This window comes from Streptomyces sp. CB02366, assembly GCF_001905905.1.
GTDB lineage: Bacteria > Actinomycetota > Actinomycetes > Streptomycetales > Streptomycetaceae > Streptomyces.
In genome coordinates, this window is record NZ_LIVT01000001.1 from 541,952 (window position 1) to 598,151 (window position 56,200).

The window sequence follows — 56,200 nt, forward strand, 5'->3', positions numbered from 1 at the left end:
GGGGCGGGGGCTTCAGTGACGGAGGCCTCGGAGGCGGGGGCTTCGGCGGTGGAGGCCTCGGAGGCGGGGGCTTCGGCGGTGGAGGCCTCGGAGGCGGGGGCTTCGGCGGTGGGGCGGTCCGGGGCCGCGGCCGCCGCCGGCGCTCCGGATGCCGCCCGGGCCGTGGTCGCCCCCGGAGCGGCGGGCGGCCCCGGGGCGGCACAGGGTGCGCAGCGGACCGGGCCGAGCCAGCCCCGGACCGGACCGGTGAGCGGGTGGCCCGTCGGGCACGCCGTACGCCACGGCTCCTCGGGCTCGACGGCGAACCGGTAGGCGGCGCGCGGGATCAGCAGTCCGGTGACGGCACCCCAGACCGCGGCGACGACGAGCAGCACGGCGTCCACGGGACGACCCTAACGGTCGTCGGGAACAGGGGTCTTGGGTCCGGGGGCCCAGAGCGGACGGCCAGGACCCAAGCGCCGCCGTTCGGGGTCCGTACGCCTTCGCCGGGGACTACGGTCGGTGCCCATGAGGACATGGCGCGATGGCGACGGGACGCTCACGGTCGGCACGGACTCCGGGGCCCGGGAGGTGCCGCTGCGCATCGCGGCCTCGTACCGGGCCCGGACCAGGGGGCTGCTCGGGCGGGACGGGATCGAGGGGGCGTTGATGCTCACCCCGTGCGGGAGCGTGCACACCTTCGGGATGCGGTTCGCCATCGATGTGGCGTACCTGGACCGCACGTTCCGGGTCCTGGCGGTCACCACGATGCGGCCCGGCCGCCTCGGGCTGCCCCGGTTGCGGGCCCGGCACGTGGTGGAGGCGGAGGCCGGGGCGATGGAGCGGTGGGGGGTGCGCCCGGGCGTGCGGGTGGAGCTGACGGCGGCGGAGGCCCCCGCGCCGGGGACCGCCGGACCCGCGTGAGCGCCCGGGCGCCCGACACCAGGCACCAGGCACAGGTTCTCTACGGCGGGCCCGCGCCCAGCAGGGTCCAGGCCCCGTAGGCCGCCGACGCGCAGGCGAGCACGGTGAGCACGGCGGCCGTGCGTCCCGTCGTCCGCAGCCGCGCGAGGGCCGCGGCGGGCGGCAGCAGCAGGGGGAAGGCGGGCATCATCAGCCGCGGCCGGGAGCCGAAGTACCCGGCGCCGATCAGCGAGATGACGACGATCGCGACCGCGTAGACGAGGACCGGGAGCGGCTGCCGCTGCCGTACGCACAGGACGACCAGCCACCCGAGCAGCCCGAGCGCCGCACACAGGCCGAGGGCCGCCGGCCAGGGCAGGCCGGCGATGAAGGAGGCGAGGGCGACGCCGCCGTCGATGGCGTTGCCCCACTGCGCCTGGACCTCGAAGTACGCGAACGGGTCGCCCTCCCGTACCGCCACGAACACCACGTACGCCAGCCAGCCCAGCGGTGCGAGCGCCACACCCGCGAGCATCCGGGCGCGGCGGCGCGGCACCGGTCCGGCGGGACTCCTCTCCCGGCCTCCCGGCCCCGCGCGGCCCTCCCGGTACTTCCGGCCCTCCCGGCTCTCCCGGTACTCCCGTACGAGGGTGGCGGCGGCGGTGATCGTCAGTGCGGCGATGAGCGCGGCGGCCGTGGGCCGGGTCAGCCCGGCCAGGACGCAGAGCGCGCCCGCCGCGATCCAGCGGTCGGTGAGGACGGCGTACAGCGCCCAGGCGGCGAGCGCGGTGAACAGGGTCTCGGTGTACGCCATCGACTGGACGAACGCCGTCGGGTAGACGCCCCAGAGCGCGGCCAGCACCACCCCCGTACGCCGCCCGCGCAGCCGTGCCCCCACGGCGTAGACGCCCCACGCGGCGAGCAGCCCGGCCGTCCAGGCGACCAGGAGGCCCGCGCCGCCGAGGGTGAGCGGGGTCACGGCGGAGACGGCGCGTTCCAGGGCGGGGAGGAGGGGGAAGAACGCCAGATCGGGGTGGACGGAGCCGTTCGGGAGGGTGACGGTGTAGCCGTAGCCGTTCTCGGCGATGCGCTGGTACCAGACGGAGTCCCAGCGTCCGCTGAGCGGCCCCAGCGGGTCCTTCCCGGCGGCCGACGCGGCTGCCCAGAAGACCAGGAGCCCCAGGGCCCGCACAGCGGCGTAGACCGCGAGCGCGGGCGCGGCGGCCCGGAACGCGGCGGCGGCCCGGGAGCCGGGGGCGCGGGGACCGGGGGCCGGGGCGGTGGGCGCCGGGGCCCGGGGGCGGAGCTGGTGATCGGACATATGGCCGATTATGACGTCGGACCGGGTCCGCCCCGCCCCGGCGTCCCGGCGACCGGGCCCCCGCCCCCGCCCGGCTCCCCGGCCCGGGCCTCCGTCCGGCCCCGGCTCAGACCCCCAGCACCTCGTTCCCGAACACCTTCCACGGGGCCATGTCCACCGCGTCCGTGACCGCGAGCTGCGGATGGCGGGCGGCGGTGTCGTCCCGTACGGCGACGGTGTCCGGCCAGGCGTCGAGGGGTGCGGCGCCCTCGATGACGACGCCGTCCCAGTCGGTGGCGGCCGTCGCGCCGGTCCGGTCCACGACGAAGCCGATGCAGAGGACGGAGGCCCGGCCCACGGTCCGCCGGATGGCGCTCACCGCGTGCTCCCGTTCCGGGCCGGGCAGCTCCCCCACGGAGAACTCGACGGCGACGACGCCGCCCCGGGCCCGCCGGATGCGCACCAGGAGGTCGGGGCCCGCGTCGGCCCACAGCCGGAATCCGACCTCGTCCAGCCGTTGGAGGCCCGCGAGGGACAGCAACTGCTCACGGGTGATGGGCGAACGGGCCCCCAGGGAAGCGGAGTCGAGGCTGACGAGCACCGTACGGCCGGTCGCCGGATGCACCGGGCGCAGCCCTTCGGCCTCCAGGTCGCCCAGGAGCGTCCGGGCGTCCGGCCGGGACCAGCCCAGGTGGTACGAGTAGAAGAATCCGGCACCCATCGACGCCCACCCCACCCCATCGTTCGGCATCGCGGCGGCGCGGTCGGCAGCCCCCGGCGCATCCGAGCGTACTGAGCGGCGGCCGGGGCGGCGTGGGCCCACGGACCCACTGACGGCCCCGGCGGAACACCCGGCCCGACCCGGTCCGGCCGCACCGTCCTTGGGTCCGTCTTTGGGGCCGGAGGCCCGGGTCGGGCCGGTCCCCCGTCCGTACGCTCTCAGCCGTCGGGCAACACGCGCGGGGTCGAGGAGAGGTGCGCCGTGAACGGTGGCGGGGGCTGGGGAGACCGGGGCGCGGGCCGCATACCGCAGGGGCGCGACGGCATCGCCGGCGCCCCGCACCGCGACCACGCCCCGCACCGCGGCCACCGGGGCGGCCGCTTCTTCGCGTTGACCCGGAGCTGGGTGACCGGCGGCCTCGTCTACCTCGCCCTCGGCCTCGCCATGAACCGGGTCCTGGTCGAACTGCTCGGCACCGAGGCGCGGCTGGAGGCCTTCGGCTGGCGGCTGGGGCTGATCCATCTGCCCGCCCTCGCCGTGACGCTCCTGACGGTCCTGGCCGCCGCCCGCGTCCTCCCCGAGGAGCACCGCGCGTCCTCGCGCACCCTGTATCCGCTCGCGGCCCTGGCCGTACCCCTGGCCGGGCTGCTGTACGGCTTCGCCGTCGCCGGGGACGTCGTCGGCATCGAGGGCGTCCTCATGCCGGCCGTCTCGCTGGCGGCCGGTGCGGCCTCGGGGATGGCCGTCGACCGGCTGCTGGAGGAGCGCGCCACCCGGGCCCCCGAGCCGCCCCGGTACGCGTACAACTGGCGGGACGGCGGCGCGACGGCGACCGAGTACCTGGGCGTCGTCGTCCTCGTCACCCTGCTGATCGGCGCGATGGCGATGGCCGGGGTCGGCGGGAAGATCGGGGAGCGGCTGCGGTGCGCGATCAGCTCGCTGGCCGGGGGCGGCGGCTCCTGCTCCTCCGGTGGGGCCGGCCCCGAGGCGAAGCCGAAGACCGACGCGGACTACGAGCCGAAGATGTGCCAGGTCTCCAGCATCTCGGACACGGCCGGGGGCAAGGTCAAGGTCGGCTGGTTCGAGTGGGGCGAGGAGTACGGCTTCCAGCAGAAGGTCTCCCAGGCCAACACCGATGTGAACGGCGACGGCACGGTCGACGGGAAGGACAGGATCGTCTCCATGACGTTCACCGATGCCGCCTCCGCCGGGGCCACCGCCAGTACGCCGGGCGTGAAGCTCGGGAGCCTGGGCAAGGCGGACGTCGACATCGGCGGCGGCATCAAGATCACCAACGGTGACACCTGGATCTTCACGAGCGAGGAGGAAGCCCAGCGGATGCGGGACGACATCGAGGAGATGAAGCTGTGGGAGACCTCCACCAAGCACAGCGGCGGCTACGGCGGCGGCTGGTACTCCGCGATGAAGTGGGCGGAGAAGAAGGAGGCCGTCGAGAAGAAGATCGGTGACAAGAAGATCTCCTACTCGACGGTCGGCCTCAACGCGTACGCGGACGGCGGGCTCTCGGTCAAGGGCGGCGACGAGGACGAACTCGGCGCCAAGCTGGGCGGCAAGGCGAAATTCTCGCCCGAGGTGACGATCACCCGGGACGACGTGAACGGCAACGAGTCGGCCACGTACACCGCCAAGCTCGAACTGGAGGGCAGGGCGAGCGGGAACACGGGTCCGCTCAAGGGGACCGTGGGCGCCAAGCAGAACCGCACCGGGGCCATCACCGTGACCCGCGACCGGAAGACCGGGAAGATCGTCCGCATCGACATGACGCAGACGGTGGAGAGCGGTTCGACGTCCGGCAAGGTCGAGGTCGGCGGGGACAACGGCGAGAGCGGCCAGGACAAGCGCGGCGGCAAGGGAGGCGTTTCCGACTCCTCGGGCGGGACCGGCATCGACGTGGTGACGAACTCGATCGTCTTCGGCAAGGACACGGACGCGGGCACCGAGGCGAAGCGGGCCGTCGCCGAACAGTGGCTGGACGGCTCCGGCGACAACACCGCCCCCTTCGAGTACCTCTTCGGCGACCACGGCATGGAGAACCGCCCGGACGGCGCCGACCCGTTCCAGCAGCTGATGTTCGAGGACGGCCTGTCGAGCACCCTGCGGTACACCGGGGAGAGCGACGCCCAGGAGTTCGGCTTCGAGATCTCGCTCGGCATGAGCCTCGGGCTCTCCCTCTCCACGGAGGAGAAGAAGGAGACGCTGACGGACGCACGGTTCCTCGGGGCCCCGCGGGGCGACGCGCGCGCCTATCTTCCCTACAGCTATTGCGCGAACTGACGATGCGGCGGAGAGGCGGGAAGACGGTGACCCGAACGGTGCTTGCCAGGACGTGGAGGGCGCGGGACGCGCGGGGTACGGGGGCGCCGGTGCGGGCCCGGAGCCGCTGGGCGGCCGGTGCGGCGGCCGTCCTCGGAGCGGCCCTGCTGCTGTCCGGGTGCGGCGACGGCGGGGGCGCGGCCGATGTTCCGGACGGCTGGGGCACGTTGGAGACGAGGAGTCTGAACGTGGGCTACCCGAAGGACGAGGGGTACGCGGAACAGCCGGCGGCCGAACGGGCGAAGAGCAACGCCGCCGTGGCGCTCCAGGAGAAGGACGGCATCCGCACCGGCATGGTCTCGGTCCAGCTGGACTTCGCGACGGGGGTGCACGACGCGGCGGGGGCGGCCGCGGCGGCGGGGGCGGGCATCGGCCTGAACTCCACGCGCAAGGCGACCGAGGACGTACGCCTCGCCGGCCCGGAGGACGCGCGCGAGGCCCGCGAAGCCCGCCGGATCGACTACGACTTCACGGCGGACGGCCAGGAGGACACCCCCACCAGGGGGACGCCGATGACGGGGGTCCTGGTCGCGGGCGTGGACACGGAGGGCGTGCCGTTCGTGGTGCGCCTGAACGCGGTGAAGGACGCGGTCGACGCGGAGGACCTGGACGCCTTCGTGGCGTCGATCACGGTCAAGTAGGGCACCGGTCCACCGACGTGGGCACCGGCGCCGGGGCGGCTCGCAGCCCCGCCCCGCGCGTGCCTCTCATCGGTTCCTCCGCGGGGCCGTTCGCTCCTCCCCCGAGCGAGAGGGCGGGAGGGGAAGACGATCTGGACGCTGGGCGGCGATGCGATCGACGTGACGGCCCAGGGCTGATGGAAGGCGAACACGGGTGCGTCGGGACGCGCGAAGCCCTTCGGCTCGGGCGGGGATCGACGTCACCGTGCCGACCGCAGGGGTGATGGTCTTCCTGCTTCTGGGGCTGCTGTACCCGGGGGTCAGATCTTCCCTCGCTGGACGCCGTTCCTCTCGGCGCGGCAAGTGCTGCGTCTCCTGCCCCTGCTGCCCGGGCCCGACCCGTCTGCGCCGGTGGCATGGCTCCGGCGGCGACGCCGTGGTCACGGCCATCGCGCTCCGGCGACCGACCGGGCGTCCGGGCGACCGGGTGACCACGGTCCACGGCCGGAGGACGGCAGGGGTTCCGTTCCTCAGAGCAGCGGGCAGCTGAAAGGGAGGACCCGCTCGGCCAGGATGCCGGTGAGGAGGCCGTCGGACATCTCCGGTTCCTCCAGCCAGCCCGTCGCCGTCAGTTCGTCCACGAGGCCGGGCAGGGTCTCGGGGTCGATGGCGCACCAGGAGACGAGGGATTCCAGGTCGATGCCGTCGCCCTCGGGCCCCAGGTAGCCGTCCACGTAGACCTGGGTGGCCAGGGCGAGGGCGAGCAACCGCGCGTCGGCGCCGGTCTTGGCCTTGCGCAGCTTCTTCTCCCCGACGACGCGCTGGGCCCAGCCGCTGAGCCGGGGGCGCATCTTCCGGCCGAAGGTGAACGGGCCCGGATCGTCCTCGCGGGGCGTCAGGGACGGCACGCTGATCCGGGTGGGGTCCTCCGGGCGGGAGGCCATCAGCTCCTCGACACTCCCGGAGATCTCCAGCCAGCCGCACTCCACCAGTCGGCCCACCAGGTGCTCGGGGTCGGACAGAGGAAGCCCCTTGACGTCCTGCCCGACGAGGTTGCCGACGCCGGACTGTGCGGTGCGCAGGGTCAGCATCAGCACCAGCAGGCGCGCCTCCGGGCCCGGCAGCGGCGCGTGGTCGGCCACGTGCGCCAGGACGGCCCGTGCGTGATCCCACTGTGCCCGGGCGGTCAACAGGCGTGCCACGGTCGGCCCTTCGCCGTCCGGGGCCTGGCCGCTGCGGTGCAGGTGCTGGAGCCGGGCGGCGGCGGCGGCCTGCTCGGCGCGCTGGGCGTCGAGGCGCAGTCCCGGATCGCAGGTGATCTCGGCCCAGGCGGCGAAGGCTTCCGCCTTGCGGTCGTGGAGTTCGGCGAGGAGCGCGAGGTCGGGCTCGTCGCGCTGCTGGTAGGCGCGGAAGAGTTCGCCGAGTTCGGTGAGCTCGTCCCGTAGCGAGACGGGCCGGAGGTCGTGCGGGACGAAGCGCTGGGCGATCCGCCCGCACGCGGGCCGCCTGCGCACCGGCCTCGACGACCTCGCGGTCCTCGCCGACCGGGGGGCCGGCACCTCGCGCGAGGCCGCGGCGGGCACGGGGGTGCTGTGCGAGAAGTGCGGGGCGAAGGCCGGGCCGTTCGGGGCGGGGCCGGCGGTGATCCGGAAGGGGTCGGCCGCCGGGGCGGGCCTGCCGGGAGCAGCCCCGTCGAGGCCCGGCCCGTCGGGGGCCGACCGGCCGGGGACGGGCCTGTCGGAAACGGCCCGGTCGGGGGGCGGCGCGGTGGCGACGACCTTCGCGGTGGGGTGGGCGGCGGCGCAGCGCGAGCAGCACTCCATGACCTGCCACCAGCGGCCTTCCCGGTCCGCCACGACGGCCAGGACCACCGCGCCCCCGCACCGCCACGGCGTGGGACGCTCACGCGGTCCGGCGGGGCGGATGTGGGTGTGGCACTCCGCGGCCCGGCAGGCGCAGTACGCCTCCGAGCGGGGGGCCGGGCCCGTGCGCAGGTGGGCCTTGAGATGCTCGACCGCCGCCGTACGGCCGGCGGCCGCGGAGGGCAGCGTCTGCGCGGCGCAGGCCGGCCGGCTGCACGAGACGCGTACGTCCGTACGCCCGCGACCGGCGGGGTCCAGCCGCACCGTCCAGGTGCGTCCCGTCACCCGCTCGTTCGTCGTGTGGGCCTCCACACCCATCACACCTTCCTCGACGACGGCACGACCGCACACCCGGACACCACGACCGACACGGACGCCCCCGCACGACCGGCTGGGCCGACAGCGGACGCCACCGGCCCCGGCGCCCCGGGAACCGCGCGCCCGCCGGTGCCGGCCCCTCTTCCGCTGCGCTCGAAATGCTCGGTCACGCACGACGGGCCCACCGTGTCTCCATCCCTGTGAGGCGTACTGAATGATCCGTAGGAGCTGCGCATCAGACGTGCTGCGTGAGATGCGCTGATCCACAACGCCAACGACGGTCCGCTGTTCGAGTGACGGGCGCGCGGAGGATCTGGCCGATTTCCGTCGCGCCGGGGATCTTGCGAGGGCGACAGCGGAACCCTGGGCTCGGTGGAACCTGTACGCCGCAGGGGCCCAGGGAGGCCACGAGCTCGGGGAGCCCTGGGGGGAGAGGATCGACCGGGAGACCCAGGGACCGGCCGGTGGAGGGGCGCCGCTACCGGCGCTCCTCGGGCCGGCCGGTGGAGGGGCGCCGGTTCCCGGGCCGCCGCCTGAAGCGGGGCTGGGGTTGCGTGAGGCGGGGGCCCGCACGCGGGAACGAGCGGTGGGGCCGGACAGGCGTCCTGTCCGGCCCCACCGCCGTTACGCTGCGCGCCCTGCCGGTCCGGCCCGCGCTGGAGCGGGCCGGACCGGCAGGGCTGCGGAAGCCGGTCAGGAACCGCCCCGCGGGAAGGAGACCTCCACGCGGCGGTTCTTCTTCCGGCCCTCTTCGTTGCTGTTGCTGGCGATCGGGTACTGCTCGCCGTAGCCCCGGATCTCGTACGTGATCGTGGGGCCGAGCTCCTTCGACAGAACCCCGTGCACGGCGTCGGCCCGCTTCTTGGAGAGGACGTCGCCGTGGGCCGCGGAACCGAGGTCGTCGGTGAAGCCGAAGACGCGGACCTTGGTCGCGTTCTGCTTCTTGATCTCCTCGGCGATGGCGGCGATACGAGCGTTGGCCGCCGAGCTGAGCTTTGCGCTGTCCTTGCCGAACAGCACTTCAGCCTGAAGCGCGAACTTGATGTCGGCGTTGCTGTCCTCGCGCCGCTCCTCGCCACCGAGGTCTTCGACGACCTGGACGATGTCGAGGACCTTGGACGGCCCGAGGGTGCCGCCGTCGGGCATCTTGAGGTCGGGATCGTTCGGATCCACCTGTACGGGTGGGACCGACTGTGCCTCCGTGCCCGGCGGGACGCTGGGACCGTCGTCGGCGAGGACGGGTGTCGCCCCCAACAACGTGAGACTCGCGACGGCCAGGAACGAAGCGGCCGCGATTCCCGCCGACCTCATACGGGTACGTGTATGTGTCATGTCCGCCGTCACCCGGAAATCTTCACCGACGTGGTCGCGAAGGTCGGCAGAGTGAAGTCGACTTCCGTGGTCGTCTCCGGCGGTGCCGGGAACTGCATGAACACCGAAGTGCTCTTCCCTGCCAGCAGAGGCGGAATGCCCGTCGTGCACAGGCAGCGGTTCTCGGTGTCGCGCAGAATGTAGTAGCGCTTCTTGCCGACCTTGTCGACAAGGGTCGCACCGGCGACCGAGTTGGGGTTCTTCGCCAACAAGGCCGTCTCCGTGCCTGCCCACGCGGTCGTGTTCTTCGACTGCGTGCCCTCGTTCTTGATCGACGCCTGAAGAGTGACGAACCCACCCGAGTCGCGTTTGGCCTGGTGGATGGTCAGTACGAGGCCGTCACCGCGGATTTCCGCGAGCTTGGCATTCGGGTCCACGTTCTCGCCCGCGGCGGTGTCCGGCTGCTGTTCGCCCTTCTCCTCCGTGGGCGGCGTGGCGGGTTCGGAAGACTTCGCGGAGTTCTCACCGCCCTGCTTAGCCTCACCGCTGCCGCCGTCGTCACCGCAGGCGGTGAGGGCCAGCCCGAAGACGGCTGTCAACGCCGCAGCCGTCAGCGCCCTTCTGCCCGTCGTGGTGTGCCGAATGCTCATGATCGGTTTCCTCTACTCATCGTTCGCTGTCACTGGTCGACCAACCGCACATCGAAGAGGGTCCTGCTCACGCTCTCCCACGGTGGGGGGCTGGCGGGCGGGATCTCGAGAATCTCGCCGTTCCGGCACGTGAAGATGAAGAGGTCCTGGACGCCGTCGCTGTTGAAGTCCACGGCCTTCGGGTCGGGGCAGCGGAACTCGATGAGCGCGGTGGCCTCGGCCTTGGCTTTCTTGTCCTGTGAACCGGGGATCACCGAGGAGTCCACGGCCTTGCGGCCTTCGACCTCGACCGTGATCCGGTCGCGCAGGAGTCCGTAGGTCGGGTAGCACAGCTTCTTGTCCGCGTCGTTGGCGGAAGCCAGTCGCTGCGCCTCGGAACAGGGCGCGACGAAGGGCGCGACGAGGAAGGCGTCCAGCATGTTGCCGGGCAGCGAGGCGTAGAACCCGGGCCCGAAGTTGGTACGGGCCTGCTGGGCGGCGGCCAGTGCGGCGGCGTCGGCCGCTCCTTGGGAACCATTGCGGAGAGCCGAGGCCTTGCCGACGGCGAAGAAGGCCAACGCAAGGAAGAGCAGGCCCGCCACCATCATGATGTAGATGGGGAAGGCCTGCCCTGCGTCCTTGCGGGGACGACCGGTCATCACTGGGCGGTGATGGAATCCACCAGCCCGCTGATCCGGGCCGAGATCGCGCCACCGATGCCCGTGGCCACGATCGCCCCGATGATCGCCACGACCACCAGGATGATGCCCAGGTACTCGAACGCCGTCTGGCCCCGGTCCTTCGCCGCGTAGCGCTTCTGGAGGCGGCTGACGGCGGTGTTGGCCCAGCCGTTGACGCGGACGGCGGTCTTCAGGGTGATGTCCGACATGGTGTTCCCCTCCGGGTTCGGCCGACCGGTTGCCGGCCGACTCGCATGTTTCTGCGGTGCCGTCCCCGGTACCGGCTTCCTCCCGGCCGGTGCCGTCGACGACGTGAGAAACATAGAGGGAGACCGGCGCTGCGCCAGAGGGCCCGTGGGCCCATTCCCGGGCCCAAAGCGCTTCCTGGGCCCTCTCGCCCTGCGGTCGCCCGTTCACGGCTGCCGCCCGGGGTGCCGGGGCGCGGTGCCCAGCCAGTGGGCGATGGCCTCGCTGCGGGTGGCGCTGTGGAGCTTCGTGAAGATGCGGTTGATGTGGTTCTTGACCGTCTTCTCACTGATGAAGCAGGTGGCGGCGATCTGCTGATTGCTCATTCCGGACGCAATCAGGTCCATGATCTCCACCTCCCGCGAACTCAGCCTGTACTGCTGCCTGTTGGGGGCATCCGCCGATCCCCCGGACTGAGAAGACTGTCCCACAGAGGGTTGCAGGTGCGAAAGGCTTTCCGCATGTTCGAGCGAGCGGGACGGCGCGTTCACCGGTGCGGGCGCGGAGACGGGAACGGGGGCGGGGGCCGTCGACAGTGCCGAACCCAGGCTCTCGGGCAGAGGCCCCCGCCGGGGCTCCGTGCCCTGCCGCATGTGGGCCAGCAGGGCGTCCGTCGCCGTGGCCGTGAAGGAGGCGCGGCCGTCCTTCGTGTCGCGTACCGCCTGGACCAGTTGGTCCGCTGTGAACTCGCCGTGCACCAGATAGCCGCCCGCGCCCAGCCGCAGCGCCTCGTGGACGATCTCGCTCTCGCGGCTGTACGTCAGCATCAGCACGGGTGCGATGCCGACCAGGTGCGGCAGGGCGGAGATGCCGTCCACGCCGGGCATCCGGACGTCGAGCAGCACCACGTCGGGGCGGTGCTGGAGCGTCTTGTCGTACGCCTCGCGGCCGTCCGCCGCCTCCGCCACCACCTGGATGTCGGCCCGGCCCGAGAGCAGGACGCCCAGGCCCGCCCGGACCACCGGGTTGTCGTCCGCGACCACCACCCGCAGGCGGGCCGGGGCGGGGGCGGGCGGAGCCGGGGGGAAGGGGGACGGGGACGCCGTGGGGCCGCCGGGCGCGGGGTACGGCGGCTGCGGGGCCGGGGGCTGGATCGCAGGGTTCTGGGGCCCGGGGCGCCCGGCGGGGCCGGGGGCCTGGGCGAGCGGGGCGGGCGGCGACGGGGGCCGGTGGGCGGGGCGGTGTTCCGCCGTCCCGTAGCGGTGCTGAGCGGGGAAGACGTCGTCCGGCATGCTGCGACCTCCTCTCAGGGTCGGGGTTACGGGTGGGGGATCGTGACGTTCTCGGGCGCGAGGGCGGACACAGGAGCGGGGCCGGGCGTGGAGCAGGCGGACGCAGGAGCGGGGCCGGGCGTGGAGTGGTCGGGCACGGGGCGGGCGGGTGTGGAGTGGGCGGGCGGCGACGGGGGCCGGGGGGCCCGGGAGGCCGGGTGCGGGGGTGCGGGGGCGGCCGGTCCGTCGGTCGTTCCCGTCAGCGCGGCCAGCGGGAGTTCCACCCGGACCTCCGTTCCCTTCTCGGCCCTGCCCCGGCCGATCCGGATGCGGGCGCCGATGGAGGCGGCCCGTTCCACCATGCCGACCAGGCCGAAGTGGCCCGCCCGGCGCAGCCCTTCCAGGGTCGTGCCGGCCGGCAGGCCGCGGCCGTCGTCGTACACGCTGACGCGGAGCATGTCGCCCTTCACGCCCGCGAGGACGATCAGGTACGTCGGGTTCGCGTGGCGGTGGGCGTTCTCCAGGGCCTCGGAGGCCACGGTGACGAGCTGGCGGGCCACCGCGTGCGGGACCGGGGGCACCGGGGTCTCCTCGGCCAGTCGCCGGAACGTGGCCGTGACCGGGTGGCGGGCGGTGAAGTCCTCGGCATGGGCCCGGAGTTCGGCGATCAGATCCACGCCGCCCTCCAGGCCCTGTTCCCGGCGCAGGTCGCTGAGCAGTTCGCGCGACTCGGCGGCGGCCCGGCGGGCGGCGCGGGCGACCAGTTCCGCCTGGAGTTTCACGGTCGGCGGGTCCATCCGGTCCGCCGAGCCCGCCAGACCGTCGGCCGCCAGCGCCAGGCCGTGCAGGGTCTTGGCCACCGAGTCGTGCATCTCCCTTGCCAGACGCGTGCGTTCGCCCTCGACCGCCTCGCTCACCGCCAGCCGCGCCCGGGTCTCGGTGAGCGCCTGGGTGGCCGCGCCGAAGCGCAGGAGCAGATTGCGCAGGGTGACGCCGACCGCACCGGCGATCACGCAGAAGCCGGGCAGGAGGAGTCGTGCCGCCCCGCCTTCGACCGACTCCGGGACGCCGGCGTACACGCCGAAGACGATGACCAGTTGGAGCGCCGCGAAGATCGCCGCGCCGCGCCATCCGCTGACCAGACCGGCCAGCAGCGGGGTGCAGACGGTGACGTAGGCGAGCGTCGACTCCGGGGTCGCCGTGACCAGCAGCAGGGCGCCGAAGAACACGTCGACGCCCAGGAGCCAGGGGTGGCGCAGGAGGAACGGGCCGAACCGCTCCCAGTCCCGGAACAGCAGGTACGAGCCCATGAAGGTGACCAGGATCGCCGTGCCGATGAACCAGGTGGGCAGACCGGGCGCGGTGCGGGCGATGGCGTACGGGGTCGCTATCGCGATCATCGCCAGGCGGAAGCCGAAGACCTGGCGGCACATCGCCTGGAGGGCGTTGACCTGGATGGCGAAGGCCGGGCGGGCCGGGGTGCCGGCGTGGGCGCGGGTCAGGTCCGCGGCCGGCCCGTGCGGGGCGCCGCTGAGCTGGTATGCCATGTGCCTGTCACCTCCGTCTCGATCCCCGTACGGCCTCCGGGGCCGCTCGCACCCCGTACCTCCGCCGTTCCACGAGCGTTCCGGGGCGCACGGGGCGCGTCCCCTTCCGCTCGTCGTTCATGTCATCCCCCCGTGAGGAAACTGAAGTCGACGTCGGCTCCGTACACGAAGCCGACGGTGAGGAGAACGAGCGTGCCGGGCAGGAGGAACGTGGTCACCGCGAACGTGGCCTTCGGGACCGCCCGGGCGGCCTTGCGGCGGGCGTTCTGGGCGTCGGTGCGCCGCATGTCGTTGGCGATCTGGATGAGCGTCTCGACGATCGGCGCACCCAGCTCCTCGCCCTGCTGGAGCGTGGTGACGAACATGGCGACCTGTTCGGAGTCGTTGCGTCGGCGTAGCTCCTCGAACGCCTGGCGGCGGCTGACGCCCATGTCCATCTGCCGCAGCGTGATGCGCAGTTCGTCGGACCAGGGCCCCTCGTACTTCTCCGCGACGCGGTCCAGCGCCTGCCGGAAGCCGAGCCCGGCGGAGACCACGACGGCCAGGACGTCCAGGAAGTCCGGGAGGGTGCGTTCGATGTGCTCGCGGCGCACGCGGATGGCCGACCAGATGCCGGCCTCCACCCAGAACAGGCCGAAGGCGACCATCAGCAGGGCCAGGAAGAGCTGGCCGCGGAGCAGCATCGAGAACGCGCCCAGCAGGCCCAGCGCCCCGTAGACCGCGCGCCGGGCGGCGTAGCGGTCGATGGTGAGGCCGCCGGGGTTGCCCGCCAGGTCGATCTGGCGGCGCTTCTTGTTGACGGCCTTGGGGCCCATCATCCGCAGGACCATGGGGGCCCACCGGATGCCCAGGCGGTCGATGCCGGAGCCGACGGCGCCGGTGCGGGTGGCGCCGGACTCCAGGGCGACGGCGAGGTCGCCGGGGAGTTCGGCGTCGGCCCGGTACATCCGGACGCCGTGGATGGCCCCGTACACGGCGAGGCCGACGACCAGGGATAGCAGCAGGTCCATGGCGGTTCTCCTCCCAGCTCGTCAGACGTCGATACGGGACATGCGGCGGATGACGATGAACCCGACCGCGTAGAGGACGATGGAGACCACCACGGCGGCCTGGCCGATGAACGCGCCCGTCATCCGGTCCAGCGCGCCGGGCATGACCGCGTTCATCAGGAGCATCGCGCCGATGCCGAAGACGGGTACGGCGTAGGCGGTGACGGTGACCTGGGAGAGCTGGGTCTTGACCTCGCGGCGGGTCTCCTTGCGCTCCTCCAGCGTCTCGGTGAGGTTGCGCAGCGAGCTGACGACCGTACCGCCGGCCCGGTTGGAGAGGACCAGCGTCGTGACCAGGACGACCAGTTCGCGCGAGGGAAGCCGGTCGGTCAGTTCGCTCAGCGCGTCCTCCAGGGACTCACCGACCGCCAACCGCCGGGCCACCCGGGACAGTTCCTCGCCCGCCGGGTTCTCCAGCTCCTCGGCCGCCATGGACAGCGCGGTGCGCAGGGCCAGCCCGGCCTGGGTGGCGTTGGCGAGGATGCGGGACAGTTCGGGGAGCTGGTTGATGAAGCGCTCGGTGCGCTTGGTGCGCTGCCAGTTGAGGAACGCGTTGGTGCCCCAGAGGCCGATCAGGGCGGCGACCGGCCCGAAGAACGCGGCCAGCATGGAGGAGGCGATCATCCAGAGGCCGGCCATCGCGCCGAGCGCGTAGACGAAGAACTCGCCGGGCGTGATCTCCAGGCCGGTCGCGGCGAGCTTCAGCTCCAGCTTCCGGCCGAGCGCCGTGCCCCGCAGCCGGCGGTCGATCCCCTTGAAGCGGCGTACGCGGCCCGCTTCGGGGATCTGCCCGACGTGGGAGAGCCGGTCCACGAGGGCGTCGCGGTCCGCCTTGCCGCCGGAGTAGGAGTACAGGCCCATCACGCCGAGCACGCAGCACAGCAGCGTGACCCCGACGGTGACCAGGGGGAGGTTGACGTTGTCCATGGCGCGGTACCTAGTTGGCCTCTCGGGTGGCGAGCTGTTCGGCGGAGTGGGCCACGCCGAACGCCTGCGGGATGGGCTGGCTGGCCAGGTAGAGGCGTTCGGCGAGCCTCCGGGGCAGCGGGAGGTACTGGAAGTCGCCGTGGATCCGGCCGTCGGAGGACATCGGCCGCGCGTTGAACCGGGCCACGGTGACGATGCGGTACGGGTCGCGGCCGTGGCTGTCCAGGACGGCGATCTCGGTGATCTTCCTGGCCCCGTCGGCATGCCGGGTGAGCTGGACGATCACGTCGACGGCGCTGTTGATCTGGTCGTGCAGCGCCTCGAAGGGGATCTCGACCTCCGACATCGAGGCGAGGGTCTGCAGACGCATCAGCGCGTCCTCGGCGCTGTTGGCGTGGACGGTGGCGAGCGAGCCGTCGTGGCCGGTGGACATCGCCTGGAGCATGTCGAGGGACTCGCCGCCGCGGACCTCGCCGACGACGATGCGGTCGGGGCGCATACGCAGCGAGTTGCGGACCAGGTCGCGGATGGTGATCTGGCCCTTGCCCTCGACGTTCGCCGGGCGCGACTCCAGCCGGATCACATGGCTCTGCTGGAGCTGGAGTTCGGCGGAGTCCTCGATGGTGACGATGCGTTCGGTGTTCGGGATCAGTCCGGAGAGGGCGTTGAGCAGGGTCGTCTTGCCGGTGCCGGTGGCCCCCGAGACGATGATGTTGAGCTTGGCCTGGACGAGTCCGGCGAGCAGGACCAGCATCTGCTCGTCCAGCGAGCCGAAGCCGATCATCTCGTGGAGGGTGAAGGAGCGCGGGAAGCGCCGGATGGTGAGCGTGGCGCCGGTCAGCGAGAGCGGCGGGATGATCACGTTGACGCGTTCGCCGCTGGGCAGGCGGGCGTCGACCATCGGGTTGGACTCGTCGACCCGGCGGTTGACGGTCGACACGATGCGCTCGATGGTCTGCATCAGCTGCTCGTGGGAGCCGAAGCGCATCGGGAGCTGTTCGACCCTGCCGTTGCGCTCGACGAAGATCTGGTCGGGGCCGTTGACCATGATCTCGGTGATGGACGCGTCCTCCAGGAGCGGTTCCAGGATGCCGAGGCCGAGCGCCTCGTCCACGACGCGGCGGATCAGCTGCGAGCGCTCGACGGTGGAGAGGACCGGGCCCTCGCGGCTGATGATGTGGCCGAGGACGCGTTCCAGCCGGGCCCGCCGGTCGGCGGCGGCCAGGGAGGACATCTCCGCGAGGTCGATCTCCTCCAGCAGCTTGGCCCGGTAGGCGGCCACCATGTGGCCGTCCTCCCGTGCCCCGCGCTGCTCCTCCGGAGCGGTCATGCGTGCCCGCAGGCTCATCTGCGTAACTCTCCTCGGTGTCGCGGTCGGTGCTGGTCCGGTGGGGGCGTGCGGCGTCCGGCCCGCCGGGTGCTACTCGCGGGGCATCGTCGAACTGCGGGTGGCCTCCCAGTCGTCCAGCCCGGGGACGATGGAGGGGACCACCAGGCTGACCGTCACGGTCACGTCGGCCCCGCCGCCCTCGCTGTAGTCGAAACCGTTGCTCTTCACCCAGCCGCTGACCGCGCCCCGGGCCGCCGACTCGCCGCTCGTGCGGGCGTCGTAGCTGGCCGCCGTACGGGCTCCGGCGCGGGCCGCCGTGCCCGCCTGGGAGGCGGCGTACGCGGCGATGCCGAGCTGGACGGCCGCCATCGCGACGAGGAGCAGGAGGGGCAGGAAGCCGAGGTACTCCATGGCGACCTGGCCCCGGTCGCCGCCGCGCGCCGCTCCTCGGCGGGAGGCCCTTCCCCGGTACGGACGTGTCCTCACCATGGCTGCTCCTCCATCGGTGATCCGGCCTCGCCCTCGATCTCGGCGTCGAGGTCGAACAGGCCCGGCACCAGGACCGGGACCTTCAGCTTCACGGTGGCCTCGTACAGGCTGCCGCCGGGTCGGCAGCTGACGTCGGCGTTCTCCGCCCAGGCGTCGGGGAGGTCCTTCTTCGCCCCCTCCTGGCACGCCGCCCAGGAACCGAACTCCGCCCCGCTGCCCTTGCGCGCGCCCACGTCGGCGGCGTTGCCCGCGAGGCTGAAGGTGTAGCCGATCAGGGCGCACTCCCAGAGCACGAGCATGATCAGGATGATGAAGGGGGTCATGCCCAGGAACTCGACGGCCGTCTGGCCGCGGTCCCGTCCCCGGCGGTCACGTAGGGCGGTGGCCCGCCCCCGTATGCCGCCGCGTGCCGTCCTTGTAGTGGTCATCGCTCAACGTGTCCCCTCGGAGTCTCCGGGCCCGCGGCCGGAGCCGTCGCGCCGGCGGCGCGGGCGTCCGATCGAGCCCCGGTCGTTCTTGAAGCCGCCGCCGGTCCGCTTGACCAGGGCGTTGCCGCTCTTCTTCGCCGTCGCGCCCTCCTTGACGATGCCCAGCTCGCCGGCCAGGCCCCAGAGCGCTTGCTTGACCGTGCTCTTGGCGTCCAGTTCGTGCAGCCGTCCGGAGTCGATGGACGCCTGCAGCTCCTTGAAGTTGGCGGGGACCGCCGCGGAGGCGACCCGGGTGCCGGTGATCTTCTGGATGAGCGGCGGCTGGATCTCGGTGTTGCGGGTGAAGCGGTTGACCAGGGTCACCGTCTCCTCCGCCTTGCGGATCTGGAGCCGTTCCCACATCCGTACGACGCGTTTCGCGCCGCGCACCGCGACGACGTCGGGGGTGGTGACCAGCAGCGCCACGTCGGCCATCTCGACGGCCGCCGCGTTGGCCCCGTTCATCTGGCCGCCGCAGTCGATGACGACGATCTCGTAGCGGGTGCGGAGCGCGCTGACGATCTGGCGGGCCGAGCGGTCGCTGACCTCCTCGCCGCGTTCGCCCTCGCCGGGCGCGAGCAGCAGGGCGAGGCCGGTGGAGTGGGAGAAGACCGCGTCGGCCAGCACCCGGGGCGAGATGTCGGTGATCAGGGCGAGGTCGACGATGGAGCGCCGGAACTGGACGTCGAGGAACGAGGCGATGTCCCCGGTCTGGAGGTCCATGTCGACCAGTGCCACCGTGTGGCCGGACGCCTGGGCGGCCAGCGCGAGCTGGATGGCGGTGACGGTCGCGCCGACGCCGCCCTTCGCGCCGGTGACCGTGACGACCGTGCCTCCGGGGCCGGTGAAGACCTCGCTCCCGGCGGTGAGGTGGCGGCGCACCCCGGCGGACCACTGGGCGGCCGCCTGGACGCGGTTGGCCAGTTCCTCGTAGCTCAGCGGGAGGGTGACCAGGCCGCGCGCCCCGGAGTCCATGGCGTCGGCGAAGAGGTTCGGGCTGGCGTCCGCGGTGATCAGGACGACCCCGACGGAGGGGAACCGCATCGACACCTCCCGGATCAGCTCCAGGGCCGGCACCGGACCGATCCGCTCGTGGACCAGCACCACCTCGGGCAGTTCGTCGAGCGCCTCGCCCGCGAGCCGGGCCAGGGCGTCGATGAGCTGGGTGGAGTCGCCCACCGGGGCGGCGGGTTCGGCGTCGGGCAGCTGGTTGAGCAGGGTGGTGACGGAGCGGGCCGCGTCGAGGTCACCGACGGCGGGGAGGATTCTGGTGGTCATCCCGGCCTCACTTGTCCTTGTCGAGCGTGTAGGTGCGGTCCCCCGGGCGGATGGTGCCGTCGCTGCCCGGGGCGACGAGCGCGAGGCGCACGTGCTCCGCGAACGACTCGGCGTAGGCGACGCGCTGGGTGTCCAGCGTGTTCAGGGCGAAGGTGATCGGCACGGCCTCGGTGGCCCCGGTGCCCCGGTCGTCCGCGCGCGGGTTCAGGGCGGTCAGCTCGCCGACGTCCAGCACCTTGGCGTTGGCGACGATGACCTTGGACTGCGCGGGGTCGCCCTGCTGCTCGCCGGCGAACGTGGCGTAGATGTTGACCGTCGCGCCCGGGGTGATCTTGCCGGCGACGCCGGTGGAGGCGTCGATCATGATGGCGATCTCCTGTTCGCCCGCGCGGAGTTCGGGCTTGCGGACCATCATGTCCGACTGCAGCAGCGAGCCGGCGCGCAGTTCGGTGACCGCGATCTTCGACTCGACCTCCCGCAGGTCGGTCACGGCGTTCTCCGAGAGCCACCGTTTCGGCATCTTGATCTTCTCGAACTGGCCGCTGTTCAGGGCGGTGTACGGAGCCACGTTGGTCTTCAGCTGATACGCCGTCACCTCGGGTCCGACCTTCGAGTTGACGTCGCTGATCACCGAGAGCACGCCGGCGAAGGCCGCGAAGGCGCACAGGACCGACAGGAGCAGGAGTATCACGCCGCGGCGCTGGCGGGAGTTCATGGTCCGGACAACCTCGTTCGAATCGGATGCGTGGGGCGGGCGGCGGAGGGAGGGAGCGGGGGGCGGTGGAGCGGTCGGTCGGGCGCCCGGCCGGGCGGCGGCGCGGGGCCGTGGGAGGAACGGCGGTGCGCGGCCCGCGGGGCGGGGGCGGTGGTGCGGGACGTCGGGAGCGGGGGGGCCGGGCGGGAGGAGGCGCCGGGCACGGGGAGGGCGGGGAGTCCGGTGCGGGAGGAGCGACCGGGTGCGGACGGGGGACGGGGGCGGTCGGGTCAGGGGCCCGGCGATTCGCCGGTCCCCTGGTGAAGGACACCGGCGGGGAGCGCGCGGTTCTCCGAAACCGCGAGAGGAGCGGAACAGAATGCGCAGCGATCGCCGATGAGCTCCATGGCGCACCAGTGGCATTTCTCCCGGCGCACGGAGGCGACCAGCTGGTAGAGCACCGAGAGGTCCGGGAGGTGGGCGGCGAACTCCACCAGCTTTCCCGTGCCCCACCAGCGCGCCGAGTCGGACGGGATACCGGCGTCGTGAACGGCCTGGACCTTCCAGGCGGGCGCGAGGGTCTCCTGTACCCAGTCCGACTGAAGATTCCCCTTGGCCACCAGAAGATGCGTGGCGAAGTCGGGGCCTTTGAGCGGTTCCGCGGTCGGGCCCACCTTCACCAGCTGCGCCTCGGGCCCGGCGAGCACGGCGAACTGTGATCCGGGAACCCAGGACTTGGCGTGGCTCTTGAGGCTGACCGGAACCCGGTCGAGCCGGGCGACGGAGTTGAGGAGGGCGCCGGCGTAGATGTAGTGCGAGAGCAGCCGGGCGGCGGAGGCGACCACTCCGGGGCTGAAGTCGCAGATGGACAACTGCCGGAGCTGGCGCACCAGTACGGCGACGCCGAGCGGGGGGAGGTCCACCTTGACCAGGGCGATCCGGTCGCTCTCCAGCACCGAGCGGATGGAGTGGAGGCGGCGCTCGTGCTCGGGCCTGAGGCCCGCCGGGTAGAGGGCGATCACATACCCGTGCTGTTCGAGCAACAGGTGTACGTCGCCGATCGCCAGCTCCAGCGCCTGGGCCTCGGGGGCCTGGAGCAGAGCGGCGGTCGGCGTCTGCTGGTCGGTCGGCGGCAGCACCAGGTCTGCGCTCGTCACTGCTATCGCGGTCGGCACGCTCTCCCCGTTTCGGCTCCGGCCGACGTGGGGACGCCGACCGCAATCGCTCCTGCTCCGTGCTCCTGACCCAGCACTGTAGCCACGTCTCACCAGGCAGAGAACAGTTATCGGAGACCAGTACGACGACATCCGAACGCCGTTCCTGGAGAGACCGGGGGGTAAACGGGATGAAATCGATTTCCCTCGCCTCCCTTTTCATCGCGGAGTGTCACGCCCGAGCACGTTCGGATTTCAAACATTTACGCGTTCCCGCACGTCAGCCCGGATTCCGGGGTGTCCGGCCGCCTTTCCGCGGGGCCGCTTCCGTGACCGGCCGAAGAGAGCGCGCAAGATCACCCGTGCGGGGGGCGGGGAGGGGTCGCGCGGCCTCTGCCGGACGGAAGGACTCCAGGACGCCACCCCCGTACGGGGGTGGCCGCGCGGGTCGCACGGCGGCGATCGCACGCCGGTCCACGCTTCTCCGCGAACGGGCTTCCCTGCCAGAGGTCTTGACAACTTGAATGGTCTGGACCAGTTTGGTGCGCCAAGCGGTGGCCACCGCTCCCGGGACGTCACCGAGTGTTCACGCCCCGGCCCAGCACCCCTGCCCCACCGCTTCACGCGTCGCCCCGCACCACCGGCCCCCGCACCGCCCACCCCAGTCGCCCGCACCCCCGCATCACCCGCCGTACGACCGGCCCCGGCGTCCGCCCGGCGCCCCAGCACAGCCCGCCACCCCCCAAGGTCTGCCACCCCCCAACTCCCCCCGGAGGCACCAGTGGAACGCTCCGCAGGCAGCAGTCGCAGCAGAAGGCGCCACTACCGGCCCCTACTCGGCTCCGCCGTGGCCGTCGTCGCCGCGGCGGCCCTGACCGTCACCGGACTCGTCAGCACCGCCCAGGCCGCCGACGTCAACAACGCCAAGAACGCGGGCTTCGAAGCGGGCCTCGCGGACTGGACCTGTACCGGAGGCACCGGCGCCGCCGTCTCCACCCCCGTCCGCAGCGGGACGTCCGCGCTGAAGGCCACCCCCGCCGGCCACGACAACGCCAAGTGCTCGCAGTCGGTCAAGGTGCAGCCCAACTCGACGTACACGCTCAGCTCCTGGGTGCAGGGCGGCTACGCCTACCTCGGCGCGAGCGGCACCGGCACCACCGACGTGTCCACCTGGACACCCGGCTCCTCCACCTGGACCAAACTGTCCACGAGCTTCAAGACCGGCGCGAACACCACCTCGGTGACCGTGTACACCCACGGCTGGTACGGGCAGGCCGCCTACTTCGCCGACGACATCGAGGTGACCGGTCCCGACGGCGGAGGGGGCGAGGGGCCCGGCCCCGTCGTCCCGGCGACCCCGGCCGGCCTCACGGCGGGCGCGACCACCACGTCCTCCGTCGCCCTGTCGTGGACCGCGGTCTCCGGCGCCACCGGGTACACCGTGTACCGGGACGGCGTGAAGGCCACCACCTCCACCGGCACCTCGGCGACCGTCACCGGCCTGAGCGCCGACACCGCCTACCAGTTCTCGGTGAGCGCCACCAACGCGGCCGGCGAGTCGGTCAAGTCGGCGGCGATCAGCGCCCGTACGGCCAAGAACGGCACCGGCCCGGTGACCTCCGTGCCCAAGCACGCGGTGACCGGCTACTGGCAGAACTTCAACAACGGCGCGACCGTCCAGAAGCTGAGCGACGTCCCGGCCGACTACGACATCATCGCGGTCTCCTTCGCGGACGCCACGGCGACGCAGGGCGCGGTCACCTTCAACCTGGACACCGCCGGGCTGAACGGCTACACCGAGGCGCAGTTCCGCGCGGACGTCAAGGCCAAGCAGGCGGCCGGCAAGAACGTCATCATCTCCATCGGCGGCGAGCTGGGCACGGTCCGGGTCGACAACGACGCCTCCGCCACGGCGTTCGCCAACTCGGTGTACGCGCTGATGCAGGACTGGGGCTTCAACGGGGTCGACATCGACCTGGAGAACGGCCTCAACGCCACGTACATGACGAAGGCGCTGCGCCAGCTCTCGGCGAAGGCGGGCCCCGGCCTGGTCCTCACCATGGCCCCGCAGACCATCGACATGCAGTCGACGTCGGGCGAGTACTTCAAGACGGCGCTGAACGTCAAGGACATCCTGACGGTCGTCAACATGCAGTACTACAACAGCGGTTCGATGCTCGGCTGCGACGGCAAGGTCTACTCGCAGGGCTCGGTGGACTTCCTCACCGCGCTCGCCTGCATCCAGCTGGAGGGCGGCCTCGACCCGTCCCAGGTCGGCATCGGCGTCCCCGCCTCCACGCGCGGCGCGGGCAGCGGCTACGTCTCCCCGTCGGTCGTGAACGCGGCGCTGGACTGCCTGGCCAAGGGCGTCAACTGCGGTTCGTTCAAGCCGTCCAAGACCTACCCGTCGCTGCGCGGCGCGATGACCTGGTCGACGAACTGGGACGCGACGGCCGGGTTCGCCTGGTCGAAGGCGGTCGGCCCGCACGTCCGCAGCCTGCCGTAGCCCGGACCCGTCCGCCCCGCACCACCCCGGACCCGCAGCGCCGCCGCTCCCCCGGCGGCGCTGCGGCATTCCGGCGCCGGGCCCGCGCCCCGTCGGTCACCAGGGCAGGTCACGCACCTGCTGGACGCACAGCACGACGAACAGCAGGCCGGACAGGGCGAGCATCCCGTTGCTGACCCACCCGTTGCGCCACTCCCCGGGCGTCCGGGAGGAGTTGAGCAGCCAGAGCAGGGTCAGGGCGAGGAACGGCATGAAGAACGCGCCGAGCACCCCGTAGGCGATGACCAGGCCGAAGGGCTCGTCCAGCCAGAGCAGGGCCATGGGCGGGAAGGTCAGCCACAGCAGGTAGGCGCGGAACGGCAGCGAGCGCTGCTGGCGGTCGGCGACGGCGGGGCCGGCCTTTCGCCCGGCCTCGGGCGCCGGGGCCCGGAACCGTTCCACGAAGTCGGCGAACATCAGGCTCACTCCGTGCCAGACGCCGATCAGCGACGAGAACGACGTGGCGAAGAAGCCGACCAGGAACAGTTTGGCGGTGCCCGCGCCGAAGCGGTCCTCCAGCACCTTGCCCAGGTCGATCAGCCCCCGGTCGCCGGAGGTGAGGGCGGTCTGCGAGGCGTGCAGCAGTTCGGCGCCGACGATGAGCATCGCCACGACGAAGACGCCGGTGGTGATGTAGGCGACCCGGTTGTCGAGCCGCATCACCTTCATCCAGGAGGAGTCGCTCCACCCCTTGGCGTTGACCCAGTAACCGTACGCGGCCATGGTGATCGTGCCGCCGACGCCGCCGATCAGGCCGAGCGTGTAGAGCAGCGAGCCGTCCGGGAGGACGGGCAGCAGCCCGGCGAAGGAGGCCCCGACGTCCGGGACGACGCGGAGGGCGACGTAGACCACCACCACGAACATGATGCCGATCAGGACCGTCATGACCTTCTCGAAGACGGCGTACCGGTTGAACCAGACGAAGACCAGCCCGATCAGGCCGGTCGTGATCGCCCAGAACTTCAGCCCGGGCCCGTCGGGGAACAGCGCCACGATGGGCAGGGCGCTGGAGGACATGGCCGTCGCCCCGTAGAGGAAGCCCCAGACGAGGACGTAGACCGCGAAGTACACGGTGGTCCAGGGGCCCAGGCTGCGCCAGCCGTCGAAGAGGGTGCGGCCGGTCGCCAGATGCCAGCGGCCGGCCGCCTCGGCGAGCGAGATCTTGACGACGCAGCCGATCACCGCCGCCCACATCAGGGTGTAGCCGAACCTGCTGCCCGCGATCAGCGTGGCGACGAGGTCGCCGGCCCCGACCCCGGTCGCCGCGACGACGATGCCGGGGCCGACATACCTCCAACCGGACTTACGCGGTCGGGAGTCCGGCTCCCCTGTCGCTGTGGTTGCGCTTGTCTCCGCCATGCCGGTCAAGGAAGCGCAATCGGCGGGGCGGCACAAGGGGGCGTGCGGGGACCGGGCGGGCCGGGGCCGCCTCGGGCGGCCCGAAATGTCGTCGGCCGACCGCTTGGTCCCCGCCGGGGCCCCCGCCCTCCGGGCGGACGGCGCTGCTTTCGGAACCCGCCCTAGATCACCAGGCTGAGCAGCGCCGCCACCGCGAAGCCCGCGACCGAGAGCACCGTCTCCAGGACGGTCCAGGACTTCAGGGTGTCGCGTTCGCTGATGCCGAAGTACTTCGACACCATCCAGAAGCCGCCGTCGTTGACGTGCGAGGCGAAGATCGAGCCCGCCGAGATCGCCATGATGATCAGCGCGAGGTGGGCCTGGGAGAGGTCCTGGCCCTCGACCAGCGGGACCACGATCCCGGCCGTCGTGACGATCGCGACGGTGGCCGAGCCCTGGGCGACGCGCAGGACGACCGAGATCAGCCAGGCGAGCAGGATGACGGGCAGGCCCACGTCGTTGAAGGTGTCGGCCAGCGCGTCCGCGATGCCGCTGCCCTTGAGGACCGCGCCGAAGACGCCGCCCGCGCCGACCACCAGCAGGATGTTGCCGACCGGCTTGAGCGAGGACGTGGAGACGGACTCCAGGGACGTGCGGGACCAGCCGCGCCGGACGCCCAGCAGGTAGTAGGCGAGGAACAGGGCGATCGTCAGGGCGACGAACGGGTTGCCGAAGAACTCGACGACCGAGCGGAGGGTGGAGGGGTCCAGGGCGATGGAGGAGAACGTCGCGGCGAGGATCAGGATCAGCGGGGTGCCGATGATCGCGAGGACCGTGGCGAGCGGGACCGGCTTCTCGTGCGGGGCGGCCCCGGCGGCGCGCTGTTCGGCGGCGACGGCGGCCTTGGCCTCCTCGGCGGCCTCCACCATGTCCTGCGGCACGTCGACGAAGATCCGCTTGCCGATCCAGGCGGCGTACGCCCAGGCGGCGATGACGGAGGGGATGCCGACGACGACGCCCATCAGGATGACCCAGCCGAGCGAGACGTCGAAGAGTCCGGCGGCGGCCACCGGGCCGGGGTGGGGCGGCAGGAACGCGTGGGTCATCGACAGGCCGGCCAGCAGCGGCATCGCGTAGAGCAGGATCGACTTGCCGGAGCGCTTGGCGGCGGCGTACACGATCGGCGCGAGGACGAAGATGCCGACGTCGAAGAAGACCGGGACGCCGAAGACGAGGCCCGTCATGCCCATGGCGAGCGGGGCGCGCTTCTCGCCGAAGGCGTTCAGCAGGCGGGTGCTCAACACCTCTGCCCCGCCGGACACTTCGAGGATCGCGCCGAGCATGGTGCCGAGCCCGATGATGATCGCGACATGGCCGAGGATGCCGCCCATGCCGGACTCGACGACCGAGACGGCGGCGGACTTCTGCACGGTGCCGAAGAGTTCGGTGACCGAGAGCCCGGCGCCGAGGCCGACGGCTATGGAGACCGCGAGCAGGGCGACGAACGGCTGGAGCCTGACCTTGATGATCAGGAAGAGGAGGAGGGCGATGCCGAGAGCGGCGACGGTCAGCAGACCGGCGGTGCCGTCGATCAGGAGGAGCAGGCCACCGGTGCGCGGTGGGGCCTCGGCCGGCAAGGGAGGGGCGGCGAGCAGCATGGAGTCTCCGGTGGTGCTGGAGGGCAGGGAGGAGCGCGGCACGGCGCCCCGGGGGAGCGGGGCGCCGTGCCGTGCGGCGGGCGGGAGGGATTACGCGGGTGGGGCAAAGCGATCCGTGGGGCGCGTCGTTCGGCGGGACGGGGCGTCCGGGGGACGGAACGTTCGGCGGGCCGGGGCGTGAGGCGGGCCGGGACGGGTCAGCTCAGCACCGCGAGCGCGTCGATCTCGATGAGCAGGCCCTTGGGGAGGCCGACGTAGACCGTGGTGCGGGCGGCGGGGGCCTCCTTGAGGTTCTGCTCGGCGAAGTAGGCGTTGTAGATCTCGTTCATCTCCGCGAAGTGGTCCACGTCGGTGAGGTAGACGCGCATCATCATCACGTCATCCCAGCTCGCGCCGCCCTCTTCCAGGATCGCCTTGACGTTGGCGAAGGTCTGGAGGGTCTGCTCGCGCAGGGTGGGTCCGGCCGGCGTCGGGGCCTGCCCCTCCACGGCGGGGAGGAAGCCGACCTGGCCGGCGACCTGGAGGATGTTGCCCTTCTTCACCCCGTGCGAGAACTTCGCGGGCGGCGTGGTGTGGGTGGAGGGGGTGAGAGCGGTCTTCTCGGTCATGGCTGATCAGGCTTTCTTGGGTCGGGTGGTTCCGGAGTACTCCCGGCTGATGGTCTCGGCGGTGCGCCGGACCAGCGGGAGCAGGGTGAGGAGTTCCTCGGCCGTGACGACCACGTTGGGCGCGGACATCGACATGGCCGCGACGACCCGCCCGTCCGCACCGCGGATGGGGGCCCCGACGCAGTTGATGGACTCCTCGTGGCCGCCGAGGTCGGTGGCCCAGCCCTGTTCGCGGACGACGGCCAGCTCCTTGAGGAACGCGGCCGCGTTGGGCGTCGAACGGGGCGTGTACAGGGGGTAGTCGAGCTTCTCGGCGATGGCGCGCCGTTCGGGCTCGGGGAGGTCGGCCAGCAGCAGCTTGGCGACGGCGGCGACGGTGATCGCCACGGGCTTCCCGATCCGGGAGTACATCCGGACCGGGTAGCGGCTCTCGACCTTGTCGATGTAGAGGACTTCCTGCTCCTCGTACACGGCGAGGTGGACGGTGTGCCCGCACCGGTCGTTGAGGGCCACCAGGTGGGGGTGGGCGATCTCACGTACGTCGAGGTTCTCGACGGCCTCCTGCGCGAGGGCGAACAGCCGGGCGCCGAGGCGGTAGCGCTGGTCCTCCTGGCGGTAGACGAGGCCGTGCTCGTGGAGCGTACGCAGCAGGCGCAGCGCCGTGGACTTGTGGACGCCGAGCCGCTCGGCGACCTGGCCGAGGTCGGCGGGGCCCTGGGCGAGCAACGGCAGGATGCTCAGCGCCCGGTCGACGGTCTGACTCATGGTGTGCGTACCTCCTCGGGGGCCCGGTCGGCCGCGGTCCAGCCGGGGGCGAGACGAAGTCTCCCCCAGGCGTCGTCGTCGAGGGCGACGAGGCGGTCGGCGTGGTCGCGGGCGGGCGGTTCGGTGAGGTCGCCGGGGACGGTGAGGACGGCGGCGGCCATGAGGTGCCCGTGCCGGGCCCGGTCCCGTACGGGCAGCCCGCGCAGGGTGGCGGAGAGGAAGCCGGCGGCGAACGCGTCGCCCGCTCCGACGGCGGCGACGACGTCGACGCGGAGGGCGGGGACGGGGGTGACCGTGTCGCTTCCCGTGCCGGTCCCGCTTCCCGTGACAGCGCCGGTCCCGCTTCCCGTCTCCGTGCCCGTGCCGCTTCCGGCACCGCTTCCCGCGTCGCTCGCGGCCCCTGTGGCCTCTCCGGCCTCTGCGGGGCCGGGGCCGGTCCGCGAGAACACCGTCGCGCCCGCGCTCCCCCGCTTCACCACCACCACCGAGGGCTCCGGGAGCGCCGCCCGGATCGCCTCCGCGCCGACGATCCCCCACGCCTCCTCCGCCTCGTCCTCGCCGACGAACACCAGATCGGCCCGCCGGGCCAGCTCCAGCAGTACGGACGCGTCCGCGGCGGACCCGTGCCACAGGTGCGGCCGGTGGTTCACGTCGAACGACACCAGCGGCCGGCCGGGGCGGGCGGCGGTCAGCTCCCGCAGCAGGGCGAGGCAGTCGGCGGAGAGTGCGGCCGTGATCCCGGACAGGTGCAGGACCCGGCCGGCGAAGACGTCCGCGTGGGGCACGTTGTCCGGGGACATCGCGGACGCGGCCGAGCCCGCCCGGTAGTAGGCGACCTCGTGCGTCCCGGTCCCCCGGTCGGCGGCCGTACGGAAGTAGATGCCGGTCGGGCGGGCCGCGTCGCGGCGGACGGCGGAGGTGTCGACCCCGTAGGACGCGATCGTCTCGACGAGGTGGTCGCCGAAGCCGTCCGCGCCGACCCGGCCGACCCAGGCCGCCCGGTGCCCGGCGGCGGCGAGCGCGCAGGCCACGTTGGACTCGGCCCCGCCGATCCCGCGCCCGAAGGAGGGCACGTCGGCGAGGCGGCCGGGCTGCGAGGGCAGGAACGTCACCATGGATTCACCGAGGCAGACGACGTCGGTGGTCGTGGCGGCGGCGGCCGTCCCTGCTGCGGGTCCGGACACGGAAGGGCTCCTCGCTGATCGGGGTGCGGGCCGTGGTCACCATTGACCGGGCATCGGCTCGGATGTTAGACAGCCCTGAGCGATATACGCAATGGGTGTTGCATATGTTGCAACGAACTTCGAGGAGCTCCCCTTGGCAGCCGAACGCCCCACCGGCCACACCGCCGCCCCCGCGCCTTCCGCCCCCGGCGCCTCCCCCGCGTCCCCGGTCCCCCTGGTCTCCGGCCTCGCCGACGAACGCGTCGACCACCGCTTCAAGGCCCTGCCGCCGGACGCGGAGGGCATGACGGTCGGGGCGCTGGCCGCCGAACGCCGCAACCTCTTCACCGGCGGGTTCACCACCCCCGTGCTCGCCCTCTCCGCCGAGTCGGTGGCCCACAACCTCGACCTGCTGGAGACGTACGCCGAGCGCCACGGCCTCGCGTTCGCCCCGCACGGCAAGACGTCCATGTCCCCGCAGCTCTTCGCGGACCAGTTGAAGCGCGGCGCGTGGGGCATCACGGCCGCCGTGCCGCACCAGGCGCGGGTCTACCGGGCGTACGGGATCGGCCGGATCTTCCTCGCCAACGAGCTGGTCGACGCGGTGGCCCTGCGCTGGCTGGCCGGCGAGATGACCGCCGACCCGGCGTTCCGCTTCGTCTGCTACGTCGACTCGGTGCGCGGCGTCGAGCTGATGGAGGAGGCCCTGAGCGCGGCGGGCGCCACCCGCCCGGTCGACGTGGTCGTGGAGCTGGGCGCGGGGGAGGGCGCGCGCACCGGGGCCCGCACGGAGGCCGACTGCGCGGCGGTGGCCGACGCGGTGGCGGCGGCGGCTTCGCTGCGGCTGGTGGGCGTCGCCGGGTACGAGGGCGAGGTGCCGGACGCCGATCCCGAGCGGGTACGGGCGTGGCTGCGGCGGCTCGTCGCCCTGGCGGCCGGCTTCGACGCGGCCGGCCGGTTCGCCGGGGCGGAGGAGATCGTGGTCAGCGCGGGCGGCAGCGCCTGGTTCGACGCGGTCGCGGACGTCTTCGCCGAGATCCCCGAGCTGGGCGGCCCGGTGCTGAAACTGCTCCGCTCCGGCGCGTACGTCTCGCACGACGACGGGCACTACAAGCACCTCACCCCGTTCAACCGGGTTCCCGAGGAGGGCGCCCTGGAGCCCGCCTTCCGCCTCTGGGCGCAGGTCGTCTCGCGTCCCTCCGGCGAGCAGGCGTTCCTGAACGCGGGCAAGCGGGACGCGGCGTACGACCTGGATCTGCCCGAGGCGCAGGTGATCCGCTCCGGCCGGGACGGCTCGGTGCGGCCGGCCACCGGGGTCACGGTCACCGGCCTCTCCGACCAGCACACCTGGGTGCGCACGGAGGAGGGGGTGGAGCTGGAGGTGGGCGACTGGGTCGGCATGGGCCTCTCGCACCCCTGCACCAGCTTCGACAAGTGGCAGCTGATCCCGCTGGTCGAGGCGGACGGCACGGTCGCCGACTACATCCGCACGTTCTTCTAGAGCCGCCGGGCCGTACCGCTCCCGCTCCCTGAAAGGTGATCCATGGACCTGGTCCTGCGTGACGCGCTCGTCGTCGACGGCACCGGCGAGCCCTCCTACCGCGCCGACGTGGCCCTCGACGGCGGCCGCATAGCCGAGATCCACCCCGAGGGCTCCCCCGGGCCCCGCCCCACCGCCGCCCGGACCGTGGACGCGGACGGCCTCGCGCTCGCCCCCGGCTTCATCGACATGCACGCCCACAGCGACCTGGCGCTGCTGCGCGACCCGGACCACAGCGCGAAGGCGGCGCAGGGCGTCACCCTCGAAGTCCTGGGCCAGGACGGGCTGTCGTACGCCCCGGCCGACGACCGCACGCTCGCGGAGGTACGCCGCTCCATCACCGGCTGGAACGGGGACGGCAGCGACATCGACTTCGACTGGCGTACGGTCGGCGGCTACCTGGACCGGCTCGACCGGAACTTCGGCGGCCGGGGCATCGCCGTGAACGCCGCCTACCTCATCCCGCAGGGCACGGTCCGGATGTACGCGGTGGGCTGGGACGACCGGCCCGCCACCGCCGCCGAGCTGACCCGGATGAAGGAACTGGTGGACCAGGGCATGCGCGAGGGCGCGGTCGGCATGTCCTCGGGCCTGACCTACACCCCGGGGATGTACGCGGACGACGCCGAACTCACCGAGTTGTGCCGGGTGGTGGCCCGCCACGGCGGCTACTACTGCCCCCACCACCGCAGTTACGGGGCCGGCGCGCTGGAGGCGTACCGGGAGATGGTGCGGCTGACGCACCACGCGGGCTGCGCGCTCCATCTCGCCCACGCCACCATGAACTTCGGCGTGAACAAGGGCCGGGCCCCGGACCTGCTCGCCCTGCTGGACGACGCGCTGGCCGCCGGGTCCGACATCTCGCTCGACACCTACCCGTACACCCCCGGCTGCACCACGCTGGTGGCCATGCTGCCGAGTTGGGCGAGCGAGGGCGGGCCCGAGTCGGTCCTGGCCCGGCTCGGGGAGCCTTCGAGCGCGGAGCGGATCCGCCACCAGCTGGAGGTAGTGGGCTCGGACGGCTGCCACGGGGTGCCGATCGAGTGGGACACCATCGAGATCTCCGGCGTCAGCACGCCCCGCCTGGCCGAGTACGTGGGCCGTACGGTGGCGCAGTCGGCGGCGCTGCGGGGCGAGGAGCCCTGGACGACCGCCCGGCGGCTGCTCAGCGAGGACCGGCTGGGGACGACGATCCTCCAGCACGTGGGCCACGAGGAGAACGTCCGGCAGATCATGCGCCACCCGGTGCACACCGGCGGCAGCGACGGCATCCTCCAGGGCGACAAGCCGCACCCGCGCGCGTACGGCACCTTCCCACAGTATCTGGGCCGGTACGTCCGGGAGTTGGGCATCCTCTCGCTGGAGGAGTGCGTGGCCCACCTGACCTCGCGCCCGGCCGCCCGGCTCCGGCTCGCGGACCGGGGACTGGTGCGCGAGGGGTACCGCGCGGACCTGGTGCTGTTCGACCCGGAGACGGTGGCGGCGGGCTCCACGTTCGCGGAGCCGCGCACCCTGCCGGTGGGCATCCCGCACGTCCTGATCGACGGCCGCTTCGTCATCGAGGACGGCAGGCGGACCCCGGTGCTGGCGGGCCGGGCGATCCGCGGTGCGGGGGCGGAGGCCGCCTGAGGGCAGGGGACGGGGCGCCGGCCGCGCACGGGACCGCCGGGCGCCCCGCGGCCGCCCGGCCGTGAGGCGCCCGGCACGCGTCCGGCACGCATCCAGCCGCGGGACGTCCGGCCGCGGCCCGGCTACGGGGCGTCCGCCGCGCGCTCGGCCGCCTCGGCGAGGTCCTCCTCGGTCGGCGCGTCGTCCTGGGTGAGCGCCCGCCGCCAGTAGCCGCTGAACTCGACGGCCGCCCTGGGCAGTCGGCGCTCCTCGACCAGATGGCGGCGGAGCGCCCGGACGGCGGACGCCTCGCCCGCCACCCAGGCCGCGTCCACCCCGTCCAGCTCCGGCCCCGCCTCCCGCACCGCCGCCGCCAGCGTCCCGCCCCGGTCCCGGTGCACCCAGTGGACCTCGGCCCCTCCGGCGGCGGGCGGCAGCTCCCGCTCCTCCGCCGCGTCCGCGACCTCCGCGTACACCACGGCCCCGGTCCCGGCGGGCAGCGCCTCCAGGACGGTGGCGATGGCGGGGAGCGCTGTCTCGTCCCCGGCCAGGAGCATCCGCCGGGCGGCGGGCAGCGGCCGGGCGTAGAGCGAGGACGGGCCGACCATGCCGAGGACGTCGCCGACCCGGGCGGCGGCGCCCCAGCGGGAGGCGGGGCCCCCGTCACCGTGCAGCACGAAGTCCACGGCCATCACGTTGCGTCCACGGTCGTAGGAGCGGACGGTGAAACCGCGCATCCAGGGCCGCTCGCCCTCCGGGATCGCCAGGTACGCCTCGTACCAGCGCATGCCGTACGGATCGTCGGCGCTCCGCTCCGGCAGCCGGGGCGCGGTCCGCCCGTCGCGCGGCAGGCAGAGCTTCATCTGCTGGTCGGGGCGGTCCTCCATGAGCGCGGGCAGCTCGTCGGCGGTGAAGGAGATCCGCGCCGTCCCGGGGGTGATCCGCTCGACGTCCACGACCCGCACACAGGTGACCGGCAGTGCCTGACCCATCGCGTCGGCCCCTTTCCCGTGCATCTTGATAGCTTACGGCGTAATGAATTACCCGACGGACGTTACTTTACTACGTAAGGAGTCGCACGTGGTGGTCTTCGCCGGGCAGGGCGATCCCCGCCGCTCCCTCTCCCTCCTGTGGCGCGCGGAGGTCGCGGCACCGCCCCGGAGCGGCCCGGGGCCCAAGCCCCGGCTGAGCGTGGACGCGATCGTGGCCGCCGCCGTGGCGCTCGCGGACGAGGAGGGGATGGGCGCCCTGTCGATGCGCGCGGTGGGCGACCGGCTCGGGCGCACGGCGATGGCGCTCTACACCCACGTCCCCGGCAAGGGCGAACTGCTGGACCTGATGTACGACGCCGTCCACGCCGAACTCCCCTCCGCCTACCCGGAGCCGGAGGACTGGCGGGCGGCGCTGACCGCGTGGGCCGGGGAGGTCCTGGAGTTCTACGTCCGCCACCCCTGGGTGCTCCAGGTCTCGCAGGCGCGGCCGGTGCTGGGGCCGCACGAGTACGCGGGGCTGGACACCCTGGTCACGCTGTTGCGGGCGACCGGACTGGAGGCGGGGGTCCTGCGGCGGCTGGTGGGGACCCTGTTCCCGTTCGTCCGGGGTTCGGCGCAGGCGGTGGCGGACGCCCGGCTGGCCGCCGCGGCGACCGGCAGCGCCGACGAGGAGTGGTGGGCGGCGCGCTCGGCGGCCCTGCTGGACCTGGTCCCCGACTTCGCGCAGCGCTTCCCCGCCGTGATCGGGCTGGAGACGGAGGGCGCGGTGGAGCCGTACCCGGAGGCAGACGGTGATCCGGGCTCCGGCGCGGCCGCGGCCGGGGGCGCGGAGGGGGGCGAGCCGGTGCCGTACCTGGAGCGGGAGGCGCGCGAGACGTTCCGGGTGGGGCTCGGCGTACTGCTGGACGGAATCGAGGCGGTGCGCGCCCGGCGGCCCTGACCCCGGCCCGGGCCGCCGGGCGCACCCCTGGAGCAGAGGCGGCTACGACCCGGGGCGTGCGCGGCCCTCACGGCCGAGGCCGGGTGCGCCGGGTGCGCCGGGTGCGCCGGGTGTCAGGCCACCCCGCGGGGCCGTCTCCGGCCGCACCCGGCGGGCCCGGACGCCGAGCCGGACGGCAGGGCTCCCGGACGGCAGGGCCTACGGCCGGCCGTGCCCGAGCCCCGCCACGGGTTCGTCGGCGCCCTCCGCCCCCGAGGGGGCCGGGTTCGCGTCCGTGCCCGCGCCCCGGTAGATGTGGTCGCGCCCCCACGCCCCCAGCGGTTCCAGCGCCGCGTTCAGGGAGAGGCCCAGCGGGGTGAGCGAGTACTCCACGCGCGGCGGCACTTCGGCGTACACCTCCCGGTGCACGATGCCGTCGTCCTCCAACTCCCTGAGGTGGGAGCTGAGCACCTTCTCCGTCACCCCGGGCACGGCCCGGCGCAGCTCGCCGAAGCGGCGGGCCCGCTCGTTCAGCGCCCACAGGATGAGCACCTTCCACTTGCCGCCGATCACGTCCATCGCCGCGTCGATCCCGCAGACGAAGGCCCCCGGCCGCCGTACGATCCGCATCGCCCGCCCCTCCCACCTGGTCGCTCACCGCGAGGAAACCACCCACTCCCTAGTGGGTACTTGTCGCCCCCGGCACCGTCGACCAGCCTAATCGCCATGCCTGACAACACCGTTGACTCCCCTGCGCCCGCCCCTCTCACCCTGCTCGGCCTCGGCGCGATGGGCGCCGCGCTCGCCCGTACCTGGCTCACCGCCGGGCACCCCCTGACCGTCTGGAACCGCAGCCCCGGCCGTACCGCCGAACTCGCCGCCGCGGGCGCGCGGGTGGCCTCCACCGCGGCGGAGGCGGTGGCCGCGAGCCCGCTCGTCGTCACCTGCCTCCTGGACGACGCCTCGGTCCGGGGGGCCCTGGCCGACGCCGACCTCACGGGCAAGGACCTCGTCGACCTCACCACCTCCACCCCGGCCGAGTCGCGCGCCCGAGCGGCCTGGGCGAACGAGCGCGGCGCGCGCTTCCTGGACGGCGGAATCATGGCCGTGCCGCCGATGATCGGGGTGCCGGAATCCGGCGGTTACGTCTTCTACAGCGGCTCCCGCGAGGTCTTCGACGCCCACCGCGCGGTACTGGCCGCGCCCGCGGCCACCCGGTACGTCGGCTCCGACCCGGGCCTCGCCGCGCTCCAGGACGTGGCGCTGCTCAGCGCGATGACCGCCATGTTCGCCGGGGCCCGGCACGCGGCGGCGCTGGTGGAGGACGCGGAGATCGACCGGAAGGCGTTCGGCGCACTGGTGGCGGACTGGCTCGCGGCGATGGCCCCGGCGACGGCGGCCTACGCGGGCGGCCCGGCGCCCGCGGACCCCACCAGCGCGGCGGTGGCGGAGGCGGGGGACGCGGCGCTGCTCCGTACGGCCCGGGAGCAGGGCGTGGACACGGCTCTGCTGATCGCGTCGGCGGGGGCGGTGGAAGGAATGTAGCGGACGGGCCGCTCGCCCCGGTCGGAGGCGCGCCCGCCCCCCGGCTGCGTACGGTCGGTGTATGACACTCGACCTCGACGCCTACTTCGCCCGCATCGGCTGGACCGGGGAGCCCCGCCCCACGGTGGAGGTGCTGCGGTCCGTGCACCGCGCCCACCTCATCGGCATCCCGTTCGAGAACCTGGAACCCGTCCTCGGCTCAGCGCCGTCGCTGGCGCTCGACGACCTGGAGGCGAAGCTCGTCCGCGGCGGGCGCGGCGGGTACTGCTACGAGCACAACACCCTCTTCTCCACGGTGCTGCGGCGGATCGGCTTCACCGTGACCCTGCTGTCCGCACGCGTGGTGGTGGGCGCAGCGCCGGGCGACATCCGGCCCCGTACGCACATGCTCCTGCAAGTGGACGTGGCCGGTGAGCCGCACCCGTACCTGGCGGACGTCGGATTCGGTTCGGTCGGCTCGCTGCTGGAGCCGATCGAGCTGGTGGAGGGCGCCGAGCTGTTCGACGCCCCGCGCCACCACCGTCTCGTCCACACACCGCACCACGGCCCGCTGCCGCTGTGGGAGCTCCAGGTGGAGAAGGGCGGGGCGTGGGAACCGCAGTACACCTTCACCTTGGAACCGTACGAACAGCCGGACCACGAGGTGGTCAACTGGTTCATCGCGACCTCCCCGCGCTCCCCGTTCCGGCAGGCGGTGTACGCGCAGCGCACCCGGGTCGACGGCCACCTCGCGCTGTCCGGGCTCGACCTGGTGGAGACGGCCGACGACGGCACGATCACGGAACGGGTGCTGAAGGACGGCGACGAGGCGCTGCGGGTCCTGAGGGACGACTTCGGCCTCCGCCTCCCGGAGGGCGCCCGCCTCCCGGAGTGAGGGCGCCGCGCGGGGGCTCCCCGGGGCCGGCGGGCGAAGCGCTCCGGGCCCCGCGTGGCGCATCTCACCCGGCACGGCCGCCCACGCCGCCATTCCAAGCCGCGACGCCGCCCCGACCGGGCCATCCCACGGCCCGGGGCGGCGGCGGGCATGGCGATGGAAGACGGCACGGGCGGGGGCCGCGCCACCGGGGGAGTACAACCGGAGCAATCCCCGCGCCTCCCGCCGACCGCCGCCGTAAGCTCGCGGACATGCAGGTCATCCAGTCCACGAAGCTCGCCCATGTCTGTTACGAGATCCGAGGCCCCGTGCTGGAGGAGGCGATGCGGCTGGAAGCGGCCGGTCAGCGCATCCTCAAGCTGAACACGGGCAACCCCGCCGCGTTCGGGTTCGAGTGCCCGCCGGAGATCCTCGAAGACATCCTGCGCAACGTGGCGGGCGCGCACGGCTACGGGGACGCGAAGGGCCTGCTGTCGGCGCGCCGCGCGGTGACGCAGCACTACCAGACCAAGGGCATCGACCTCGACGTCGAGGACGTCTACCTCGGCAACGGCGTCTCCGAGCTGATCCAGATGTCGATGCAGGCCCTGCTGAACGACGGCGACGAGGTGCTGGTCCCGGCGCCCGACTATCCGCTGTGGACCGCCTCGGTCTCGCTGGCGGGCGGGACGGCCGTGCACTACCGCTGCGACGAGCAGGCCGACTGGATGCCGGATCTCGCGGACATCGAGCGGAAGATCACCGACCGCACCAAGGCCCTGGTGATCATCAACCCGAACAACCCCACCGGCGCGGTGTACGACGAGGAGATGCTGCTCGCTCTCGCCGAGATCGCCCGGCGGCACAACCTGATCGTCTGCTCCGACGAGATCTACGACCGGATCCTGTACGACGGCGCGACCCACACCCCGACGGCGGCGCTCGCCCCGGACCTCATGGTGCTGACGTTCAACGGCCTCTCGAAGAACTACCGGGTGGCCGGCTACCGCTCCGGCTGGATGGCCGTCTGCGGCCCGAAGGCGCACGCCACCTCGTACATCGAGGGGCTGACGATCCTCGCCAACATGCGGCTGTGCGCGAACATGCCCTCGCAGCACGCCGTGGCCACCGCGCTCGGCGGCCGGCAGTCGATCGAGGAGCTGGTGCTGCCGGGCGGCCGGATCCTGGAGCAGCGGGACACGGCGTACGACCTGCTGACCTCGATCCCCGGGGTGACCTGTGTGAAGCCGAAGGGGGCGCTGTACCTCTTCCCCCGGCTGGACCCGGCCGTCTACAAGATCAAGGACGACCGGCAGATGGTGCTGGACCTGCTGCGGGCCGAGAAGATCATGGTCGTGCAGGGCACCGGCTTCAACTGGCCGGAGCCCGATCACTTCCGGATCGTCACGCTGCCGACGGTCGAGGACCTGACGGATGCCGTGACCAGGATCGGGACCTTCCTGGACGGGTACGGGCAGCCGTAGGCCGGGCCCCCTCCGCCACTCACTTCCGGATGACGCACAACTTTAGACTCATTCCAATGTAGGATGGTTCCACGCACCAACGGGAGGCCATCCATGTACGAGCCGATCCGCAGCCCCTCGGTCCACACGCCGGCCGACGACGCGGACTTTCCGCACCGCAGCCGCGAGGAGGAGCTGGACATCCAGCTCGCCGGACACCTGGCGGCCCTCCTCGCGGTCACCGACGAGCTGGGCCTCGGCGCCGCGGGCGACCGCGTCGCCGAGCAGGTGGCCCGCTTGCGCGGCGCCCCGCCCGCCCGGCACGCCGGGCTGACCGACGCCGCTCCCGCGGACCTCCACCGCCGCGCCCACACCCTCGCGGGCCGGGCGCTGCTGGTGGCCGCGTCCCGCGCCGACACCACCGCCGCCATCCTCGCCGCCGAGCGGATGGACGCCCACGCGGCGGCCCTCGCCGACCACGCCTCCTCCGGGCAGCTGGTCGGCGCCCACTGACGGCCCCGGTCCGCATGCCGCACAGGGCGTGCGGACCGGGCGCCACGGCCTGTGACCACCCCGGGCCGGGCACGAGCGTCCCGTCCCACCGCGCACGAAACGCGCGCCGTCGCGCACGGGGGGGGCGCCCCCGCACCGGAGCGGGACGGTCGGCAACCCCCGGCACGCGGGCCGGAAGCACCCGGGACGAGGGGAGGCCCCCGGAACCGTGAGGGGGTTCCGGGGGCCGGGAGGGTGTCCTTGGTCGGGGACGGCCCTCCGGGGCCGCCTGCGAGGGCGGGCCCCGTACCGCGGCGGATCGTTCGGCCCCACAGGTCAGGGCGGATGTCCGATGGACCCGGCCGCGGGGTCCGGTGGGAGCGCCGGGCTCAGCCCAGGCGCTCGACGAGCGCGTGGTACTCGTCCCACAGCTCCTTGGGCGTGTGGTCGCCGAAGGTGTTGAGGTGCTCGGGGACCAGGGCGGCCTCCTCGCGCCAGACCTCCTTGTCGACCGTCAGGAGGAAGTCGAGGTCGGCCTCGGCCAGGTCCAGGCCCTCGGTGTCGAGCGCGCCCTTGGCCGGCAGGATGCCGATCGGCGTCTCGACGCCCTCGGCCTTGCCCTCCAGCCGCTCCACGATCCACTTGAGGACGCGGCCGTTCTCGCCGAAGCCGGGCCAGACGAACTTGCCCGCCTCGTTCTTGCGGAACCAGTTCACGTAGTAGATCTTCGGCAGCTTGGCCTGGTCCTTGTCGGCTCCGACCTTGACCCAGTGGTTCATGTAGTCGCCCATGTTGTAGCCGCAGAACGGCAGCATGGCGAACGGGTCGCGGCGCAGCTCGCCGACCTTGCCCTCGGCGGCGGCGGTCTTCTCGGAGGCGACGTTGGCGCCGAGGAAGACGCCGTGCTGCCAGTCGAAGGACTCGGTGACCAGCGGTACGGCGGAGGCGCGGCGACCGCCGAAGAGGATCGCGGAGATCGGCACGCCCTTGGGGTCCTCCCACTCGGGCGCGATGATCGGGCACTGTCCGGCGGGGACGGTGAAGCGGGCGTTGGGGTGGGCGGCGGGCGTGCCGGACTCGGGGGTCCAGTCGTTGCCCTTCCAGTCCGTGAGGTGCGCGGGCGTCTCCTCGGTCATGCCCTCCCACCACACGTCGCCGTCGTCCGTCAGCGCGACGTTGGTGAAGACGGAGTTGCCCCACATGGTCTTCATGGCGTTGGCGTTGGTGTGCTCGCCGGTGCCGGGCGCGACGCCGAAGAAGCCCGCCTCGGGGTTGATCGCGTAGAGGCGGCCGTCCTCACCGAACCGCATCCAGGCGATGTCGTCGCCGATGGTCTCCACGGTCCAGCCGGGGATGGTCGGCTCCAGCATGGCGAGGTTGGTCTTGCCGCAGGCCGAGGGGAAGGCGGCGGCGACGTACTTGGCCTCACCGCGCGGCGGGGTGAGCTTCAGGATGAGCATGTGCTCGGCGAGCCAGCCCTCGTCGCGGGCCATGACGGAGGCGATGCGCAGGGCGTAGCACTTCTTGCCGAGCAGGGCGTTGCCGCCGTAGCCGGAGCCGTACGACCAGATCTCGCGGTCCTCGGGGAAGTGCGAGATGTACTTGGTGGTGTTGCACGGCCACGGGACGTCCTCCTGGCCCTCTTCCAGGGGGGCGCCGAGGGTGTGGACGGCCTTGACGAAGAAGCCGTCGTCGCCCAGTTCGTCCAGGACCGCCTGGCCCATGCGGGTCATGGTGCGCATGGAGACGGCGACGTACGCGGAGTCGGTGATCTCGACGCCGATCGCGGAGAGCGGCGAGCCGACGGGGCCCATGCAGAAGGGCACGACGTACATGGTGCGGCCGCGCATGGAGCCGCGGAAGATGCCGTCCTCACCGGTGAAGATCTCCCGCATCTCGGCGGGGTCCTTCCAGTGGTTGGTGGGCCCGGCGTCCTTCTCCTCCTTGGAGCAGATGAACGTGCGGTCCTCGACGCGGGCGACGTCGCTGGGGTCGGACGCGGCGTAGTACGAGTTGGGCCGCTTGATCTCGTCCAGCTTGGTGAACGTGCCCTTGGCGACGAGCTCCCCGCACAGGCGCTCGTACTCGGCCTCGGAGCCGTCGCACCAGACCACCCGGTCCGGCTGGGTGATGGCTGCGATCTCGTCGACCCAGGAGACCAGCTCCTGGTGGTGGGTGGGGACAGTGAGGGGAGCCGCGATGTCGCGCGCCACGATCGCTCCTAGTTGAGGGTGTCAGTTGTTGGGCCCCGTGGGGGCTGCGACCCGGATGCTTCGTACCCTTCGAAATCCCCTGGCGCTCATCCGGTGCCGACTGCACTCATTTGATCATCCAGTCCTCGCGCCCATATGTCCAGGGGGCCGCACACGTGAGCATCGCCACTCATTTGCTCCCCATATCCGCTACCTACGGTGGCGTAGGTAGCATGCGAGACATGACTGATGTTGCCGCTGACGCCGCGACCCCAGGCCCCGTCGTCCTCGACCCCGCCCCCGTCAAACCGCGGATGCGCGGCTGGCTGCACGCCGGCATGTTCCCGGCGGTCCTGGTCGCCGGCATCACCCTGATCGCGCTGACCGACAGCACGAGAGCCCGGGTGGCCTGCACCGTCTACGTCCTCAGCGCGTGCCTGCTGTTCGGGGTCAGCGCGGTGTACCACCGCGGCACCTGGGGGCCGCGCGGCGAGGCGGTGCTCCGCCGTCTGGACCACGCGAACATCTTCCTGATCATCGCGGGCACCTACACCCCGCTGACGCTGCTCCTGCTGCCCGAGTCCACCGCCCGCCCGCTGCTGTGGGCGGTGTGGGGGGCCGCGGCGGCGGGCATCGCGTTCCGGGTGTTCTGGGTGGGCGCGCCGCGCTGGCTCTACACGCCGTGCTACATCGCGATGGGCTGGGCGGCGGTCTTCTTCCTGCCGGACTTCATGCGCACGGGCGGCATCGCGGTGCTGGTGCTCGTCGTGGTGGGCGGCCTGCTCTACAGCGTGGGCGGCGTGATCTACGGCCTCAAGAAGCCGAACCCGTCGCCGCGCTGGTTCGGCTTCCACGAGGTCTTCCACTCGCTGACGCTGGCGGCGTTCGTCGCGCACTACGTGGGCATCTCGCTGGTGGCGTACCAGCACGGGTAGTACGCGCCCCGGGTTACGGGGGGGGGAACGCCCCCGGATTACCGGGAGAACCCTCCACGGGTCACGGATGAGGGGCCGGCCGCACGCGGCGACCGGCCCCTCACCGCTGCCCACGGCGGCGCTCAGCCTCCCAGCTTCGCCGCCAGCTCCCCCGCGTCCGTGGTCGGCGCGTCGCACACGAAGTGGCGGCAGACGTACGCGGTCGGCTCCCCGCCCACCAGCGGCCGGTCCACCAGCAGCGGGAACTCGGCCCCCGCCCCCGGCCCCTCACCGGCCGCGACCACCGCACCGGGGGCCCGCCCGAGCAGCGCCGTACGGTGCAGCTCCCCGCCGACCGGCCCGGCCACCGCCACCTCGCGGGGCCCGTCCAGCAGCGCCTCGGCCACCGCCAGCCCCCACCCGACGAACCGGGGGACGCGCGGACCCAGCGCCTTCACCACGCCGAGCGCGCCCTCGGCCGCGGTGCGGTGGGGCTCGGACCCGGTGTACGCGGCGTAGGAGAGGAGCGCACCGGCCGCGGCGGACCACCCGGACGGGGTGGCGCTGTCGGTGGGATCCTGGGGCCGCCGGATGAGCTGCTCGGCATCATGAGCGGTGTCGTACATCTGCCCGCCCTCGCCGGTGAACTGCTCCAGCACGATGTCCAGCAGGAACCCGGCGAACTCCAGCCAGGCCCCCTCCCCCGTCACCGCCGCCAGCGCGAGGAAGCCCTCGGCGACGTCGCCGTAGTCCTCCAGCACCCCGGCGTTCTCCCCGGCCCGCCCGTCCTTGGAGGTACGGGTCAGCCGGGCCACCTCGCCCAGGTGGACCCGGACCAGCAGATCGGCGGCCTCGGTGGCCCGCTCGACCAGATCCGGCCGGTCGAAGTACGCGCCGGTCTCGGCGAGGGCGGCGATGGCCAGCCCGTTCCAGGCGGCGACCACCTTGTCGTCCCGCCCCGGCCGCGGCCGTTCCTCCCGTGCCGCCAGCAGCCGGGCCCGTACGCCGGCGACCCGGTCGGCGTCCACGGGCCCCGCGTCCCCCGGCAGCCTCAGCACGGAGGAACCCTCCTCGAAGGTCCCCTCCTCGGTCACCCCGTAGTACGCGGCGGCGAAAGCGGCGTCGTCCTCCCCCAGCGCCTCCCTCAACTGCGCGGGCGTCCACACGTAATAAGCGCCCTCGACGTGCCTGCCGTCCGCGTCCTCGCTGTCGGCATCCAGCGCGGAGGCGAACCCGCCCTCGGCCGTGCGCAGCTCCCGCACCAGGAAGTCGGCGGTCTCCAGGGCGATGCGCCGGGCCTCGTCCGACCCGGTGGCCCGCCAGAGGTGGGCGTACACCCGGCACAGCAGGGCGTTGTCGTACAGCATCTTCTCGAAGTGCGGGACGATCCACTCCCGGTCCACGGAGTACCGCGCGAACCCCCCGCCGAGCTGGTCGTAGATCCCGCCCCGGGCCATCGCCGTACAGGTGTCGGCGGCCATCTGGAGCGCGCCCTCGGACCCCGTACGGGCGTGGTGCCGCAGCAGGAACTCGACGGCCATGGACGGCGGGAACTTGGGCGCGCCCCCGAACCCGCCGTACTGCTCGTCGTACTCCCGGGTCAGCCCGAGCAGCGCCTGAGCGGCCTCCGACTCCCCCGGCGCCCCGTCGCCGCCGTGGACCAGCGACCGCCCCGCCAGATCGGCCACGATCCGCCCGGCCACCTCGGCGACCTCGTCCCGCCGGTCGCGCCAGGCGGCCGTCACCCCCTCCAGCACCTGCCGGAAGGAGGGCGACCCGTGCCGCGCCTCGGGCGGGAAGTAGGTCCCGAAGTAGAACGGCTCGCCGTCCGCCGTGAGGAACACGGTCATCGGCCACCCTCCGTGCCCGGTGGCGGCCTGCACGGCCTCCATGTACACGGCGTCGACGTCGGGCCGTTCCTCCCGGTCGACCTTGACGGACACGAAGTGCTCGTTCAGATACGCGGCGGTCTCGTCGTCCTCGAAGGACTCGTGCGCCATGACGTGGCACCAGTGGCAGGAGGAGTAGCCCACGCTGAGCAGCACGGGCACGTCCCGCCTTCCGGCCTCCTCGAACGCCTCGGGCGACCACGGCCACCAGTCGACGGGGTTGTCGGCGTGCTGGAGCAGGTAGGGGGAGGTGGTCTGCGCAAGTCGGTTGGCCATACACCCCATCCTCGCGCACCCGCCCTCACGAGACCCGTGCGCCACGGGGCGGGGTGTGAAGGGGCGGGTGGGACGGGCACGCGCCGCCGAGGCCGGATGGTGCGGCATCGGCGGACAGTGGGCTGACTTCCAGCAGTAAGGTGCCCGCCGAGCCCCCTCGAAGGAGGTACACCATGACCGCCGAGAAGGTGGCGCTCGCGTGGATGCACACCCAGATCAGCGCGGAGCAGTACGACTCCTGGTCCGAGGAGCAGTGCGCCGGCATCGAGATCGTGGACGGGATGGTCGTCGTGCGTCCGAGCGCCTCTCCACGGCACAACCGGCTGGCCCGGGTCCTGGCCAATGCCCTGGACGCCGCCGCGGGCCCCGGCTGGAACGCCGACACCGACTTCGACGTCCGCCTGCAGGACGTTCCCCTCACCAACCGCCGTCCGGATGTCATCGTCTACCGGTCGGAAACCATCGACCTCACGCCTACCCGCCCCGAGCACGTACTCCTGGTCGTCGAGGTGGTGTCGCCCGGCTCGGAGACCACCGACCGGATCGTGAAGGTGGACCAGTACGCCAAGGCAGGCATCCCCTTCTACTGGCGCATCGAACAGGCCGCCACCGGGGTCCCGATCGTCTACACCTACGTCCTTGACCTCGCCACCCAGACTTATAGGGACGGCGAGATGTTCACCGGCACGGTGAAGGCCACCGCGCCCTTCCCCGTCACGGTCGATCTCGGGGCCCTGTAAGGAACCGAGGCGTCGGCCCATGGCCCCCTGCCGCCCGGTTCTCTCACCTCGGCCGGCTCGCCCGTGGACGCGGGGGCGCGGGCGCGCAGGGGTTACTCCGCCGTCCCCCCGCTCGCGCGGTCGTCGGGCGCGTCCGAGGCGAGTGTGTCGATGAGTCGGGGCGCGTACCCGGCTGCGAGGAGGGGGGCTCGGACGTCGCGGTCGAGGTCGGGCAGGTAGCCGAACAGGACGTCGGCCGGGCCGGTGATCTCGACCTCGCCGCAGACCGCGGGCAGCAGGAGCGTGTCGGCCCGGCCGAGTTCTTCCGCCCAGGCGCCCGACCGGACGTGGACCGGGGCGCCGACGTTGGAGAGCACCTGGGCGGTGGAGAAGGAGTGGCGCAGGGGCTCGGCCGTTCCGGCCCGCCAGCGCTCCAGGGCGAAATACGGGCTCGCGCACAGGAAGACCCGCTCGACCCCGTCGCCGACGGCGAGCCGCAGGCCGGGGGTGAAGTCGGGCCGGGTCTCCAGGTTCACCTCCCGCATCAGCATGTCGAGGTTCGCGCCGAACTCCGCGTCGTCCACGGGGGAGCCGTCCTCCATGTTCCAGCGCATGGCGTGCTGTTGGATGTCCGACGTCTGCTCGATCTCGTAGACCAGCGTGTCCGGGCCGAAGCTGTGCGGGGTGCCGCCGGGGACGTAGAGGGTCTCCCCGGCCCGTACCGGCAGGCGGCGGAGGACGGCGTCGAAGTCCTGCGCCTCCAGCGCGGTACGCAGGCGGTCCGGTGTCACCCCTTCCTTGACGCCGCAGAGGGCCGTCGCCCCCGGCGCGGCGTCGAGGATGTGCCACGCCTCCGTCTTGCCGTTGGGCTGCCCCTCCAGCCGCCGCGCGGCCTCGTCGTCGGCGTGCAGGTGCACCGGCAGGGAGCCGGCGGCGTCGATGAACTTGGTCAGCAGGGGGAAGTACTCGCCCGTCCACCCGGCGCCCATCAGTTCTTCCCCGTGAGCCGCGGTGACCTCGCGCAGTGTCCGTCCGGCCGCCGGCCCCCCGACCACGACGCCGACGGCGCCCGTGACGTCGCTGCACTCCCACGTCTCCGCGATGCTCCAGTCCGGGAGCCCCCGCTTGCCCAGGCGGCGGGCGATGGCCTGGCCGCCGAAGACCAGCGGCTTGGCCGTGACGGTCAGCCGCAGCGGATGGAGGCCCCTGGCCCGGCCGCTCACAGGATCGGTTGTCCGCCGGTGACGGCGACGCGGGCCCCGGAGACGTAACCGGCCTCGTCCGAGGCGAGCATCACGTAGACCGCCGCCAGTTCGGCCGGCTGCCCCGGACGACCGAGCGGTACCTGCGACCCGAAGCTCTCCACCTGGTCCGGCGGCATGGTCGCCGGGATGAGCGGCGTCCAGATGGGGCCCGGCGCCACGCTGTTGACGCGGATGCCCCGCGGGCCGAGCAGTTGCGACAGCGACCCGGCCATGTTCGCGATGCCCGCCTTGGTGGCGTTGTACGGAAGCAGTTGCGGCGGTGGCGAGTCGGAGTTCACCGAGGTGGTGCCGATGATCGACGAACCCGGACCCATGTGGGGGAGGGCGGCCTTGGTCAGGTGGAAGAAGGCGCTGAGGTTGATCGCGAGGGTACGGTCCCACTCCTCGTCGGGGATGTCCTCCACGGATTCCCGCGTCATCTGGAACGCGGCGTTGCTGACCAGGACGTCCACCCGGCCGAACTCCTCCACCGCCGTGCCGATGATCGAGCGGCAGTGGGCCGGGTCCGCCACGTCGCCGGGGACCAGCACGCACCTGCGGCCCGCCTCCTCGACCCAGCGCTTGGTCTCCTCCGCGTCCTCGTGCTCGTCGAGGTAGGAGATCAGCACGTCCGCCCCCTCGCGGGCGTAGGCGATCGCGACGGCGCGACCGATGCCGCTGTCCCCGCCCGTGATCACCGCCGCCTTGCCGGACAACCGGCCCGATCCCCGGTAACTCCGCTCGCCGTGGTCGGGCCGCGGGCTCATCGCGGAGGTGACGCCGGGCGGGGACTGCTGCTGGCGGGGCTGGGACATGCTGCCTCCCGAAATCTCGTCGGGCCGGGTGCGGCGGCGCGGGGCCGTCCGGAGGCGGCGGGGGCCGTCCGGAGGCGACGCCGGGGCGGCCGTTCTGCCCACCGGGCCTTCCGCCGGGCCGGAGCGCGTGCACCCTCCATGCTCGCCCACCGGTCGACGACCCGCCACGCGAGAGTCCGCGCGAAGGACCGGGCGGACGCTCACGGACTCGGCCGACGCCGTGCGTACGTCTTCGGCGGGTGCTCCCCGGCGGGTGCTCTCGGGCGGGCGGAGGTGGTCCGCTGATCCGCCCCGCAGGGGCTCGCGTTGTCTCCCGGTACCGGGCAGGAGCTTCATTCGGGTGACATCGGCGGAGTGGGGCGTTCCCCGGAGGGGGCGGCGTCGTTGGGGAGTCTGGAATTCTCGAACGAACACCACCGCCCCCCTCGGCCGTTGCTCGTCCGAGTCGTCGCGTCGCCTCCGCAGGAACGTATCTGCTGCGGTGGGGCGGGTTGGCTCGGCAGCAGTGGACCCCGACCCCACGTGGCCCCGCCACGACGGATACGGACACGGACACCGTGAAGAAACTCATCGCGACCGCACTGTTCGCCGGCGCCTTCGCCGCCGGTACGGCCATGACCGCCCCCGAGGAGCTGACCAGCCGCACCTCCGAGCTGCCGGCGGCCGACGCGCTGTACGACCTGTTGCGGGAGGAACCCGCCGAGAAGACGCCGCCCGCGCCGCAGGCGTGAGCCCGGGCGCCGGCCGCCCCGTCACCACTCCTTACCCCGCCCTTTGCCCGGCGCCCCTCGCGTCGGAGCACGCCAGGCAGGACACTTGGCGCTGATATCCGACGCTCGGCGTCGGACGCTCCGGAGACCGAGGTCCGGGGCGCCGCTCTCGGAGGGGGACGCATATGCGGGACAGCCATCGGGCGGAGGCCGAGAGGCTGTTGGTGCGCGCAGTGGAGGAGGAGGCCCGGCGCACCGGCGGGCGGACCGACACCGGTGCGCTGCTGTCGCGGGCCCGTGCGGCGCTCGACACCATCGCGGCGGCGGCGGCCGAGGAGTACGCCGCGTACACGCAGGCGCTCGACTCGGCGGCGGACGGCCGCCCGTCGGCGGAGCGCTTCAGCAGGGCGACGCTCGGGACACCGCTGCTGGTGACGGGGGTCGCCACCGCTGCCGCGTTCGGCGCCGACCTGGCGCTCGGCGCGACCACCGGTCTGGCGTTCGGTGCGGGTGCGGCCGTCGCGGTGGCCGGTACGGCGACGACCGTGGCGAAGGCGACCGCCTCGCACTGGCCCGCCGCCCACCGTCGCGCGGCGGCGGCCGGACAGCCGGGCGGCGCCGAGCAGTTGAGGCTCCAGTGGCTGACCGCCCTGGAGGTGCGGGGCATCCGTCCGTACCTGGACCAGCAGCGGATGCTGGCTCCGGCGGCCCGCTCCCCGAAGAAGCAGAACGCCTCCGTCGTACGTCAGTTGCGCGGCGGTGACCGCAGCGCGGCGGCCCGCACCCGGGTGGTCCTGGAGCAGTCGTTCGGCCATCTTCCGCAGCCGGAGGGCCCCTTCACCGGGCGGCGGGCCGAGCTGGCGCAGATCGCCCAGTGGGTGCACGCGGCCCGCGCCTCCACGCGGACCCGTCCGACCGTCGTCGTCCTGCACGGCGAGCCGGGGTCGGGGCGCACGTCGCTGGCGGTGCGGGCGGCGCACACGCTCAAGGACCAGTTCCGGGGTGCGTGCGTGGTGGATCTGCGCGGGCAGGTGGCCGGCGAGAGCCCGCTGCCGACCCGGGACGCGCTGCTGCACCTGCTGAACCGGCTGGGCGCCCCGCGCGAGCAACTGCTGTTCCGGGAAGGGGCGTCGGCGGAGCAGCAGGTGCGGCGGCTCGGTGAGCTGTACCACCAGCACCTCACGGGAACGCCGGTCACCGTCGTCCTCGACGACGCGACCGACGCCGAGCAGGTGCGCGTGCTGGTGCCGGAGCGCTCGGACAGCCTGGTGATCGTCACCGCCCGTACGCCGCTGGAGCTGCCGGAGGACCTGTCGGCCTGGGTGCACCACCTGCCGGTCGGCCCGCTGGACGCGGCGGGCGCGGAGGAGCTGCTGCGCGAGGTCGCCGAGGAGCAGGAGACCGGCCCCTACGACTGCCCGTCCACCGAGGCGGTCGTGGAGCTGTGCGGCGGGCTGCCGCTGGCGCTGCGGGTGGCCGGGTCCGCGCTGGGGGCCCGTAGCCGCCACACGCTGGCGGAAGACCTCCGGACGGCCGGGCCGGCGGGACCGGCGGGGCCGCCGCCCCCGGGGGCTTACGGGCCGGTGGAGCGGGCGTTGTGGCTGCGCTACACCGACCAGGGCGACCAGGCGCGCCGATTGCTGCGGCGGCTCGCGCTGGCGGGCCGGGCCAGTCTCGGCGCGGCGGCCGCCGCCTCGCTGCTGGCGGCGGACGAGCAGGAGGCCGAGCGGCTGCTGACCGTGCTGGCGCGGGCCGGGCTGCTCACCCGCGTACGAGGGTCGCGTTACCGGCTGCACGATCTGGTACGGGCCTTCGCGCTGGCCCGGCTGCTGGACGAGGAGGAGGCGGCCGAGCGGACGGCGGCGCAGGAGCGGCTGCTGACGAACTACGCGGAGCTGGCCGACGCCGTGATCCGCATGGTCGACGGGAAGATGTCCACCCGCGCCGGGCAGTTCGGCTCGCACGGGTTCGGGTCGCTGGACTCGGCGCTGCGGTGGCTGGACGACGAGTCGAGCTTCATCACGGCGGCGCTGCGGCACGCGGAGGGCGTGGACCAGGCGACGGTGCTGCATCTGCTGGGCGCGCTGTGCGACTACTGCCTGCTGCGCGGCGACCTGTACCGCCTCGGCGAGATCAGCGAGCTGACGCAGGCCGTGGACCAGGGGCTGCTGGAGCGTTCGGTGCAGTGGCGTACGGGGATCGCGGCCCGGCAGCTCGGCGAGCTGGACAAGGCGCGCACCACGCTCTCCTCCGTCGTCGGGCTGTACCACGAGGCGCAGAACGACGCGGGCGAGGCGCTGGCCCTCTGCTCGCTCGGGATCACCCTGCACCACCAGGGCAATCTGACCGAGGCGGCGGCCCGGCTCGGGGAGGCGCTGGCGCTCCAGTCCTCCGAGGCGCAGGCGGAGGACCGGGCCTGGACCCTGCACGCGCTGGCCGCCGTGGAGCGGGACCGGGGCGACCTGCCGAGGGCGCTGGCGCTGCTGGCCGACGCGTTGCGGCTGCACCGCGAGGGCGAGTCGCTGCACGGTGAGGCGTGGACGCAGTTCCAGCTGGGCCAGGTGCGGCTGCGGACGGGCGAGGTCGTCCTGGCCGAGGAGGCGCTGGGCACCGCCCTGGAGCTGTACGGGCGGACCCGTGACGGGCGGGGCGAGGCGTGGGCGATCACCCAGCTGGCGCGTGCCCGGCTGGTGGACGGCGACCCGGCGGCCGCGCTGGAGCGGTTGCGGGAGGCGCTGGAGCGGCACCGGGAGAACGAGGACGCGCGCGGTGAGGCGTGGACCCTGTTCTACCTGGGCCAGGCGCTGGAGGAGGACGGGGAGACCGATCAGGCGGTGCGCGAGCTGGAGCGGGCCCGCACGATGTTCTCCCGGATGCGGGACGTGTACGGGCTGGCCTGCGCCCGGCACCACTCGGGCCGGGTGACCCGGGACCAGCGGGCCGCGCAGACGGGCAACCTGCGCAATTCGGGGTTCGCCCGGCAGCTGCTGATGGACGCGCGGGCGGACTTCCGGCGGATCAAGGTGCCGTACGGGGAGGCGTGGGCCTGCGTGGAGCTGGCGCTGATCGACGCGGGCAACGGGCGCGCGGCGCAGGCGCTGGAGCTGTGCGGGGAGGCGGCGGGGCTGTTCGCCTCGTACGGGGACGCGCGGGGCGGCGACTGGGCCCGGTTCCTGCGCTGCACGCTGCTGCCGTACGCCTCGCCCGGGGGCAGCGAGGTGGGCACGGTGGTCGCCCAGCAGGAGCTGGCCGAGCTGATCGAGGCCCGGCACCCGGCACGGGACGTGAAGGTGGAGCAGTCGGCGGCGGCCTTCGCGGTGGTCCTGGAGCGGGGGGTGGACCTGGAGGACGGCTGGCAGGCGTGGCGGCTCGGGCTGACCCCGACGCGGGGCGCCGGCCAGATCATGGGCGTGCCGCTGGAGTCGGCGCAGCCGTGAGGGGGTGAGCGGGGGGACAGGGGGCGGGCGAGCGCGGCCGTGGCGGAGCGTGCGGGGACCCTGCCCGCCTCCGCACGGCGTCACGGGCGCACGGCCCGTGCCCGCAACCGCGGCTGCCGCCCTACGGCGTCACAGGCGCACGCCCGTATCCGCGCCCGCGCCCGCCTCCGTACGGCGTCACAGGACCGCGCGCCGCGCCCGCGGGGCAGGGCACGCAAGGCACCGCAAGGCACGGCACGACACAGCGGACCGAAGCCTCCGCCCGCACCGGTGGTACGGCGTCACCGGCCCACGCCCGCAACGGCCCGGCAGGCCCGTGCCCCCGCCCCTCCAGCAGGGCGCGGACGCGCCCCGCCCCCGTGGAGCGGGGCGAGCGCCCGCCCGCCGTGCCCCACCGGGCGCGGCGGGCGTCCGGCGGCGTGCTCCGGTGTGTCGCCTACTTCCCGTTCCCGGCGGAGGACGCCGCGCCGGTCCCGGCCGGCTCCGCGTCCGGGTCGGGGGCCTCCTCGAAGTTCACCCGGCCCATGTGCCGGTTCATCGACTTCATCAGCGCCCACACGCCGACGGCGAGCGCGGCGAAGACGAGGAAGCCGAGGACGCCGGGGGTGACCTTGTTCTTGTCGAGCTCTTCGGCGGCGAGCGGGACGAGGTGCGTCAGTGCCTGGGTCGCGTACATATCAGGCATTGTCGCGGATGCCCGCGAAGAGGTCGCTCTCGGGGAGGGAGGTATCGACCAGAGACTTCGCCAGCTCGTACTCCTCGGTCGGCCAGACCTCGCGCTGGACGTCCATCGGAACCCGGAACCAGCCGCCCTCGGGGTCGATCTGCGTGGCGTGCGCGATCAGCGCCTTGTCGCGGATCTCGAAGAAGTCGTCGCAGGGGATGTACGTGGTCAGGGTGCGCTCGACCCGCTCGAACTCCTTCCACCGCTCCAGCCACTCCCCGTACGGGGACTCCAGGCCCCGGGCCAGGAGCGCCTCGTGCAGGGCGACGGTGCGCGGGCGGTTGAAGCCCTGGTTGTAGTAGAGCTTCTGCGGCGTCCAGACCGGCCCGAACTCGTCCTCGGGGAAGCGCTCCGCGTCGGCCGCCCCGTCGAACGCGATCATCGAGATCGTGTGCGTCATGATGTGGTCGGGGTGCGGGTAGCCGCCGTTCTCGTCGTACGTGGTGACGACCTGCGGCCGGAACGCGCGGATCTTCGCCACCAGGCGCCCCGCGGCGTGCTCCGGGTCCTCCAGGGCGAAGCAGCCCTCGGGCAGCGGCGGCAGCGGGTCGCCCTCGGGCAGCCCCGAGTCGACGAAGCCGAGCCACTCCTGCTGGACGCCCAGGATCTCCCGGGCCTCGTCCATCTCCTTCTTGCGCACCTCGTGGATGTTCTTCTCGATGTACGCGTCGCCCTGGAGCTTCGGGTTGAGGATGGAGCCGCGCTCGCCTCCCGTGCAGGTCACGACCAGCACGTCCACCCCCTCGGACACGTACTTGGCCATGGTGGCCGCGCCCTTGCTCGACTCGTCGTCGGGGTGGGCGTGAACGGCCATCAGTCGCAGCTGCTCAGTCAAAGCTCGATCCTCAGTCATTGGTCGCTGGTGTCGCTCCGGTCGAAGGTCGCCGGGGGCCGCCGAAGGCGCCGGAGGCCCTCGACGGTCCCCGTCGGAGGGGGCCCGGCCCGTGCCGTACCGGTGTGGGGCGCGATCGGGTGACGGACGGACGGCTTCTATAGTGACTGAACGAGGGGCCGGAAAATTCCTCGATGCCCGGTCCGAAGGGAACGATCATGACGACGGTTCGCCAGGCCGCGCCCGAGGGGCGTTACGGCCGGACCGAGGATCAGCGTGCGGACCGCAAGCTGAAGATCGTCGGATCGGTCCTGGGCGTCGTCCTGCTCGGCGTGATCGGGTGGATCGGCTTCGACTACGTGGGCGGCCAGGGCATCAGCGGCGAGATGATCAAGTTCAAGATCGTCTCCGACACCCGGGCCGACGTCCACCTGGAGGTCCGCAAGGACCGGGACGGCCACGGGTACTGCGTGGTGCGGGCGCTCAGCGAGGACGGCGCCGAGGTGGGCCGCAAGGAAGTCCGGTTCGACCGGGCCGCGGACCGGATCGACGAGGTCGTGACCGTGGTGACCCGGTCCCGGGCGACGGCGGTCGAGCCGATGGGCTGCACGGCCGACGACGGCCCGCAGGGGTGACCCGGACGTCCCCCGTGCGACCTGCGGCGATACGGGCCGCGGCACCCGCCCTCGGCATGTGACGTTTTACCTTCTCCCCCTTTTCCTGCGGAATTGTTAGGCTCGTGGTTTCGCCCACCCGAGGAAGCGGTGCTTCCGGGTAGGGCGATCCTTTGTATTCCCAGTACCGATGCATTCCCAGTACCGACGAGGAGCACCTGTGACCCAGACCAGCGAGAACGTCACCTGGCTCACGCAGGAGGCGTACAACCAGCTCAAGGCCGAGCTGGAGTACCTGTCGGGTCCTGCGCGCACGGAGATCGCCGTCAAGATCGCGGCGGCCCGTGAGGAGGGTGACCTCCGGGAGAACGGCGGGTACCACGCCGCCAAGGAGGAGCAGGGCAAGATGGAGCTGCGGGTGCGCCAGCTGACCCAGCTCCTGGAGCACGCGAAGGTCGGCGAGGCGCCGGCCGACGACGGCGTGGTCGAGCCCGGCATGGTCGTCACCATCGCCTTCGACGGCGACGAGGACGACACGCTGACCTTCCTGCTCGCCTCCCGCGAGTACGCCAGCGCGGACATCGAGACGTACTCCCCCCAGTCCCCGCTCGGGCTCGGCGTCAACGGCAAGCGGACGGGCGACGACGCGGACTACGAGCTGCCGAACGGCAAGACCGCCACGGTGAAGATCCTGGCGGCCAAGCCCTACACCGGCTGACCCCGGCCCGGCACGACGCACGGCCCACGACGACGCGGGAGCCCCGGCCTTCGGGAAGGCCGGGGCTCCCGCGTCGTTCCGTGTGCGGACGGCGGCGGCTCGGCGCTCTCAGGCGGCGGCCGAGCGGTACTTGCGGACCGCGAGGGTGCGGAAGACCACGATGATCAGCACGGACCAGAGGAACGAGGCGAGGACGGGGTGCTCCATCGGCCAGGCCCCCGTCACGGACTTCGGCACGCCGGGCATGGTGTTGCCGAACAGCTCGCGGGCCCCCGCCACCGTGGCGCTGAACGGGTTCCACTCGGCGACGTGCTGGAGGAACGCGGGCATGCCGGTGACCGGGACGAAGGCGTTCGAGATGAACGTCAGCGGGAACAGCCAGATCAGCCCGCCGGAGGTCGCCGCCTCCGGGGTGCGCACGGAGAGGCCGATCAGCGCCCCGATCCAGGAGAAGGCGTAGCCGAGGAAGAGCAGCAGCAGGAAGCCGCAGAGCACCTTGCCGATGTTCTCGTGGGTGCGCCAGCCGACGAGCAGGGCGACCCCGGCCAGGACGACGAGGGTCAGCGTGGTCTGGACGAGGTCGGCGAGCGTCCGTCCGGTGAGGACCGCGCCCCGGGCCATGGGCAGTGACCGGAAGCGGTCGATGAGCCCCTTGTGCATGTCGTCGGCGATGCCCGCGCCGGCGCCCGCCGTGGCGAAGGTGACGGTCTGGGCGAAGATGCCCGCCATCAGGAACTCCTTGTACAGCTGCGGGTCGGTGGAGCCGCCGATGGAGATGGAGCCGCCGAAGACGTAGGTGAAGAGCACCACGAACATGATCGGCTGGATCAGTCCGAAGATCACCATCTCGGGGATGCGGGTCATGCGGATCAGGTTCCGCTTGGCGACGACCAGCGAGTCCTTCACCGACTGCGTGAGGCCCCCGGAGGGGCGGGGGACCAATGTGGGGGCGTCCTTGGCGGTGGCGCTCACCGGTTCTCCTCCTTGCCGCGGGCGCCTCGGGGGCGTTCCGCTCCGGCTTCGCCGGTCTCCGCGTCCCCGTTCTCCCGGATCTCGGCGGCGTGGCCGGTGAGGGAGAGGAAGACGTCGTCGAGGGTGGGCCTGCGCAGGGCGATGTCGTCGATCTCCACGCCCCGGGCGTCCAGGTCGCGGATGATCTCGGCCAGCAGTCTGGCCCCGCCGCTGACCGGGGCGGTCAGCTTGCGGGAGAGCCGGGCGACGGTGACCTCGCCCTCGCCGAGGGCGGTCAGCACGGAGCGGGCGGGCTCGATCTCCTCCGCCCGGTGCACGACGACCTCGACGCGCTCGCCGCCGGTGCGGGCCTTCAGCTCGTCGGAGGTGCCGCGCGCGATGACCCGGCCGTGGTCGATGACGCAGATGTCGTTGGCGAGGCGGTCGGCCTCCTCCAGGTACTGCGTGGTCAGCAGCAGGGTCGTCCCGCCCGCCACCAGGTCCTCGATCACGTCCCAGAGCTGCTGCCGGTTGCGCGGGTCAAGTCCGGTCGTCGGCTCGTCCATGAACATCACCGGGGGCGAGACGACCAGCGCCGCCGCGAGGTCGAGGCGGCGGCGCATCCCTCCGGAGTACGTCTTGGCGGGGCGGTCGGCGGCGTCGCCGAGGTTGAACCGCTCCAGCAGGACGCCCGCACGGGCCTTCGCGTCCCGGGCGCCGAGCTGGTAGAGCTGCCCGACCATCTGGAGGTTCTCGCGGCCGGTCAGGTACTCGTCGACCGCGGCGAACTGGCCGGAGAGCCCGATCGAGCGGCGTACCTCGTTGGGCTTCTTCAGCACGTCGATCCCGGCCACGACGGCGGTGCCGCTGTCCGGGCGCAGCAGGGTGGTCAGCACCCGTACGGCGGTGGTCTTGCCCGCCCCGTTGGGGCCGAGCAGCCCGAGGACGGTGCCCTCGGGGACATCGAGATCGACGCCGTCCAGGGCTCGTACGTCGCCGAAGGTCTTCACCAGACCCTCGGCGTGGATCGCACCTGGCATGGAGGGACTCCCCCGTCACTCGTGGATGACCGCGCGCGTACGGACCCGGCGCCCGTACGGGCCTACCCGGCGATCCTAGGATTCGCGGGGCCGCACCGCGCGGTGAATGGCGGCATCCGGCCAATCGGCGCGAAGCGGGCCTCAGCTGATCACCCGGTAGCCGGCCTCGCGCAGGGCCGCCCCGACGTCCGCGCAGTGCTGCGGGCCCTTCGTCTCCAGCCGCAGGTCGACCTCCGCCTCGGTCAGCCCCAGCCGCGGATCGGTGCGCACATGGCTGATGTCGAGGACGTTGGCGTCGGCCACGGTCAGCGTGGCCAGCAGGGCGGCCAGCGCCCCCGGGCGGTCGGTGAGGCGCAGCCGCAGGCTCAGGTGGCGGCCGGCGGCGGACATGCCGTGCCGCAGGATGCGCTGCATCAGCAGCGGGTCGACGTTGCCGCCGGACAGCACCGCCACCACCGGCCCCCGGAACGCCTTCGGGTCGCTGAGCAGCGCGGCGACCGGACTGGCGCCGGCCGGTTCGACGACCAGCTTGGCCCGCTCCAGGCAGAGCAGCAGCGCGCTGGACAGCTCGTCCTCGGTGACGGTGC

Annotated in this window: 50 protein-coding genes and 1 pseudogene (1 of these 51 only partly in view); 17 read left to right on the plus strand and 34 right to left on the minus strand. The window is 72.9% G+C overall.

Translation table 11 applies throughout. From position 1 onward, the window contains the following. A pseudogene (locus tag AMK24_RS34515) lies at positions 1-383 on the minus strand (prepilin peptidase); the annotation flags it as partial. Between the two features lie 124 nt (positions 384-507). Between AMK24_RS34515 and AMK24_RS02300 the strand changes: the two are divergent. Next, positions 508-903, plus strand: coding sequence for a DUF192 domain-containing protein (locus AMK24_RS02300; RefSeq protein ID WP_073764427.1), 396 nt, complete (start codon positions 508-510; stop codon positions 901-903). A 40-nt stretch (positions 904-943) separates the two neighbouring features. Here AMK24_RS02300 and AMK24_RS02305 read toward each other — a convergent pair whose 3' ends face one another. Next, entirely contained in the window at positions 944-2,203 is a 1,260-nt protein-coding gene (locus AMK24_RS02305) for a glycosyltransferase family 39 protein (protein ID WP_073764429.1), read from the minus strand. Between the two features lie 106 nt (positions 2,204-2,309). After that, entirely contained in the window at positions 2,310-2,903 is a 594-nt protein-coding gene (locus AMK24_RS02310; RefSeq protein ID WP_073764431.1) for a hypothetical protein, read from the minus strand. Positions 2,904-3,164: 261 nt separating this feature from the next. Here AMK24_RS02310 and AMK24_RS02315 point away from each other — a divergent pair, with 261 nt between their 5' ends. Continuing rightward, entirely contained in the window at positions 3,165-5,198 is a 2,034-nt protein-coding gene (locus AMK24_RS02315; protein ID WP_073764433.1) for a hypothetical protein, read from the plus strand. Positions 5,199-5,341: 143 nt separating this feature from the next. After that, on the plus strand, positions 5,342-5,878 hold the full coding sequence (locus AMK24_RS02320) for a hypothetical protein (protein ID WP_384579938.1): 537 nt from the start codon (positions 5,342-5,344) through the stop codon (positions 5,876-5,878). A 509-nt stretch (positions 5,879-6,387) separates the two neighbouring features. Here AMK24_RS02320 and AMK24_RS02325 read toward each other — a convergent pair. From AMK24_RS02325 to AMK24_RS02395, 15 genes are all read right to left on the minus strand, one after another. Next, positions 6,388-8,037: a hypothetical protein gene (locus tag AMK24_RS02325; RefSeq protein ID WP_073764437.1), complete on the minus strand. Its 1,650-nt coding sequence runs from the start codon at positions 8,035-8,037 to the stop codon at positions 6,388-6,390. 693 nt (positions 8,038-8,730) lie between these two features. Further along, entirely contained in the window at positions 8,731-9,348 is a 618-nt protein-coding gene (locus AMK24_RS02330) for an OmpA family protein (protein WP_107427333.1), read from the minus strand. A gap of 29 nt (positions 9,349-9,377) precedes the next feature. Continuing rightward, positions 9,378-9,998 carry a hypothetical protein gene (locus AMK24_RS02335; protein WP_073764439.1) on the minus strand — a complete coding sequence of 207 codons (621 nt, stop codon included), beginning with the start codon at positions 9,996-9,998 and terminating at the stop codon, positions 9,378-9,380. Positions 9,999-10,027: 29 nt separating this feature from the next. Continuing rightward, the gene (locus AMK24_RS02340; protein WP_073764441.1) at positions 10,028-10,636 is read right to left on the minus strand and encodes a pilus assembly protein TadG-related protein; all 609 of its coding nucleotides are present in this window, start codon (positions 10,634-10,636) and stop codon (positions 10,028-10,030) included. Next, complete coding sequence (locus tag AMK24_RS02345) at positions 10,636-10,866, minus strand: hypothetical protein (RefSeq protein ID WP_073764443.1); 231 nt, start codon at positions 10,864-10,866, stop codon at positions 10,636-10,638. Before AMK24_RS02345 ends, AMK24_RS02340 begins: the two co-directional genes overlap by 1 nt. A gap of 204 nt (positions 10,867-11,070) precedes the next feature. Next, entirely contained in the window at positions 11,071-12,135 is a 1,065-nt protein-coding gene (locus AMK24_RS02350; RefSeq protein ID WP_073764444.1) for a response regulator transcription factor, read from the minus strand. A 26-nt stretch (positions 12,136-12,161) separates the two neighbouring features. Next, positions 12,162-13,661, minus strand: coding sequence for a sensor histidine kinase (locus AMK24_RS02355; protein ID WP_073764446.1), 1,500 nt, complete (start codon positions 13,659-13,661; stop codon positions 12,162-12,164). 122 nt (positions 13,662-13,783) lie between these two features. Further along, the gene (locus tag AMK24_RS02360; protein WP_073764448.1) at positions 13,784-14,671 is read right to left on the minus strand and encodes a DUF5936 domain-containing protein; all 888 of its coding nucleotides are present in this window, start codon (positions 14,669-14,671) and stop codon (positions 13,784-13,786) included. Positions 14,672-14,692: 21 nt separating this feature from the next. Then, positions 14,693-15,637 (minus strand): type II secretion system F family protein, encoded by a 945-nt coding sequence (locus AMK24_RS02365; RefSeq protein WP_073764450.1) that lies wholly within the window; start codon positions 15,635-15,637, stop codon positions 14,693-14,695. A 10-nt stretch (positions 15,638-15,647) separates the two neighbouring features. Further along, a complete protein-coding gene (locus AMK24_RS02370) occupies positions 15,648-16,985 on the minus strand; it encodes a CpaF family protein (protein WP_073764452.1) in 1,338 nt (445 codons plus the stop codon). 72 nt (positions 16,986-17,057) lie between these two features. Further along, on the minus strand, positions 17,058-17,456 hold the full coding sequence (locus AMK24_RS02375) for a TadE/TadG family type IV pilus assembly protein (protein ID WP_073764454.1): 399 nt from the start codon (positions 17,454-17,456) through the stop codon (positions 17,058-17,060). After that, entirely contained in the window at positions 17,450-17,884 is a 435-nt protein-coding gene (locus AMK24_RS02380) for a TadE family protein (protein ID WP_073764456.1), read from the minus strand. The genes AMK24_RS02375 and AMK24_RS02380 overlap by 7 nt, the downstream gene beginning before the upstream one ends. Before the next feature lie 3 nt (positions 17,885-17,887). Continuing rightward, positions 17,888-19,201, minus strand: coding sequence for an AAA family ATPase (locus tag AMK24_RS02385; protein ID WP_073764458.1), 1,314 nt, complete (start codon positions 19,199-19,201; stop codon positions 17,888-17,890). A 7-nt stretch (positions 19,202-19,208) separates the two neighbouring features. After that, the gene (gene cpaB, locus AMK24_RS02390; protein WP_073764460.1) at positions 19,209-19,916 is read right to left on the minus strand and encodes a Flp pilus assembly protein CpaB; all 708 of its coding nucleotides are present in this window, start codon (positions 19,914-19,916) and stop codon (positions 19,209-19,211) included. 269 nt (positions 19,917-20,185) lie between these two features. Further along, positions 20,186-21,052 (minus strand): hypothetical protein, encoded by an 867-nt coding sequence (locus AMK24_RS02395; protein WP_199876349.1) that lies wholly within the window; start codon positions 21,050-21,052, stop codon positions 20,186-20,188. A gap of 778 nt (positions 21,053-21,830) precedes the next feature. Between AMK24_RS02395 and AMK24_RS02400 the strand changes: the two genes are divergently transcribed. After that, a complete protein-coding gene (locus AMK24_RS02400; RefSeq protein ID WP_073764464.1) occupies positions 21,831-23,555 on the plus strand; it encodes a chitinase in 1,725 nt (574 codons plus the stop codon). A 96-nt stretch (positions 23,556-23,651) separates the two neighbouring features. Here AMK24_RS02400 and AMK24_RS02405 read toward each other — a convergent pair whose 3' ends face one another. The 5 genes from AMK24_RS02405 to AMK24_RS02425 form a co-directional block, all read right to left on the minus strand. Continuing rightward, positions 23,652-24,953: an Nramp family divalent metal transporter gene (locus AMK24_RS02405; RefSeq protein ID WP_073764466.1), complete on the minus strand. Its 1,302-nt coding sequence runs from the start codon at positions 24,951-24,953 to the stop codon at positions 23,652-23,654. Between the two features lie 161 nt (positions 24,954-25,114). Continuing rightward, positions 25,115-26,590, minus strand: a complete 1,476-nt coding sequence (locus AMK24_RS02410; RefSeq protein ID WP_073764468.1) for a GntP family permease — start codon at positions 26,588-26,590, stop codon at positions 25,115-25,117. Between the two features lie 197 nt (positions 26,591-26,787). Then, positions 26,788-27,198 (minus strand): RidA family protein, encoded by a 411-nt coding sequence (locus tag AMK24_RS02415; RefSeq protein ID WP_073764470.1) that lies wholly within the window; start codon positions 27,196-27,198, stop codon positions 26,788-26,790. 6 nt (positions 27,199-27,204) lie between these two features. Next, entirely contained in the window at positions 27,205-27,963 is a 759-nt protein-coding gene (locus AMK24_RS02420) for an IclR family transcriptional regulator (protein WP_073764472.1), read from the minus strand. Next, positions 27,960-29,147 (minus strand): sugar kinase, encoded by a 1,188-nt coding sequence (locus AMK24_RS02425; RefSeq protein ID WP_073764474.1) that lies wholly within the window; start codon positions 29,145-29,147, stop codon positions 27,960-27,962. Before AMK24_RS02425 ends, AMK24_RS02420 begins: the two co-directional genes overlap by 4 nt. A 133-nt stretch (positions 29,148-29,280) precedes the next feature. Here AMK24_RS02425 and AMK24_RS02430 point away from each other — a divergent pair, with 133 nt between their 5' ends. Together AMK24_RS02430 and AMK24_RS02435 are read left to right on the plus strand one after the other, a co-directional pair. Then, positions 29,281-30,627 carry an alanine racemase gene (locus tag AMK24_RS02430; protein ID WP_073764476.1) on the plus strand — a complete coding sequence of 449 codons (1,347 nt, stop codon included), beginning with the start codon at positions 29,281-29,283 and terminating at the stop codon, positions 30,625-30,627. A 42-nt stretch (positions 30,628-30,669) separates the two neighbouring features. Continuing rightward, positions 30,670-32,295, plus strand: coding sequence for an N-acyl-D-amino-acid deacylase family protein (locus AMK24_RS02435; protein WP_073764477.1), 1,626 nt, complete (start codon positions 30,670-30,672; stop codon positions 32,293-32,295). 122 nt (positions 32,296-32,417) lie between these two features. Here the strand turns inward: AMK24_RS02435 and AMK24_RS02440 are convergent, their stop codons facing one another. Next, positions 32,418-33,266 (minus strand): siderophore-interacting protein, encoded by an 849-nt coding sequence (locus tag AMK24_RS02440; RefSeq protein WP_073764479.1) that lies wholly within the window; start codon positions 33,264-33,266, stop codon positions 32,418-32,420. Positions 33,267-33,354: 88 nt separating this feature from the next. Here AMK24_RS02440 and AMK24_RS02445 point away from each other — a divergent pair, with 88 nt between their 5' ends. Further along, positions 33,355-34,206, plus strand: a complete 852-nt coding sequence (locus AMK24_RS02445; RefSeq protein ID WP_073764481.1) for a TetR/AcrR family transcriptional regulator — start codon at positions 33,355-33,357, stop codon at positions 34,204-34,206. A 198-nt stretch (positions 34,207-34,404) separates the two neighbouring features. Here AMK24_RS02445 and AMK24_RS02450 read toward each other — a convergent pair whose 3' ends face one another. Continuing rightward, positions 34,405-34,815 carry a winged helix-turn-helix transcriptional regulator gene (locus tag AMK24_RS02450; protein ID WP_073764483.1) on the minus strand — a complete coding sequence of 137 codons (411 nt, stop codon included), beginning with the start codon at positions 34,813-34,815 and terminating at the stop codon, positions 34,405-34,407. 96 nt (positions 34,816-34,911) lie between these two features. Here AMK24_RS02450 and AMK24_RS02455 point away from each other — a divergent pair, with 96 nt between their 5' ends. The 4 genes from AMK24_RS02455 to AMK24_RS02470 all read left to right on the plus strand — a co-directional run bounded on the left by AMK24_RS02455 (position 34,912) and on the right by AMK24_RS02470 (position 38,559). Continuing rightward, on the plus strand, positions 34,912-35,730 hold the full coding sequence (locus tag AMK24_RS02455; protein WP_073764485.1) for an NAD(P)-dependent oxidoreductase: 819 nt from the start codon (positions 34,912-34,914) through the stop codon (positions 35,728-35,730). A 61-nt stretch (positions 35,731-35,791) separates the two neighbouring features. Beyond that, positions 35,792-36,604 carry an arylamine N-acetyltransferase family protein gene (locus tag AMK24_RS02460; RefSeq protein WP_073764487.1) on the plus strand — a complete coding sequence of 271 codons (813 nt, stop codon included), beginning with the start codon at positions 35,792-35,794 and terminating at the stop codon, positions 36,602-36,604. Positions 36,605-36,855: 251 nt separating this feature from the next. Then, positions 36,856-38,067: a pyridoxal phosphate-dependent aminotransferase gene (locus tag AMK24_RS02465; RefSeq protein WP_073764489.1), complete on the plus strand. Its 1,212-nt coding sequence runs from the start codon at positions 36,856-36,858 to the stop codon at positions 38,065-38,067. A gap of 93 nt (positions 38,068-38,160) precedes the next feature. Continuing rightward, positions 38,161-38,559: an SCO4983 family protein gene (locus tag AMK24_RS02470; protein WP_073764491.1), complete on the plus strand. Its 399-nt coding sequence runs from the start codon at positions 38,161-38,163 to the stop codon at positions 38,557-38,559. Positions 38,560-38,927: 368 nt separating this feature from the next. On the opposite strand, the gene AMK24_RS02475 is transcribed toward AMK24_RS02470, so the two are convergent. Next, positions 38,928-40,751, minus strand: a complete 1,824-nt coding sequence (locus AMK24_RS02475; RefSeq protein ID WP_073764493.1) for a phosphoenolpyruvate carboxykinase (GTP) — start codon at positions 40,749-40,751, stop codon at positions 38,928-38,930. 221 nt (positions 40,752-40,972) lie between these two features. Between AMK24_RS02475 and trhA the strand changes: the two genes are divergently transcribed. Next, entirely contained in the window at positions 40,973-41,665 is a 693-nt protein-coding gene (gene trhA, locus AMK24_RS02480; protein WP_073764495.1) for a PAQR family membrane homeostasis protein TrhA, read from the plus strand. A 122-nt stretch (positions 41,666-41,787) separates the two neighbouring features. On the opposite strand, the gene AMK24_RS02485 is transcribed toward trhA, so the two are convergent. Continuing rightward, positions 41,788-43,809, minus strand: coding sequence for a thioredoxin domain-containing protein (locus AMK24_RS02485; RefSeq protein WP_073764497.1), 2,022 nt, complete (start codon positions 43,807-43,809; stop codon positions 41,788-41,790). 173 nt (positions 43,810-43,982) lie between these two features. Here AMK24_RS02485 and AMK24_RS02490 point away from each other — a divergent pair, with 173 nt between their 5' ends. Beyond that, positions 43,983-44,549, plus strand: a complete 567-nt coding sequence (locus tag AMK24_RS02490) for a Uma2 family endonuclease (RefSeq protein ID WP_073764499.1) — start codon at positions 43,983-43,985, stop codon at positions 44,547-44,549. Between the two features lie 92 nt (positions 44,550-44,641). Here AMK24_RS02490 and AMK24_RS02495 read toward each other — a convergent pair whose 3' ends face one another. Both AMK24_RS02495 and AMK24_RS02500 read right to left on the minus strand, forming a co-directional pair. Then, positions 44,642-45,751: a class I mannose-6-phosphate isomerase gene (locus tag AMK24_RS02495; RefSeq protein WP_073764501.1), complete on the minus strand. Its 1,110-nt coding sequence runs from the start codon at positions 45,749-45,751 to the stop codon at positions 44,642-44,644. Beyond that, on the minus strand, positions 45,748-46,587 hold the full coding sequence (locus AMK24_RS02500) for an SDR family oxidoreductase (protein ID WP_073764503.1): 840 nt from the start codon (positions 46,585-46,587) through the stop codon (positions 45,748-45,750). The genes AMK24_RS02495 and AMK24_RS02500 overlap by 4 nt, the downstream gene beginning before the upstream one ends. Positions 46,588-47,144: 557 nt before the next feature. On the opposite strand from AMK24_RS02500, the gene AMK24_RS33890 reads away from it, so the two are divergent. Next, positions 47,145-47,318 (plus strand): hypothetical protein, encoded by a 174-nt coding sequence (locus AMK24_RS33890; RefSeq protein ID WP_158072144.1) that lies wholly within the window; start codon positions 47,145-47,147, stop codon positions 47,316-47,318. Positions 47,319-47,482: 164 nt separating this feature from the next. Next, entirely contained in the window at positions 47,483-50,734 is a 3,252-nt protein-coding gene (locus AMK24_RS02505; protein WP_073764505.1) for a tetratricopeptide repeat protein, read from the plus strand. A gap of 436 nt (positions 50,735-51,170) precedes the next feature. Here the strand turns inward: AMK24_RS02505 and AMK24_RS02510 are convergent, their stop codons facing one another. Continuing rightward, positions 51,171-51,410: a hypothetical protein gene (locus tag AMK24_RS02510; RefSeq protein WP_073764507.1), complete on the minus strand. Its 240-nt coding sequence runs from the start codon at positions 51,408-51,410 to the stop codon at positions 51,171-51,173. A gap of 1 nt (position 51,411) precedes the next feature. Then, positions 51,412-52,293: a mycothiol conjugate amidase Mca gene (gene mca, locus AMK24_RS02515; RefSeq protein ID WP_073764508.1), complete on the minus strand. Its 882-nt coding sequence runs from the start codon at positions 52,291-52,293 to the stop codon at positions 51,412-51,414. Between the two features lie 215 nt (positions 52,294-52,508). Between mca and AMK24_RS02520 the strand changes: the two genes are divergently transcribed. After that, positions 52,509-52,925: a DUF4307 domain-containing protein gene (locus AMK24_RS02520; protein ID WP_073765611.1), complete on the plus strand. Its 417-nt coding sequence runs from the start codon at positions 52,509-52,511 to the stop codon at positions 52,923-52,925. 199 nt (positions 52,926-53,124) lie between these two features. Beyond that, a complete protein-coding gene (greA, locus tag AMK24_RS02525) occupies positions 53,125-53,622 on the plus strand; it encodes a transcription elongation factor GreA (RefSeq protein ID WP_030115193.1) in 498 nt (165 codons plus the stop codon). Between the two features lie 108 nt (positions 53,623-53,730). On the opposite strand, the gene AMK24_RS02530 is transcribed toward greA, so the two are convergent. The 3 genes from AMK24_RS02530 to ilvA form a co-directional block, all read right to left on the minus strand. Next, a complete protein-coding gene (locus AMK24_RS02530; protein ID WP_073764511.1) occupies positions 53,731-54,594 on the minus strand; it encodes an ABC transporter permease in 864 nt (287 codons plus the stop codon). Continuing rightward, on the minus strand, positions 54,591-55,613 hold the full coding sequence (locus AMK24_RS02535) for an ATP-binding cassette domain-containing protein (RefSeq protein ID WP_073764513.1): 1,023 nt from the start codon (positions 55,611-55,613) through the stop codon (positions 54,591-54,593). The genes AMK24_RS02530 and AMK24_RS02535 overlap by 4 nt, the downstream gene beginning before the upstream one ends. A gap of 141 nt (positions 55,614-55,754) precedes the next feature. Continuing rightward, positions 55,755-56,200, minus strand: the end of a protein-coding gene (gene ilvA / locus AMK24_RS02540; protein ID WP_073764515.1) for a threonine ammonia-lyase. 784 nt of this gene lie beyond the right edge of the window; 446 of the gene's 1,230 nt are visible here — the last part of the coding sequence; its start codon lies off the right edge, out of view; the stop codon is at positions 55,755-55,757.

What these genes read in the sequence shown, in the direction of transcription:
- AMK24_RS02455 (WP_073764485.1), top strand. Translation starts at nt 34,912, where the DNA reads ATGCCTGACAACACCGTTGACTCCCCTGCGCCCGCCCCTCTCACCCTG.
- AMK24_RS02490 (WP_073764499.1), top strand. Translation starts at nt 43,983, where the DNA reads ATGACCGCCGAGAAGGTGGCGCTCGCGTGGATGCACACCCAGATCAGC.
- AMK24_RS02350 (WP_073764444.1), bottom strand. Translation starts at nt 12,135, where the DNA reads ATGCCGGACGACGTCTTCCCCGCTCAGCACCGCTACGGGACGGCGGAA.
- AMK24_RS02435 (WP_073764477.1), top strand. Translation starts at nt 30,670, where the DNA reads ATGGACCTGGTCCTGCGTGACGCGCTCGTCGTCGACGGCACCGGCGAG.
- AMK24_RS02450 (WP_073764483.1), bottom strand. Translation starts at nt 34,815, where the DNA reads ATGCGGATCGTACGGCGGCCGGGGGCCTTCGTCTGCGGGATCGACGCG.
- AMK24_RS02500 (WP_073764503.1), bottom strand. Translation starts at nt 46,587, where the DNA reads ATGTCCCAGCCCCGCCAGCAGCAGTCCCCGCCCGGCGTCACCTCCGCG.
- AMK24_RS02505 (WP_073764505.1), top strand. Translation starts at nt 47,483, where the DNA reads ATGCGGGACAGCCATCGGGCGGAGGCCGAGAGGCTGTTGGTGCGCGCA.
- AMK24_RS02535 (WP_073764513.1), bottom strand. Translation starts at nt 55,613, where the DNA reads ATGCCAGGTGCGATCCACGCCGAGGGTCTGGTGAAGACCTTCGGCGAC.
- AMK24_RS02375 (WP_073764454.1), bottom strand. Translation starts at nt 17,456, where the DNA reads ATGGTGAGGACACGTCCGTACCGGGGAAGGGCCTCCCGCCGAGGAGCG.
- AMK24_RS02415 (WP_073764470.1), bottom strand. Translation starts at nt 27,198, where the DNA reads ATGACCGAGAAGACCGCTCTCACCCCCTCCACCCACACCACGCCGCCC.
- AMK24_RS02405 (WP_073764466.1), bottom strand. Translation starts at nt 24,953, where the DNA reads ATGGCGGAGACAAGCGCAACCACAGCGACAGGGGAGCCGGACTCCCGA.
- AMK24_RS02470 (WP_073764491.1), top strand. Translation starts at nt 38,161, where the DNA reads ATGTACGAGCCGATCCGCAGCCCCTCGGTCCACACGCCGGCCGACGAC.
- AMK24_RS02340 (WP_073764441.1), bottom strand. Translation starts at nt 10,636, where the DNA reads ATGACCGGTCGTCCCCGCAAGGACGCAGGGCAGGCCTTCCCCATCTAC.
- AMK24_RS02385 (WP_073764458.1), bottom strand. Translation starts at nt 19,201, where the DNA reads ATGACCACCAGAATCCTCCCCGCCGTCGGTGACCTCGACGCGGCCCGC.
- AMK24_RS02360 (WP_073764448.1), bottom strand. Translation starts at nt 14,671, where the DNA reads ATGGACCTGCTGCTATCCCTGGTCGTCGGCCTCGCCGTGTACGGGGCC.
- AMK24_RS02410 (WP_073764468.1), bottom strand. Translation starts at nt 26,590, where the DNA reads ATGCTGCTCGCCGCCCCTCCCTTGCCGGCCGAGGCCCCACCGCGCACC.
- AMK24_RS02460 (WP_073764487.1), top strand. Translation starts at nt 35,792, where the DNA reads ATGACACTCGACCTCGACGCCTACTTCGCCCGCATCGGCTGGACCGGG.
- AMK24_RS02365 (WP_073764450.1), bottom strand. Translation starts at nt 15,637, where the DNA reads ATGGACAACGTCAACCTCCCCCTGGTCACCGTCGGGGTCACGCTGCTG.
- AMK24_RS02305 (WP_073764429.1), bottom strand. Translation starts at nt 2,203, where the DNA reads ATGTCCGATCACCAGCTCCGCCCCCGGGCCCCGGCGCCCACCGCCCCG.
- AMK24_RS02420 (WP_073764472.1), bottom strand. Translation starts at nt 27,963, where the DNA reads ATGAGTCAGACCGTCGACCGGGCGCTGAGCATCCTGCCGTTGCTCGCC.
- AMK24_RS02370 (WP_073764452.1), bottom strand. Translation starts at nt 16,985, where the DNA reads ATGAGCCTGCGGGCACGCATGACCGCTCCGGAGGAGCAGCGCGGGGCA.
- AMK24_RS02325 (WP_073764437.1), bottom strand. Translation starts at nt 8,037, where the DNA reads ATGGGTGTGGAGGCCCACACGACGAACGAGCGGGTGACGGGACGCACC.
- cpaB (WP_073764460.1), bottom strand. Translation starts at nt 19,916, where the DNA reads ATGAACTCCCGCCAGCGCCGCGGCGTGATACTCCTGCTCCTGTCGGTC.
- AMK24_RS02310 (WP_073764431.1), bottom strand. Translation starts at nt 2,903, where the DNA reads ATGGGTGCCGGATTCTTCTACTCGTACCACCTGGGCTGGTCCCGGCCG.
- AMK24_RS02345 (WP_073764443.1), bottom strand. Translation starts at nt 10,866, where the DNA reads ATGTCGGACATCACCCTGAAGACCGCCGTCCGCGTCAACGGCTGGGCC.
- AMK24_RS02335 (WP_073764439.1), bottom strand. Translation starts at nt 9,998, where the DNA reads ATGAGCATTCGGCACACCACGACGGGCAGAAGGGCGCTGACGGCTGCG.
- AMK24_RS02510 (WP_073764507.1), bottom strand. Translation starts at nt 51,410, where the DNA reads ATGTACGCGACCCAGGCACTGACGCACCTCGTCCCGCTCGCCGCCGAA.
- AMK24_RS02520 (WP_073765611.1), top strand. Translation starts at nt 52,509, where the DNA reads ATGACGACGGTTCGCCAGGCCGCGCCCGAGGGGCGTTACGGCCGGACC.
- trhA (WP_073764495.1), top strand. Translation starts at nt 40,973, where the DNA reads ATGACTGATGTTGCCGCTGACGCCGCGACCCCAGGCCCCGTCGTCCTC.
- AMK24_RS02465 (WP_073764489.1), top strand. Translation starts at nt 36,856, where the DNA reads ATGCAGGTCATCCAGTCCACGAAGCTCGCCCATGTCTGTTACGAGATC.
- AMK24_RS02355 (WP_073764446.1), bottom strand. Translation starts at nt 13,661, where the DNA reads ATGGCATACCAGCTCAGCGGCGCCCCGCACGGGCCGGCCGCGGACCTG.
- AMK24_RS02485 (WP_073764497.1), bottom strand. Translation starts at nt 43,809, where the DNA reads ATGGCCAACCGACTTGCGCAGACCACCTCCCCCTACCTGCTCCAGCAC.
- AMK24_RS02380 (WP_073764456.1), bottom strand. Translation starts at nt 17,884, where the DNA reads ATGACCACTACAAGGACGGCACGCGGCGGCATACGGGGGCGGGCCACC.
- AMK24_RS02440 (WP_073764479.1), bottom strand. Translation starts at nt 33,266, where the DNA reads ATGGGTCAGGCACTGCCGGTCACCTGTGTGCGGGTCGTGGACGTCGAG.
- AMK24_RS02300 (WP_073764427.1), top strand. Translation starts at nt 508, where the DNA reads ATGAGGACATGGCGCGATGGCGACGGGACGCTCACGGTCGGCACGGAC.
- AMK24_RS02330 (WP_107427333.1), bottom strand. Translation starts at nt 9,348, where the DNA reads ATGAGGTCGGCGGGAATCGCGGCCGCTTCGTTCCTGGCCGTCGCGAGT.